We start from the raw sequence: 57,671 nt of genomic DNA, 5'->3' as shown, positions 1-57,671 counted from the left end.
GATCAGCACGCCGCCGGCAAAGCCCTGTAATCCTCTCAAGACGATCATCGTGTTGAGGTCGTGGGCGAAGGCACAGGCCATGGAAAACAGCGGAAACAGCACCGTGTTGATCAGCATGTAGCGGCGAAACGAAAAGACGCTGCTGAAATAGGCCGTCAGCGGAATGACGATGATCTCACCGATCAGATAGGACGTGGAAATCCACGCCCCGTTGTCGACGCCGGTGCCGATGCCGCCTTCGATGTCCAGCAGCGAGGCATTGGTGATCTGGATGTTGAGGATCGCCATGAATGCGCCGATCATGCCGGCGAGGACGGCGATCCATTCCCTCGTTCCGGCTTTCGGAGTGGCCGAGGCGGGACGCACCTGGACATCAGCCGTGATTGCGCTGTTCGACATGACTTGATCCTCCCCGACCACGGGTCAAAGGTTTCTGTCTTAGGTTCTGGTATCGATGCTCGGCTCAACCGACATGCCGGGCCGCAACAGATCCGAGATCGCGGCATTGCGATCAAGGATGATCCTGACCGGGATGCGCTGTACGACCTTGGTGAAATTGCCGGTCGCGTTGTCCGGCGGCAGCAGCGCGAATTCCTGGCCGCTGGCCGGCGCAATGCTGTCGACATGGCCGTGATAGACTTGGCCGGGGAACATATCGACTTCGATATCGACGGCCTGTCCCGGCCGGACGTCGGTCAGTTGCGTTTCCTTGAAATTGGCGACGACATAGGCATCCTGCGTCGGCACGATGGTCATCAACTGCGTGCCGGCCTGGACATATTGGCCGGTACGCAGCGTCCGGTTGCCGACGACGCCGTCGATCGGCGCGATCACCTTCGAGTAGGAGAGGTTCAATTCCGCCTGATGCTGCAGGGCGTGGCTGCGCGACAACGCGGCTTGCGCCTGCGCGACTTCGGCCTGCAGCAGCACGACCTGCTTCCTGGCCGCCTCCAGCGAGGCGGTGTCTCTCGCGGTCGTGGCTCGGTTGGCGGCGAGCGACGACGAAGCCAGTTCCGCCGTCTGCACGGGCGCGATCTTGTCTACCGCGAGCTTGGCATAGCGCTTGTCGTTCTGCTCGGCGAACTTTTCATTGGCACGGTCGATGTCAACCGATGCACTCGCGGCAGCGATGACCTGCTGCTGTGTGGCCAGCGATGCCTTCTTCGCTTCAACGGTCGCCTTTGCGGCAGCCACGTCGGCTTTTGCCTGCTCGAGCGCCGTGGCATAGTCGGCGTCATCGATGACGGCCACCACCTGCCCTGCCTTGACCCGCTGATTATCGCCGACAAGCACTGTCTTCAGATAGCCGGACACCTTGGGTGCCACGGCGCTGCTATCTGCCTTGACATAGGCGTCATCGGTGGAGACGAAGAAGCGCCCGACGGTCCAGTATTGATGGCCGAAATAGCCGGCGGCGGCGATGACCACAGCAGCGGTCGCCATCAGCAAGCCCTTCTTGAGCCAACCCCTGCCGCGCGGCTTGGCCGGCGACTTGGTTTCCGCCGGTGGTGCGGTCGGTGCAACCGGTTCAGTCGTCCGCAAAGTGGCGCCCGCGTCCGCGCTCGGAACAGTGACTTGCTTGGCCGGCTCCGCTGCCTTGGCGGAGATCTTGTCGTTCAGTGCGATGACATTCTGTTCCATTTCCTTCGCTCCTGTTGGCGGGCGATGCATCGACTTCCGGACCATCGTCGGCGTTAAAGAAAATCTCTATTTTCCAAAATAAGAGCTTTTGCCCCGCAGTCAATGGAAATTTGGAAAATAATTATGTTCGTATTTATTTAAGCCGATAGCCGGCGTCATCATTTAAGGAAATTTGCAATTTTCCTAAATATGGTCTAAGACAGGTGAAACTGAGGAAACCGACATGGATATCCAATTGGAGCCAACCAAACGCTCACGCGGACGGCCACAGGTGCGATGCGACGACGACACGAAATCCATCATCATCGACGCCGCCAACGAACATTTCAAGAAAGACGGCTTCGCCGCGGCCAATATTACCGCCATCGCGCAAACAGCCGGTGTGTCGACCAAGACGCTCTACCGGCTGTTTCCGGCCAAGGGAGACCTGTTCTCAGAAGTCGTCGAACGCCAGATCGCCAGGTTTCTGGTCGGCATCGACGAACATAGCCTGGAAGACCTGACACCGCGTGAAGGCCTGGAAAGGCTGCTGATCGCCTATGGCCGTCTGACGCTCTCTCAAGATACGATCGCGATCATCCGCCTGGTGATGAGTGAATCCGCGAGATTTCCCGAGCTTGCGACAGTGTTTTACCATAGAGCCATCGTCCGCACCGCCCGAGCCATGGAACAGTGGCTTTCCACTCAACAAAACAAGAATGCCATCGCACTTGACGACGTCGCGATGGCGACCGGCATGCTGCGCGGCATGATGACCATGGAGCCGCAACGGGCCGTGATGCTCGGCCAACGCGGCGAAATCTCCGACGACGAGATCATCGCCCGTGCCCGTGCATGCTGCAAATTGTTCCTCGACGGCTGCGCTATGAGGTAACAGTGCAGCCAGGAGCGATCACACCGGTTTCTCTGCCACCGTCTCATCCGCCTCCATCGGCTCTTCCGACTTCCTGCGCCGCGCACGCAGCGTGACATAGAAGACCGGCGTCAGGAACAGGCCGAACAGCGTCACGCCCAGCATGCCCGAAAACACCGCCGTGCCCAGCGCCTGACGCATTTCGGCGCCTGGTCCGGTGGCGATCATCAGCGGCACGACGCCGAAGATGAAGGCAAACGCGGTCATCAGGATCGGCCTGAGGCGTAACCGGCAGGCCTCGATCGCAGCTTCGACAGCGCTCTCGCCCCTCTCCTGCGCCTGGCGGGCGAATTCGACGATCAGGATGGCGTTCTTCGCCGCGAGCCCGATCAGCACGATGAGGCCGATCTGGGTCAGGATATTGTTGTCCTGGCCGCGCAGGTAAACACCGATCAGCGCCGCCAGGATGGCGAGCGGCACGATCAGGATGATCGCCAGCGGCAGAACCCAGCTTTCATATTGCGCCGACAGCGCCAGGAACACGAACACCACGGACAGCGCAAAGATATAGACTGCCGTATTGCCGGTGTTCTTTTCCTGGAAGGCAAGCTCGGTCCACTCGAAGGTCGTGCCCGGCGGCTGCAATTCATGCGCCAGCGCCTCCATTTTCTCGATCGCGCTGCCGGTCGAAAAACCCGGCGCCGGATTGCCCTGCACCGGAACCGAGACATACATGTTGTAGTGCTGGACAAGCGATGGGCCGCTGGTGTCGCGGATATCGACCAGCGTGCCGAGCGGCACAAGTGCGCCGGTGGCGGAGCGCACTTTCAGCGCCAATATGCTCTCGCGATCGTTGCGGAAGCGTTCGTCGGCCTGTGCGCGCACTTGATAAACATGCCCGAACGCATTGAAATCGTTTACATAAGCCGTACCCAGATTGGTCGACAGCGTATCGAAGATATTCGGGATCGGCACGTTGAGCACGCGGGCCTTGTCACGGTCGATATCGAGGAAATATTGCGGGCTCGATGCCGAGAAGGTGGTGAACACGCCGGCCAGTCCCGGCGTCTGGTTGGCCTTGCCCATCAGCTGATAGGCGGTGGCCAGCACGCGGCTCATGTCGGAGCGCTCGAGGTCCATCAACTGTATCTTGAATCCGCCGCCATTGCCGATGCCGGCGATTGCCGGCGGCGGGATGGCGATGATGAAGGCTTCCTGGATGCTTTGCAACTTCATGTAGAGCTGGCCGACAATGGCGCCTGCGCTCTCGCCCTTCTTCAGGCGCTCCTCGAATGAATCGAAGGGCGTGAAGATGACGCCCGAATTCGACGCATTGGTAAAAGTGGCGCCGCTGAAGCCGGCAAAGGCGACCGAATGCTTGACGCCCGGAACCGTGTTGATGATCTCGGTCGCTTTCTTGATCACCGCATCGGTGCGCGACAGCGACGCTCCGTCAGGCAATTGCACGACGACGATAGCGTAGCCCTGGTCCATGCTCGGCACGAAGCCGCGCGGCACATTCGCGCCCATGAAATAGGTCGCTGCCAGCAGGCCCGCGAAAACCAGCAGCGATGCTGCGATCGCCGCCCCCGTCCCGATCATATGCCGGACGATCCAGGAATAGCCCGTGCTCAACCTGTCGAAGCCGTAGTTGAAGCCATCGGCCAAGCGTCTCAGTGGATTGCGGCTATGGTGTCCCTCCTCATGCGGCCGAAGCACGATAGCGGCGAGCGCCGGCGACAGCGTCAGTGAGTTGAACGCCGAGATGGCCGTGGCCACCGAGATCGTCACCGCGAACTGCCGGTAGAACTGGCCGGAAATGCCGGGAATGAAGGCCGTGGGCACGAAGACCGCAATCAGCACCAGCGAGATGGCGACGACCGCAACGCCGACTTCGTTCATCGTTACATGTGCTGCTTCGCGCGGTGTCTTGCCGAGCGCCAGATTGCGCTCGACATTCTCGACCACCACGATCGCATCGTCGACGACGATGCCGATTGCCAGCACCAGGCCGAACAGGGTCAGCATGTTGAGCGAGAAGCCGAAGGCGAGCAGGAAAGCAAAGGTACCGATCAACGATACGGGGATCGCCACGATCGGAATGATCGCCGTGCGCCAGGATTGCAGGAAGATCAGCACGACGATGGCGACCAGGATCGCTGCCTCGCCGATGGTCTTGTAGACCTCGCTGATCGATTCCGCGATGAATTCGGTCGGGTTATAGATGATGTCGTAGGTAAGTCCCGGCGGGAAATCCTTGGAAATATCCGCTATGGTCTTCTTGATATCGGCCGCGGCGGCCAGCGCATTGGTGCCGGGCCGGGCAAATATGCCGAGCGCCACCGCCGGCTTGCCGTCGAGATAACTGTTGGTCACATAGTCCTTGGCGCCCAATTCGACGCGCGCGACATCCTGCAACTGCACCAGTCGCCCATTGCCGCTCGCCTTGACCACCACATAGCGGAATTGCCGCGCATCGGTGAAGCGCCCCTGCGTCGTCACCGTATACTGGAACGCGTTGTAATCCTTGGTCGGCGGTGCTCCGATCAGGCCGCCCGACACCTGGACATTCTGGTCGCGCAGCGCCTGCACGACGTCGGACGCCGTCATGCCATAGGCCGACAGTTTCTCCGGATCGAGCCAGATGCGCAGGGAATATTCACGTTCGCCGAACAGCACCACGTCGCCGACGCCATCCAGGCGAACGAGGCGGTCGCGGATGCGGCTGCGGGCATAGTTGGAAACGTAGAGCTGGTCATAGCGCAGATTGGGCGACAGGATGTGGATCACCATCATCAGGTCGGGCGAGCTCTTGGCCGTGGTGATGCCGATGCGCCGCACATCCTCAGGCAAGCGCGGCTCGGCGATCGAGACGCGGTTCTGCACCAGCACCTGCGCCTTGTCGAGATCGGTGCCGAGCTTGAAGGTCACCGTCAGCGCCATCGATCCGTCCGCGGTCGAATAGGAGGACATGTAGAGCATGTCCTCGACGCCGTTGATCTCCTGCTCCAGCGGCGTCGCCACGGTATTGGCGATCGTCTCGGCGTCGGCGCCCGGATAGGCGGTGCGGATGACGATGGTCGGCGGGGCGATCTCGGGATATTGCGCCACCGGCAGCTGGAAATAGGCAAGCCCGCCGACAATCAGCAGCACGAAGGACAGCACCGATGCGAAGATCGGCCTGTCGATGAAGAAATGGGCGAACCTCATTGGGCAAGCTCCATGCTTGCCGCCTCCGGCGGGATATCGTCGCGCTGCTTCGGCAGCTCGATCATCTGCGGCGTCACCTTGGCGCCGGGCCGGGCGCGCATCAGGCCATTGACGATGATGGTCTCCGTGCCATCCAGGCCCTCGCGCACGACGCGGTAGCCATAGAGACGCGGGCCAGGCCGGATCGGCTTGGTCGAGACCGTGCCGTCAGCAGCGACCACATAGACGACGCGCTCATTCTGGTCCGAACCGATCGCCTCATCTGGAACGAGCACGGCCTTATAGGTATTGGAGGCCTGGACCTGAATGCGGCCGAAGAGGCCAGGCTGCAGGATAAGCTTCGGGTTGTCGAAACGGGCGCGCAGCCGCATCGTGCCCGTTTCCTTGTCGATCCGGTTCTCGGCGAAATCCAGCTTGCCCGCGAATGGCTTGGCGGTGCGGTCGGCGATCGTGACGAGAACATCGACGCCACCGCCGCCGAGCTGGATATCGTCGCCCTTGCCGCGCGCCGTGTTGGCGAAATTGAGCAAGCGCCGCTCGTCGACATCGAAGTAGAAATCGATCGGATCGAGCGTCACGATCGTCGTCAGGATCGATTGGTCGGCCTGGATGAGATTGCCGACCGAGATCAGCTTCCTGTCGATGCGGCCGCTGATCGGCGCGGTGATCTTGGTATATTCAAGGTCGAGCGCAGCACGGTCCGCCGTCGCCTGCGCGGCCCGGACATTGGCCTGCGAGGAGAGCAATTCACGCCGGCGATCCTCAAGTGTCGAGATCGACTGGGCGGCACTGTTGGACAGGCCCTCGGCACGCTTGTATTGCGCCTCGGCATAAGTCTCGCTGGCCTTGGCGGCATCGAGCTGCGCCTTGGCCTGATCGAGCGCGATGGTAAACGGCCGCTGGTCGATGACGAACAGCAGATCGCCCTTCTTGACCAGTGATCCATCGGTGAAATGCACTTCCTGCAGATAGCCGCCAACGCGAGCCCGGACAGCCACTTCATCCACAGCGTCAAAACGGCCAACGAATTCGTCATTGTCGACGACATCACGCACGACCGGCTTGGCGACAGTCACCGGCGGCGGTCCCTGCTGCGCCGAAGCAGGCACAGCCATCAGACAAAAAAACAGCGGAAGAAGTAAATTATAGGCCGAAAACAGACACTTGCGCATTCCCATACCCCCACGTGTGAGATCAGGCCGTCGGCAATCAAATCCAGCGCGTAGAACATGCAAGCCTCGGAGGAAAATTACAAGTGGGCATGTTGCGGTGCGGGATTGTCATCACAGAGGACGGCTATCAGCGCCTCGCCTTTGGGGACGGATCACGCAAAAATGGCAGATTGATACCAAGCGGACAAAAGGTCTTGCGCTTTAGCCGCGTAGTCGCTTCAACCGGCCTTCTGCACCTTCGCTGGAGCTGCACGCCGGCGGCCCGCTTCTCTGCCGGCAAGCGCCAGCACCAGAATGACAACCACGCCCTGCACCATGTCTTGCGCGCCGGGCGGCAGGCCCAGGATCTGCATCAGCGTGACGATCAGGATCAGCAGGATGGAGGCGAACAGGGTGCCGAGCGCCGTCGCCGAGCCGCCGAAGATCAGCGTGCCGCCCAGGACGACCGCGGCGACGGATTGCAGCAGATAGGGCTGGCCCATTTCGAGGAACGCGCCGCCGACATAGGCGCCGAGCAGCAGGCCGGTGAAGGATGCGATCAGCGCCGAAATGACGAAGGCCGAGGTGATGATCCCCCCCGAGCGTACGCCGGCCAGCCGCGCCGCATCGCGGCTTTGTCCGACAGCCGAGAGTTTGCGGCCAAACGCGGTGTATTTGAGGATGTAAGCCGTGACGCATACCGCCACGAAAGCAATCATCGACATGATCGGGAAGCCGGCGATGCGGGTGCCGGCAATATATTTGAGCGCCGGGCTGACGGCAAAGCCCGGGATCGCCTGATTGGCTTTCAGCGTCGCCGTCGCCAGGATATAGCCTGTGGCGAGCGTGGCGATGATGGCCGGAATACGCAGCATGACCACGAAAAAGGCATTGAACAAGCCGATCGCCAGGCCGAGCACAGCGGCGGCCGCCAGGCCCAGCCACAGGTTGGCGTCATCGCCGTGGATGACGATCAGCGCCACATAGGCATTCAGCGTCAGCACGGAGGCGATCGAGAGATCGATATTGCCGCGCCCGGTCGTCACCACGAACATCTGCCCCAGACCGATCAGTGTCAGGAAGGCGGCGGAGAGGATGATGCCGGAGAGGTTGGACAGACTGAAACGGCTGGTGACGAAGGATAGGATCAGCCAGAGAATGACGACAGCCGCCGCCGACCAGATCCAGCGGTTCTGCTGCGCCCAACCGCCAAAGTCGGAAAAGCCCTTCATGCCTTGCTCCTTCTCTCGGCCACAAGGCTCCGGAACGCGAGCAGCGTTATCAGCAGCAGGCCTTGCGTTGCGGCATTGTAGTCGCTGGAGACGTTGAGCACGCCGAGCAGCGCGCCGATCAGCGACAGTGTGATCGCGCCGGCCACGACGCCGGCTGGCGAGATGATGCCGCCGATCAGGCTCGATCCGCCCATCACCACGGCTGCGACGCTGAGCAGCGTATAGGAATTGCCGGAATTGATGTCGCTCGCGGTGTTGATGGCCGTCAGCGACATGCCCGCCACGCCGGCGAACAGGCCGGAAATCAGGTAGCGGATCAGCGCATAGCGCACCGGCTTCCAGCCCGACTTGACCATGGCGCCGGGATTGGCGCCGAAGCCGCGCAGGGTGACGCCGAGCGGCGTCCGGTCGATGAACATGGCGATCACGGCAACGACGAGAATGAGGATGATCGAGGTCGGCAGGCTGCCGATCGACCAGCCGACCGCCTGCGTGAGCCAGTCGGGGCTGGCGCCGCCGGGAGTCGGCTGCAGCGAATAGCCGATGCCAATCCAGATGAAGGACGCGCCCAGCGTAACGACGATCGCCGGAATCTTGCGGGCTTCGATCAGCACGCCCAGTCCTGCATAGGCGATCAGAGCCGCGACAATCGCCAGCGCGCCATAAAGTGGCTGGTCATAGAGCAGCGTCGCACTCAGTACGCTGATCAGCCCGGTAAACGCGCCGACACCGAGATCGATCTCGCTGCCGCCGATGACGAACATCTGCGCCACCGCCACCAGCACCAGCGACAAAGCCGGCATCAGCAGCAGGTCGAGCCCGATGGGCAAAGGAGGCCGCGACGATTGCCGCCTCGGTAATGTTCTCGCCGACCAGTTCATCGACGATCCTGCCGCCAGAAAACACCAGCACGCGATCGGCGGTCAGCAGTTCGGCATCCTCGGTCGAGAGCCAGACGAGCGTGCGGCCTTCGGCGGCGATCGTGTTGCAGATACGATAAAAGTCTTGCTTGGTGGCAATGTCGACGCCGCGCGTCGGGTCATCGAGAAGGATGATCGGCGCATCGGCGACCAGCGCTCGCACCACCAGCGCCTTCTGCTGGTTGCCGCCCGAGAGTTCGAGAATGTTGGACGGCAGCCGGCTTTCCGCCAGCCGCAGGTCCGCCGCCGGATCGAGCGCTGCGCGCCGCTCCGCCTCGTCGGAGACATGGGCCAGCGGCTGGCGCGCGGCGATGCGGCCGATCGAAATATTGCCGAGCACGTTCCACAGCGGAAAGACGCCTTCTTTGGCGCGGTCGCCGGCAATGAAGCTCGCCCCGACGGTACGGCTGATATCATGGCCATGCGGGGCGAAAATGGCGTGCAGCACTTCCTTCTGGCCGCTGCCTTCGAGACCGGCAAGGCCGATGATCTCGCCTGCCCGGATCTCGACATCGCGGCCGAGCGGCTCGGTGAGCGCGCCGGAAAGGCGGATGACGGCGCTGCCGGATGCGGCAGCCCGGCGCTCGCCGGTTGCGCGGATGGCCTCGACATTGCCGCCCATCAGTTGCACGAGCTTTTCGATTGAGGCATCGGCGGCCTCGCCTGTCCAGGCAAGCGCGCCGTTGCGCAGCACCACGACGCGCGTGGCGATATCGATCACCTCTTGCAGCTTGTGCGAAATGAAGATGATGGCGGTGCCTGCCGCCGATTGCTTGCGGATATAGGCGCGAAGCTGGCGCGAACGCTCCTGGTCAAGCGACGAGGTCGGCTCGTCGAGCACGACCAGGCGAACGCCTGATGTCGCCGCCGCGCGGGCGATCTCGACCATCTGCCGCTCGCCGATGGTCAGGTGGCCGACTTCGGCATTGGGATCGATGGACGAATTTTCAAAGACGTTTGCCAGCATCTTGCCGGCCTGCAGGCGATAGCGCCCGCGCCAGCCCGGCAGGCCGGTGTTTTCAGGGGTTTCGAGATAGAAATTCTCCGCGACCGAGAGATTGCCGCAAAGCGACAGTTCCTGGTGCACCATGCGCACGCCATGTTTCTGCGCGTCCGCGGGGCCATAGGCAGAGGTGTCGATCGGCCGACCATCGAAGGCAATCTCGCCGGAATCGGGACGCACCGCACCGCAGAGGATCTTCATCAGCGTCGACTTGCCGGCGCCATTGCCGCCGATCAGGCCGATGACCTCGCCGGGCCGGATGGTCAGGTCGATGCCGGCATTGGCAAGCGTCGGCCCGTAGGCCTTGACGATCGCCTTGAGCGACACGATCGGCGCACGTTCGCTGAGATCGGGTTGACGCTCGATCATGACTGCGCCGGTGCTTTCATCGTTGTGGTTCAAGGTCAGGATATCCGCCATCGCCCTTTCTCGTCCAGCGCAGAGCCGGCAGGTGAACAGGTGCTGGAAATGCCGAGGCGACCAGCTAAAGCGCATTTGCGCTTTAGCTTTCTGGTTTTGCGCATGTCTTTATCCCGAAACTGGTGACCACTTTCGGGAGACATGCGCGAGCACCGGCCGCCTCGGGAGAATGATCACTTGGTAAGCAGGTTCTGCTTCACCCAATCCGGCGAATAGCTAGGGCTGATGATCTGGCCGCCCGGCAGCTTCGCGTAGTCGGCGAGGTTGGAGGAATCAACCGTCGCGACCGGCATGATCATCATCTTCGGCGCCTTGCCACCGTCGAGCAGCGCAAGACCGAGCCAGAAGGCCGCGCCGCCAATGCCCGGCGTCGTGTTCATCGACACGGTCTGGTAGCCGTTCTTCTTGTTCTCCTCGGCCCACCACTTGACGAAATCGGTGCCGCCGCCGCCTTCGATGACCGGCATATGGCCGTTATATTCGCCACCATATTGCTGGAAGGCCTGGGCAATGCCGACATCGTCCGAGCCGCCCTGGCCGAGAACGGCATCGACATGCGGCAGCGACGGTAGCACATTGGTGATCGCGGCTTGCGCCACGGAAGCCGTCGCCTGGCCATAGACCGTGGCCACGACCTTTATGTTCGGGTATTTCGCCAGCGTCGATTTCTGCGCGTTGTACATGTCGTTGTCCGGCGCCGAGCCCTTGACGCCGCGCACCTGGATCACATTGCCCTTGCCGCCGAGCATCTTGAACACGGCTTCGGCCTGCTCAGCCTTATAGCCCTTGAAATCGAAATTAAGCTGGTAATTGCACGGGGCCGATGCCACCGAGTCGAACGAAATGACGATAATGCCGGCCTTGCAGGCCTTGCCGATCACACCATTGACGGCGGTTTCGGAGGCGGCGTCGACCAGAAGAACGTCGACGCCCTTGAGGATCAGTTCGCCCAACTGGCTGTTCTGCTGCGCCACCGAACCGTCACCGTTCATGATGATATAGTCGGCGATCTTGCCATCGGTCTTGGCCTGCTTGGCCGCCGCCTCGAAGGCTTCGACCATCTGATGGCGCCAGGTATTGCCGTAATAGGCGTTCGACAGCGCGATGACCGGCTTGTCCTTCGATGCCGCCGCGGGCAGCGCCATCGACAGGCAGAGAGCCGCTCCAGCAAGCGACGCCATGAGTAGTTTCTTCATTTGTTTCTCCTCCGTTTGGGGTTTGGCGACCATCCTCCATGGTCACCATCTCATTAACACATCATACCAGTACACCAATCACGTAAGCGTCTTGTCGTCAATGGATAAATTTCGACGGGGCTCTTTGCCCCGATCGTTGATGAAATCCAGTGATTGCGCCAAAGCGGCACGAAGCGCGCCAAGCGGTTTTGGCTCAACCGCCCGGCGCGGATCGCCACGGCCAGGACGTTTGAGCCGGAGCGGCAGCTCGAGGCTGAGCGGCATCCTCTCCGGAATGACAGCGAGATAGGAGGCAAGGTCGACGTCGCCCAAGCCGATGGCGCAGAACCACCAGCCCTCCGGCGTGGCCTCCACGTCCTTGAAATGAACATGCCCGATGGCATCGGACGCGCGACGGTAGTCATCGGCAGGCTGCAGCGCTTCACGGCTATAGGTGAAGACATTGGCAGCGTCGTGATTGAGCCGCACATACGGCGAGCCGATCGCATCGACCAGCGCCCTGCCCTCCGCCGCATTGCCGATCAGGTCGCCGGACCCGTGGCCCGGATTTTCCAGCGCCAGCATGCCGCCCCAGGCTTCGAGCCTGGGCAGTTGCGACCGGATGACATCGATAATCCTGTCGCACCCCTGAGCCGGTCCGGCATTGGTGATCAGCACTTGCGCGCCGATATCTGTGGCAAATCCGATCCGCCGGTCGAGCATGACCATGGCGTCGGCGCAAGACAGGTCCATGTGGGCAGAGACGGCATGCACTTTGAGCCCCGCCGCCTCGATCATCGTGCGGAGCTGCCGGGCGGGCCGGGAGGAAAACGCGGTCTCGTCGAAATCGACATAGCCTTTGATAAAGGCCGGCTCGACATAGCGTGCGCCGCAGCCGGCGATCTCGGCGATCGCCGCTTCCATCGGATAGCCATCGAAGAGCACGGTCGAGATCGAGACGATCCGACCGCCTCCCCCTCTCTCAGGTGCCTTTGCCATAGACGATCAGTTCCGAGGCTTCCTTGACCTTGGCGGGCGACAGCGCCTCGCGCCAATCCTCCCGCACCACGACGCCCTTGGCGAAGCGCATCAGCCTGAGCGCTGCATCCGACGGCACTTTCGGCGAGAAGCCGAACCACATGGCGATCTCGACATTGAGGTGGCCGATGAGGAAATCCAGCGCCGCCTTGCGCGGAATGCCGTATTTCTTCTCGCATTCCTCCACCGCCTCGACCATGGTGTCGACGAAGGGCATGGCGACCATTTCCGACAGGCCCGGTTCGAGGATTGCGAGCTGTTCGACCGTGACGCGATGGCAATCGATGATCGGCGACCACATGGCTCGGCAGATTTCCTCACCCAGCGTATAGTGCTCCTCCGGCCCCTGCATCAGCGCGCAGACGATCGATTGCCTGGCAATGCCGCCATGATAATCGCGCCGCGCCGCCCATTCCGTCTCGTCGCCAAAGAGCGGCGGATGACAGGGATGACCGACAAAATAGGTGAGGTCCGGCCGGTACCTGGGCAGGTCCTCGGCATAGGGCGCAGCGGCATCGAGAATGACCAGCATGCTGCCCGAAGCGACCTTGGGCGAAATCTGCCGCGCCACCTGGCCGATCAGATTGTCGGGCAGCGCCATGACCACCACCTTGGCCCCCGGCACGCCGTCATCCATGCCGACCGCCGTGATGCCGGCCTCGGAAAGCTTCTGCCGGCCGGCATCGCCGATCTCGACCGCGCGGACATCGTAGCCCGCATCGACAAGCTTCCTGGTCACCCGAAAGCCCATTTTTCCGCCGGCACCGAGCACGGCGACTGACATTGCCATAGTGATACTCCCTTTCTCCTCCGCGCCCTCTGGCGCACTCAGATGATCCGGCTCAACTCGCGAAGGAGGCGAGCGCAGACGCCAATTCCGGATGCGATTTCGCATAGTCTGCTGCCGGAATTCCGGCCGCTGCCGCGTCCCAGGCCTGACGCAGGCTGCGCACCCCGGCTTCGACGCCGTCCGGATGCGCCATGATGCCGCCGCCGCAGCAATAGATCAGGTCGTCACTGCCGAGCCGCGCATAAGTCTCCGCCGCCTGCACCGCCGACTGGCCAGACGAAAACACCGGCATGACGATATCCGGCCGCCCTGGCCGTTCGAACATCGGCGTCAGGCAGGCGCGCGCCGAGGCGATGACGGAATCGTCGGGCTCGCAGAACTTGTTGGAGAGGCCGTTGACATGCAGGTGGTCGACGCCGGCGAGCCGCCAGAATTTCTGGTAGGCGACATAGCTCATGCCGATATCCGGCGAGCGGCTGAACATGCCCCACCCGGCACGATGGCCATGGATGGCGACGCCGGAATGGCGGCGCATCTCGATCACGCCGGAGAGGCCGACGGAATTGAGCACCAGCATGGCGCAGGTGCCGCCACGTTTCTCGATCAGGTCGAGCTGCCGCCGCATGGTGTCGATATCGCCGGAAATATTGGCCGCATGCATGGCCTTGCGGCCGGTCCGATCGGCGTGCCGGTCGATCACCTGCATTACCGCCTCGAAACGCTGGGCGAAGGGCGAATATGGCGGATCGCCCATCAGCTCATCATCCTTGATGAAATCGAGCCCGGCGGCGATCAGCCTATCGCAGAGTTCCGCCGTCTGTTCGATCGTCAGACCGACGCTCGGCTTGATGATCGTGCCGATCACCGGCCCCTTGGCGACGCCTGTCAGCCGCCTGGTTCCCTCGATGGCGAATGCCGGACCGGGATAGGCATCGGCGAAATCATCCGGCAGCGTCAGATCGATGAGCTTCATTGCCGAGAAATGATGCAGTTCGAACAGGTTGCCGAGCACCGTCGACCAGACGGACGACAGCACTCTGCCGGTGTTCTCGATATTCCATGAAAGATGCACCTTGGCCCGACGCGGCCGCGCCGAAGGATGGGATCTCGGCGGACGCGACAGCGGCAGGGCTTCACCGGTCACTTCGCCAAGATCCTCGATCCCTTCGACGCGGGCGCCGAAACGGGCAATGAGCTCCGGCGTCTCCTGCGCCAGGGGCATGAACGTTCCGCTCGACTGTTCTCCGGCCATGGCGGAGGCAGCCGCTTCGAGGGGGTAGCGCGTCTCGATCAGATAGGTCGCGTGGAACCGGCTGGGCATGATGTCATCATATGCTCACTCACTCCGAGCCTACGATTAGCATCAAAATCCAATCATGTCATCATATGAGTTCTACGATCCGTCGTGATCGTCCATTTCCGTGGCCATGGGCTTTGCGGCATATTTGGTGTAGAGCTCGCTGGACCGGCCGATATGATCTTCCATCGCTTTGGCGGCCGCCTCCGGATCGCCGGCGGCGATCATCTTGTAGATCCGCTCATGCTCCTCGATGGTCAGCCGCTCCGCGCCCTTGACCGACACCAACTCGCGCTTGAAGCGTGACAGCCAGTCGAGCATGCCCTTCGACACCGCCGCAATCATGGAATTGCCGCTCATCTCGGCGATGACGACATGAAAATTCATGTCGGCCGCGACGAAACGAGAATTGTCGCCGCGAGCCTCCTTGAGTTGCTTAAGCGCCTCGGCCAGGCGGTCGAGATCGCGCGCACTCGCCCGCCGGGTCGCCATCCTGGCCAACCCGACCTCCAACAAGAGCCTGATTTCTTTTAATTCTTCGAGACCACGTGGATTGGTCGACAGCATCATGATCATCGCCGACGAGATTTGCGCGACAATCACCTCGGCCGTCGGATTGATCACCCGGGCACGTTCGCCATGCGAAATCCGGATCAGCCCCATCTGCTGCAGCGCCTGCATCGCCTCGCGGATCGCCGGACGGCCGACGCCGATCATTACCATCAATTCTTTCTCGGACGGCAATTGCGAGCCAGGCGGAAATTCCGACGTCGAGATCGCCGACATGATCCGGTCGAGCACTTCGACATAAAGCTTCTTCTTTTGCACCGGCTCCATCGGAGTCCTCTTCATCATCAGGTCGACGCCAAGTTTCAGGATTCACGCCGCCGGAACAAAAACAAGGCCGGATATGAAAATATCTCCCACGCGCGAACACTACTCATATGATGACATGCCGTCTATATTTTCCACACGATGGCGTCGATCGTTGGTCAAAGCCCATTGGGCATTCGCATGACGATGAGAAAATCGCTGCCCTTGATGGGAACCAGCAAGGCATCGCCTCTGTTAGATCCCTGCCGGCAAGAACGGCGGTCAGCGCACTCCAAGGAGGCGGAAATGAAACACCAAACACTCGAACAGTTGCGAGAACTGGGCGCAGTTGAGCAAACCTGGCAGCCTGCTGCAATGTCCCGGCGCGAGCGCCTGGAACGCTGGGCGGAGCTTCTCGAAAAGACACCCGATCAACATTTCGAAACCCTTCATGAAACGGAACATCAATCGCGCGAGACAAGAGCGATGATGCGCTGCGACACGTCACCGATTTCGGTCGCTTTCAGCGACCCGATCCTGCGTGCAGCCGGTCTGCAAAATGACACCTTTGGCGAGGCGAAACGGTTCTTTGAGCTGAGCGACGGGCAATTGCACGACGTGACCTGCTACTGCCGTTTCGGAACGACGGTGCGTGGCGCCGATGCCGCCCGCTGCATTCGCGCCATGCTGAGGCCGGTGATAGGCTTCCTGACGCGATTGGGCGCTGTGTTCGGCCTTTGAGATTCACCTGTGTCGGCGCTGTTCGATCCTCGAACACGTCGGCCGGCGCGGATGGTTTGTCGCGCGCCAGACACTCTTTTTCATGGTAACCGACGATCTCCGAGATCGCGTCGGCTGCTGGGAACCGCCTGTGCGCCACATTGCACAATCCCTGTTCGCAGGATCTGTCGTGACTGCCGCCGGTTCGCGCCCATACACTGAAGCGATCCGATCACAATGAAGGGGCGAACGCTCAGGGATATCTCTCTCAAAGCATGTTCCGGACGGGCGGCGACATCGCCGCACTGGTCCGGGGACGCGCCAGCCAGTAGAGCGCCAGCCCGTGGGTGATCATCAGCAAGGGCACATAGAGGATCGGGATCACATAGGCGGCGCCCAGCGCGCCAGCGTGATCCGGCAGTCCACCGAGAACGGCGTGCCAGTAGTCGATGATGAGATCACCGACGCCAACCAAATTGAAGGCGACGACGAAGCCCCAGAAGAGCGGAGCAATCCGCACCGTCAGCAGCGCCAGAATGGCCAGCACGCCGGTGGCGAAATCGCCATAGGCGGCGGCTGGCGCGAAACCGGCAGGCAGATCCGGGCCAACGACCCCGGGCACGAGGAAGACCAGGCCGAAGAAGCGGAAGCTGTGCAACGTGGCGATCACCCGATGCGCCTGCAGGCGGTCCATCGATTTGAGCCTGGGCAGCAGATAGGTCCCGAAGCAAAGCAGCCACACGACATAGCCAAGAATGAGTTGGATGAGAAAAAGCAATCCTATCGGCATTTCAGCCTCCTGATCAGGTTTCAGGAGATGATCTAAGGCCGCTACCATTCCCCGACAATCCGACATAATGTTCACAGGCTATGAAGCCTATCTACACAATCCGACAGAGCCCACTCGAAGGTGTCGAGAGCTTTCTCGCTGTCGCCCGGCACGGCAATTTTCGCCGGGCCGCGGCAGAGCTGGGCGTGACACCGTCGGCGGTCAGCCAGGCCATTCGTGCCCTGGAAGCGCGGCTCGGCGTGGCGCTGTTCACTCGCACGACACGCAGCGTCGGCCTGACAGAGGCCGGCCAGCGCTTCTTCGATCGCGCATCACCGGCTTTCGCGGAACTCCTTGCTGCTGCCGAATTCGCCCGCGATCTCGGTCAGCGGCCTGCCGGGCTCTTACGTCTCTCCGTGCCCCGCGGCGTCGTGCCGCTGATCCTCGAACCGGTGATCGGCTCATTCGCCGAGGCCTATCCGGACATCGAACTGGAAATCGCCGCGAGCGAGGAAATGGTCGATCTCGCCACTGGCGGCTTCGATGCCGGCATCCGCTTCGGCCAGTTCATCGCGCCCGACATGGTGGCGGTGCGGCTGACGCAGCCCTTCCCATTCATGGTCGTCGCCAGCCCGGACTATCTCGCCCACCATGGCCGTCCGGAGAACGTGGCAGACCTGCGCCAGCATGCCTGCCTGCGCATACGCCGTTCGAATGGCGCCATCGGCCATTGGTCCTTCGTCGACGGCAACGAACGGATCGAGGCAGCGGTCTTCGGCCCGTTGATCGCGCACGACTATCCGACACTGCTCGGGGCCGCGGTGAAGGGTATAGGCCTGGCGCAGGTGCCGGGGCCGCTCGTGCGCGCGCCGATCGCCGAGGCAAAGCTGGAGTCGGTGCTTGACGACCTCGCCGTCATGACCCCCGGCGTCTTCCTCTACTATCCCAGCAAGCGCCAGATGCTGCCCAAGCTGCGCGCCTTCATCGACCATATCAAATCGACCGCCTGAATGGTGGCGTGAGATGAAGAGCCAGCCGCGGGCTCGCTGCGCGCTGGTCATGCTCAGGCGGATTTGGCCGCCGGCATCACGCTCGCCATCCGGTTCAGGCATCGCGCCTGGTCGAGCGGCCGGCCGAGCTCCTCATAGCGGGCAGCGGCCTCGGCGAAGGCGGCCATGGCGCGGACGCTGTTTTTCTGCGCCTGGCGCTGGACGCCGCGCGCTTCCCAGAGCGCCGCGGCCCAGGGGCCGCCCTGCCACATGCCGGCAATGCGTTCGGCGTCGTTGAGGCGCCGGTCGACCTGTTGCAGCTCGCCGGCCTCGGCAAGCGCTATGGCCGACGCGGTCCGGAAGCCCATCGAACAGGGCTGGCAGGAGCCGGGCGTGAGCAGGCGGTCGCCTTCGCGGATGGCCTCCGCGGTCTTTTCCCGGGACGTAGCAGAGCGCACTTCCAATGCCTGCATGCGCATCACCAGGTGTGGCGACAGCCATGACTGATCGGCATCGGCCAGCCCCCGGCGGATGAGGCGGCTGGCGCGCCATTTCTGGCCGCGCTGCAGCGCCACTTCGGCCAGACGCTCCAGCGCCAGCACCCGGCCCGATATGGCATTGGCTTCCAGCAGCAGCTTTTCCGCTTCGGTCAGCAGCTTTTCCGCCTCATCCAGTTCGCCCGCAAAAATGGCGACCTCGCCCAGGATCAGGCAGGCCAGGCCGCGGCCGGCGCCGGATTCGGCATTGTCGGCGACGTCGAGAAGTTCGTGGGCCAGTTCGGCCGCTTCAGCGGGACCGCTGGCGCTGCAGAGGCAGAATTCGGCAAGGCAAAGATGCCCGTCGAACACCGCCGGAACGAAGCCCGGCTTCGTGCGTATCCAGTCGATGATCTCGTTGCGGAAGAGGTCGCGCCAGCGATCCTGCATCTTGGCGGTGATGCCGAGCACGGCGCTGGCCTCGCCGACTTCGCGCGCCAGACCGGCGCCAAGCGCCTGATCGCGGGTCTCCCGGGCGATTTCGCTGGCCTTGTCGAACTCCCCGCTCTGCAGGTGCACGAGGCCCCAGGCGAGCGAGGCGCGGATGCGTTCGGAGGCCGAAGCCGGCTCGACACCGGAAAGCGCCAATGCGCGTTCATAGATACCGATGGCGGCCGGGCTTGGCCCGACGCCGAGCTCGATGCGCAGCCGTTCGCGCAACTGGTCGAACAGGCGGATGGCCTCGTTGCGGTTGCCGGCATCGAGCGCCGCCTGCATGAGGGCGCATTGCGCCTCCTCATCGGTCGGATCGAGCGCGATCAACTGCGACCACAGCCGTCCGGTGCGCAGCACCTTGACGTAGAGCTGCTGCAACCGCTCGCGCGGCGCGTCGAGCCATTCGACATAGCGATCATCGGGCAGCAGCGGCCCGCGATAGAGGTCGGCCGCCTCAGCGCATTGGCGTGCGTCACCGCTCAGCAGTGCAGCCTTTGCCGCCGCCTCGAACCGCCCGGCATCGATCACCAGATCGATGCCGTCGGAAAGCGAGACGATTTCCTTGCTGACGCTGATCAGCTCATGGGCATCCAGCACTTTGCGAGCAAAGTGGACCGCCTTGCGAAAATTCGCGCTCGCCAGCTCGCTGTCGAGATCGGGCCAGAAGGCCTCCATCACCTGTTCGCGGTGCAATCTGTGTTGCGGCGTCACGGCGAGCAGCTTGACCAAGGCCGCGGCCCGATCGCGCCGCCAATCGGCGGCAGGGATTTCCCGATCATCGATGCGAACGACGAAACGGCCGAGCAGATCAATCGACGCCTTCACATTTTTCTCCGCCTGAAACAGTGACTTAGTCTGAACGCGGGGTCGCCCGCAGAGAAATATTTTTCGAGGAACGTGCGAGGAACATAGTTTTTCTAGTGTCCGCTCGCAATCACTTGTTACGCGAAACGGACCCAAATGCTACCGAATGCCTCCTATACTTCTGCCACCCAGATTTTCGGCACGTTGCTCTCTGGGAGGGCGGTCGGCACCAAGAATATTCCGGCTCACGCCCACAACAAGCGTTGCAACATTCGCACTACGGTCTGACTGTTGTTCAACGCCGGAGGACCGCCGAATTCCTAACCTGATTCCGCAACCCTATCCGACAACATCCAACCACGAGAGGAACTGAAAATGTCACTGAGAATCAACGATATCGCTCCTGATTTCATCGCAGAAACCACGATGGGGCCGATCTCCTTCCACGCATGGCTCGGCAGCGACTGGGGCGTGCTCTTCTCCCATCCCAAGGATTTTACGCCGGTCTGCACTACCGAGCTTGGATATATGGCGCGTATGAAGCCGGAATTCGACAAGCGCGGCGTCAAGATCATCGGTCTTTCGGTCGATCCGGTGGACAGGCATTCCGGCTGGGCGAACGACATCGCCGAGACCCAGGGCACGGCGCCGAACTTCCCGATGATCGGCGATCCGACGCTGGCCGTCTCCAAACTCTACGACATGCTGCCCGCCGCGGCCGGCGAGACTTCCGATGGCCGCTCGGCTGCGGACAACCAGACCGTCCGCAACGTCTACGTCATCGGCCCGGACAAGAAGATCAAGCTCGTCATCTCCTATCCGATGACCACCGGCCGCAATTTCGATGAGATCCTGCGCGTGATCGACTCGATGCAGCTCACCGCCAAGCATCGGCTGGCGACGCCGGTCAACTGGAAGCCCGGCGACGACGTCATCATTGCCGGTTCGGTTTCCAACGAAGAGGCGAAGAAACTCTATCCGCAGGGCTGGAAGGAGCCCAAGCCCTATATCCGCATCGTGCCGCAGCCGGTGCTGACCTGATCGGCCCGCTGGCGAGGGCGATCAGTCCGCCCTCGCCGCCCCCTAAAATATCCTCGCCCCAATTCCTATTCAGGAGAGAACTATGACCACCATGAGCAAGCCGCGTATCGTCGTGCTCGGCGCCGGATTTGGCGGCCTGGAGCTGACGACGCTTCTGTCGGAATCGCTGGGAGACAGCATCGACGTGACCCTGATCGACAAGAGCGATCACTTCGTCTTCGGCTTTTCCAAGCTGGACGTTATGTTCGGTCACAAGGAGCCGGAAGCGGTCAGACTACCCTATGCGACCTATGCCAAGCCGGGCGTGAAGCTCCTGAAGCGCACGATCACCCAGATCGATCCTGTCGCCCGCCGCGTCACCACCGACGATGGCGTCTTCGATGCCGACATCCTGGTCGTGGCGCTCGGTGCCGAATATGATTTCGACGCGACGCCCGGCCTCGCCGGCACCACCGAATTCTACACCGTGCCGGGCGCGGAAAAGCTCAGGCACGTTCTGCCGGAATTCAAGAAAGGCAGGGCGCTGGTCGGCGTCTGCGGCGCGCCCTACAAATGCCCGCCGGCGCCGAACGAATGCGCCCTCATGCTGCACGACTATCTTTTGAGCCGCGGCATCCGCGACGATTGCGAAATCGACCTGGTCCTACCGCTGCCGAGCCCGGTGCCGCCGTCGCCGGACACATCGCGCGCGCTGATCGCGGCCTTTGCCGAACGCAATATCCGTTTCACCCCCGGCCGCCGCGTTGCATCGGTCGACAATGCCAGGAATGTCGCCGTCCTCGATGACGGCACCGAAATGCCTTTCGACCTGTTCCTCGGCGTGCCCAAGCATCGTGTACCACCGGTCGTGCTGGCAAGCGGCATGGCGGTGGATGGCTGGATCCCCGTCAATCCGCGAACGCTCGAAACCAAATATGAAAACGTCTATGCCGTCGGCGATGGCGCCAATACCGGCACGCCGAAGGCAGGCGTGTTTGCCGAAGGTGCTGCGCGCGCCGTGGCGAGCGCGCTGATCGCCAAGCTGGCAAACCGCGGAGAGGCTGTCCAATATAACGGCTTCGGCACCTGCTATATCGAGTTCGGCGCGGGTCGCATCGGCAAGGTCGAGGTCGATTTCTTCTCAGGCCCGAGCCCGACCGGCACCTATTACGAGCCGTCGGTCGATCTGAGGAAGGACAAGGAGTTCTTCGGCTCCAGCCGCCGCGCCCGCTGGTTCGGGCTCTGAGTGGCAGGTTTCGCCTGGGTCGGCGTTGCAGGTCGGCCAATTCCATAATAGACGGGCTTGGCCATGGCAGTCCTGCCCGGAATTTTCGGCAAGGTGCGGCCAGTTCATCGGTCCGACGTCACAAGCCCGGCTGGCGCCACACGCGCCAGCCATTCTAATTCATCTCCCCTTTTCTCATCCCTTCTGATCAGGATTTCAAAATCATGACCACCATTTCCGTGGACACGAGCGCCACAGGAACATTTGCCGGCACCGACGGCGTGGACGAGGTCGACGCCAGCGACGGTCTGGGAACCGCCACCTATGCCGGCTTCGAAAAGCTGAGCTTCGGCTGGTCCGGCGATTTCAGCGCCAGCATTGCACAACTGAACTCGTTCTCCTCGATCGAATTGCACGATCCGTCCTTCAGCAACAAGATCGTGCTGACGGGCGACGGCGGTGTGCTGGATTTTTCGGCGCGCCTGTCGTCGGCGGTGCTGCTCGATGTCGACGGCTCCGCCCTGACATCCGCCTCCACGATCACCGGAACCAGCCAGGCCGATCATTTCAGCGGCTTTCACATCGGTGACGCCATCTCCGGCGGCATGGGCGACGACACCTTGGAGATAAAGAATGGCACCGTGGGCAGCGGTACGTTCGACGGTGGCGACGGCCACGACACCGTCACCGGCGACCTGGTCTCGCTCGGCGGGCTGGTGACCACGAATGTGGAAGCGCTCAGCGCCAATTCTCTCGCTGCAACCGTCGCCCAGATCAAGTCCTTCGCGACCGTGACCGTCGTCGACAAGCTCTACCTGGTCGGTGATGGCGGCACGCTGGACCTCTCGACGCTCGCCAGCAATCCCGCTGTCGATGCGTCCACCGCAACCTCGATGGTGACTTTGACGGCGAGCGCATCGGGCAGTTCGCTCACCGGATCGAACTTCGGCGACGTTCTGAACGGCGACGACGGCAATGACAGCCTGAAGGGCGGAAAAGGACCCGACACCCTCTACGGCAATGACGGCAACGACACGCTCCAGGGCGGCGGCGCCAACGACGTCCTCGACGGCGGCAACGGCGATGACCGCTTGATCGGCGGTTCGGGCAGTGACACACTCAGCGGCGGAGCTGGCGACGATACGATCGTATTGTCCACCAAGCTATTTGCTGCCAGCCGCGGCAGCGTCACCATCGACGGCGGCGCCGGAAGCGACCTTATCAACGGATATGATCTTGGTCACACGATCTTCAAACATGTCGAAACCCTAGCTGCAAGCGGCCACGCTGTCACGGCCAGTATTGCGCAGTTGAGCTCGCTTTCGCTCATTATCGCTGCAACGTCCTTCAATCTCATCGGCGAAGGCGGAACCTTCGACCTGGCGAAGATCAATACGGCCCCGACCACCGGGGTCGATGCCTCGATGGCGACATCGAAGGTCATCCTCTCCGGTATCGGGGCGGACGAGATGCTCACCGGTACAGCCTATGGCGATACCATCAACGGAAGAGAGGGAAGCGATACGCTTGTCGGAGGCGCAGGCGCCGACCGGCTGGACGGCGGCAGCGGCATCGACACGGCCAGCTATGCCGGTGCCGCAAAGGGCGTGGTTGTCTCGCTGACAGCGCCTGTCGACAACACCGGTGATGCCAAGGGCGATGTCTTCGTCTCGATTGAAAAATTCGTCGGATCGAGCCATGCCGATACGTTCACCGGCAAGGCGACAGCCGATGATTTCTCGGGCGGTGCCGGCAATGACAAGCTGTCGGGCGGCGGCGGCAACGACCTGCTCAATGGCGGTGCGGGCGCGGACAAGCTGATCGGCGGCACCGGCATCGACACCGCATCCTATGCCGATGCGACGGCGAGCGTTCATGCCAATCTCGCATCGCACGGCGCCAACACCGGTGACGCCGCCGGCGACACCTATTCCTCGATCGAAAACGTTACTGGAACGAACTTCGGTGATGAGCTGACCGGAAATGCCGGCGCCAATGCGCTGGACGGCGGCGCCGGCGACGACCTCCTCATCGGCGGCGCAGGCGCTGACGCGCTCATCGGCGGCGACGGTTTCGATGTCGTGTCTTATGCCACGGCAAGCAAGGGTGTAACGGCCAACATGAACACGCCCTCGTCCAACACCGGCGACGCCAAGGGCGATACCTATTCCTCGATCGAACTGCTCGTCGGATCGACCCACGCCGATGTTCTCGTCGGAGACGCCGGCAACAACCTGTTCCAAGCCGGTTCCGGAAATGACGTCATCAAAGGCGGCGGCGGCGACGACCAGATCTACGGCGAAGCCGGCGCGGACGTGCTTTACGGCGGCAGCGGAGCAGATGTGTTCTGGTTTGCCCACGCTTCCGACATCGGGACGTCGAAAAATGCGTGCGATACGATCATGGACTTCAAGCAGTCGGAGAAAGATTTGATCGAACTCTCGCAGATCGATGCCGATATCCATTCCCACGGCCAGCAAGCCTTCAACTTCATCGGCACATCCGCCTTCAGCAAGACGGCCGGCGAGCTGCGTTTCCAGACGACGTCCTCGGATACTTACATTTATGGCGACACCGATAGCGACGGCAAGGCAGACTTCGTCCTGCATCTGGGCACGGTCGTGCATCTGACGTCCGCGGATTTCGGGTGATCTGGCCAGACCATCGAATGGATGTGCCGGCGGGGACGGCCGGGCTCCGCCGCTACCGCGCCAGCCACCCGCCATCGACATTGAGGATGGCCCCGGTCACATAGGCCGACGCCGGCGAAGCCAGGAACACGGCGGCGCCGGCGATGTCCGTGGCCTCGCCCCAGCGACCAGTCGGGATGCGCTCGAGAATCTGCCGCGACCGCTCGGGATCCGCCCGCAGGGCCGTCGTGTTGTCGGTGGCGATATAGCCTGGCGCAACGGCGTTGACGGTCACCCCATGCGGCGCGAGCTCATTGGCAAGCGCCTTCGTCAGGCCGGCCACCGCGTGTTTCGACGCGGTGTAGCCGGGCACGCGGATGCCGCCCTGGAAGGACAGCAGCGACGCGATCATGATGATCCGGCCGGATTTGCGCGCCTGCATCCGCCGCGCCGCCGCCTGAGACAGGAACCAGGTGGCGTCGAGATTGGTCGAAAGCACGGCGCGCCAATCCTCCTCGGCGTGAACGGCCAGATCGGCGCGGCGGATGATGCCGGCATTGTTGACAAGAATGTCGATCGCACCGAACTCGCCTTCGATCCGCTCGATCATCTCTTCGGCCGCGCGGGCATCGAGCAAGCCGAGATCCGCATGCACGTCCCTCGCCTGCCTGCCGGTGGCTTCGATGGCCACAGCCGTTTCAGCGCCCGGCCTGCTGTGGCTAGTGAAGGCAACATCCGCACCGGATGCCGCCAATGCGACTGCAATCGCCTGACCGATCCCGGCCGCGCCGCCGGTCACCAGCGCCCGCCGGCCCTCCAGCGAGAAAGCGTTTTTCCAGTCGAATGTCGCTGCCATGGCGATCGTCCTTGATTGTCAGGTTCCGGAAAGCCGAAGGCCGTCCTTGTCGAAGAGATGTAGATCGCGCGCATCGAAGGCGAAGGTCATCGTCTGACCCTTGGCAAGTGCATGCTGGCCCGCGAGCACCGCGAGGACGAGTTCACCAGTCGAAGCATGCGCATGTACGACCGTCTCCGAGCCAAGCGCCTCGACCAGATCGATTGCGACGGAGACGCCATGCTCGCCGTCCTTGGCCAGCCGGATATGCTGCGGCCGGATGCCAACAGAGACTGCCTCCCCCATGCTTGCCCGTTCGGCCCTTCGTGGCACCGTCACGACCTCCTGCCCCAGCAGCTTGACGTCCGTTCCCGCCTCCGTAACCCCGGCGATGGTTCCGGGTAGAAAATTCATGCTGGGGGCGCCGATGAAGCCGGCAACGAAACGGTTGGTCGGACGGTTATAGAGGTCCAGCGGCGAACCGACCTGCTCGACCCGACCCTTGCGCAGCACGACGATGCGGTCGGCGAGCGTCATCGCCTCGATCTGGTCGTGGGTGACGTAGATCATCGTCGTCTTCAGCCGGGCGTGCAGCGCCGAGAGCTCGGCCCGCATGGAGATGCGCAGTTCGGCGTCGAGGTTCGACAGCGGTTCATCAAGCAAAAAGGCCGTGGGATTGCGCACGATGGCGCGTCCGATCGCCACGCGCTGCCGCTGGCCGCCGGAGAGCTGGCCGGGGCGGCGGGTGAGATAGTCGCCGATATCGAGCATGCGCGCCGCCTCGGCAATGCGCGTATCGATCTCCGCCTTCGGCATGCGCGAATTTTCGAGGCCAAAGGCCAGGTTCTGCCGGACGCTCATGTGTGGATAGAGCGCATAGGACTGGAACACCATGGCTAGACCACGGTCCGAGGCCGGGACATCGTTGACCAGCTTGCCGCCGATGCGGATCTCACCGCTCGACGGCCGGTCGAGACCGGCGATCTGGCGCAGAAGCGTCGATTTTCCGCAGCCCGACGGGCCGACGAAGACGACGAACTCTCCCTCGCCGATATCGAGGTCGATGCCATGCAGCACGTCGATGGCGCCGAAGGATTTGGTGACTTTTTCGAGTACGATCTGGCCCACGTCGTTTCCCCTATTTCAGCCCGGACGTGGCGATGCCGCGCGCGATAAAACGCTGCAGGAACACGAAGACGAGGATCACCGGGATCATCGTCACCACGGTCATGGCGAGGATGTAATGCCATTGCACGTTCAGCTGGCCGGAATAGACATTCAGCCCGACCTGCAATGTGTAAAGCGATGAGCGGCTGAGCACGATCAGCGGCCACAGGAAATCGTTCCACCGCCAGACGACCGAGAAGATGGCAAGCACGGCCAGCGCCGGCGCCGAGAGCGGCAGCACGATGCGCCAGTAGATCTGCCATTCCGACGCCTTGTCCATGCGCGCGGCGTCGATCAACTCGTCGGGAATGGTCAGCATATATTGCCTGAGCAGGAACACGCCGGTCGGCGTCGCCACCGTGGGCAGGATCACGCCCCAGAGATTGTCGAGCAGGCCAAGCGTCGAGACCACCGAATAGAGCGGCACCATGATCACCGCGAGCGGCACCATCAAGGTGGCAACGATCAGGACGAGAATGATGTTCTGGCCGCGGAATTTATACTTGGAGAGCGCGAACGCGGCCATGGAGTTGACGACAAGCGTGATCAGCGTCGCCATGACGGTGACGAAAACCGAGTTCCAGAGATAGCGCAGGAAATCGAAATGCAGGAAGGGTTCGGTATAGTTCGAGGTCTCGAACGATATGCTCTGCACCGGCTTGCGATTCCTGATATTGACCTTGACGATCGCCTGCGGATTTTGCGGATCGACCATCTGGGAAACGATGCCGACACGGCGGACTTCCGCCAACTTGGCCTTCGAGCCATCCGGCATGGTCACGTCATATAGCTGCAGCGGCTTGTCGTAACCGGCGACCGTCACCGTCTCGGTGACATAGGGCAGCAGCGAAGGCGGGAATTCCGAGAGCGCCGCCGGCGTCTTGAACGAGGAGAGCGCCAGCCATGCCGCCGGTCCGAACATCAACAAGAGCCCGCCGATCAGCCAGATCCAGGTGAACACATCCGTCCAGTGCCAGCCTTTGCCGCCCCGGCGACGCGTCAGGAATTGCACGACTGTCGACATCAGCGCGCTCCCTTCTTCTCGTTGCGGCGCGATGCCGCCATTTGCGCCAATGTGAGCACGACCAGCACGGCACCCATCAGGATGGAGGCCGCCGCCGCGAGGCCCGGATTGCGCAGTTCCGAGGCAAAGCCGGTCTCGTAGATATATTGCACCATGTACATCGTGCTGGTGCCCGGCCCGCCATGGGTGAGCACGAAGGCTTCGTCGAAAATCTGCACCGCGCGGATCAGCGCCAGCACCAAGACGACGATGAGGTTCGGCATCAACAGCGGCAGCGTGATGCGCCAGAAGACGCGCGAACGGCTGGTGCCATCCATCTCGGCGGCCTCGTAAAGGTCTTTCGGGATCGCCTGCAGGCCGGCGAGCAGGATCAGCGTGTAGAAGCCGACATGCGCCCAGATCGACACACCGATGGAGGCAAAGAACGAGGTCGTGCGCTCTGTCAGCCAGTCATAGGGCGCCATGCCGAAGAGTTTTTGGCAGACGGCGTTGAGCACGCCCTGGCGCTCAAAAATCCAGCGCCAGATCAGCCCGGTGACCACTGGCGACAAGAGCACCGGAAAGAAGAACACGGCGCGCCAGAAGCCGCGACCGATGATCTCGCGGTTGAGGATCAGGGCCGTGATCAGCGCCGCGCTGATCATCAGCGTCACCTGGATAACCACGAACCAGGCGGTATTGCCGGCCGCGATCCAAAAGACGTCCTGCTTGCAGGAGTTGGGATCGAGGTAATTGCCGCAGGAAAATATCTCGTCATATTGCTGCAGCCCGGCAAAGCGCCGCTGGTCGAGAAAGATGGCCGAGCCGCCGGTCAGCGAATAGATGAAATTGACGACGAACGGGACAAGCACGAACACGCCGAAGATCGCCATGTTCGGCGCCAGGAAGAAGGCGGCCATGCCCGTCTGCCCTGCCTTTCGCTGGAGGAGGCTGAGCGGAATGTCGATAATAGCCATCAACCGGCCGACAACAGCCATGGCCATGGATTGCGACGCGACTGCGATGCCGTTTTCCTTCACCCGTTTAACCTCCCCTGAGGCCGGCGCACAGATCTGCCAATCCGCACGCCGGCACTGACGACACACTCTACTGCGCTGCCTTCACCTTCTCCGCGATATCGGAATCAATCCGCTTGAATGCATCATCAAGGCTCATCTCACCCGCCATCGCCTGGCCGACGCGGCTGACGAGTGCGCCGTAATAGGTGTCGGACCATGACCAGCCCGGCAGCTTCAGCGCTTCCGGCGCGGTCGTCGACGTCGCCTTGACGAAGGTGTTGAGCGCCTCCTTGGCGAATTTGTTGTCGGTCTTGAAGTCGAGCCCGCTGGCGATCACTTCCTTGTTCGACGGCAGGAACAGCGTCCGTTCGGCGAATTCCTTGGCGACCGGGGTCGAAGCGAGGTAATCCAGCACCTTGGCGACATCCTTGGGATTTTTCGTCGATTTGATCGCCACTAGGCCAGCGCCGCCGGGCATGCCGGTGCAGGCGGCCGGGCCGCAGGGGCTGCCGATCGCAACCCAGTCGAAATTCGTGCCGATCTTGGTCATGAAATTCGGGATCTGCCAGGAACCGGCATAGTAGACGGCGACCTGGCTGTTGATGAAGTCGTCAGCCGCCGGCTTGTAGGTGGTGCCGGAAGCGGACACCCAGACATCCTTGTCGTTGAGGCCGTCGGCATTCCACTTGACCAGTTGCGCGAGATATTTCTTGGCGCCATCGTCGAGCGGCGCCGGCTTGCCGTCCTTGCCGATATAGTTGGCGCCATAGGAGATCGCCGGACCGGTGATGCGATGGCCGGAACGGTCGATGGCGAAGGCGTAAGGGATCTGCTGGCTCTTGGCGACCTTGTCGGCCGCGGCCACCCAGTCTTCCCAGGTCGCCTTATCGCCCGGCAGCGCCACACCGGCCTGGTCGAACAGCGTCTTGTTGGCAAATCCGCCGGTCAGCGTGATCTGCGTCATGAAGCCGGGAATGATGTTTGTCCCGTCGGGGCGCATCCAGTCGAGCTGGTCGCCATAGTTCTTCTTCCAGAAGTCCGCGTCTTTGAGATAGGGCGTCAGGTCCAGCCAATATTGCGACAGCGATTTCAGATTGGTGACGCGGGCGATATCCGGACCATTGCCGGCGGCGAGCTGCACCGGCAATTGTTCCTTGATCGTCGAATAGGCGACCTCGTCGATGGTCACGTGGATATCGGGATTGTCCTTGTTGAAGCGGTTGATCAGGTCTTTCAACACCTCACCTTCCACGCCGTCGGAATACCACATGATGCGGACGTCGCCGGCAAAGGCCGCGGTGCTGGAAAGCAGCGCAAGCCCAAGGGCGCCCAGAATGGTTATGCTCTTCTTCATCGTCTCCTCCTTCGATGGACGGTTTATCCGTCAGTTGAACATGCTTGGTCCTCTGCCCGACCGCAGCAATCACTGCCTCCCGGAGAACAGCGTTGCCGCTCCCTCGACGCTCCATTCGCCGGGGTTGACCGTGCGGCCCTCGGCCACGATCCTGCCGTCGGCGTGACAGACCACCAGGCCATAATCGGGATCATCGACCGTCAGCGCGCCGTCGTCGCTGTCCGCAACCGAAAGGCCCGAGAATTTCGCAGCGAACGCCTCATCCGAGCCTTCCGCGCCGCGTTCGCCCATGCGGACGATCCAGCTCGTCCTGTGCCCCGCGATCCGCAGTTCATTGCCCGCTGTCGGTCCCGTCTCGACCAGGGTAAGCGGCCCGCTGCCCTTAAGCAGCACCATGCCCTCGCCCGACCGCGCCACCGCCACATCATCGGAAATCGTCGATGCGTCGAACATCTGGCGCGGGAACCAGGCATGTGAAAAACCAGGCTGTTCGGCGACGCAATCGAAGGTCAGGATTGCCAGGCCGCGATAGTGATAGAGTTTCGGCAGCGTCCCCGATCCGCCCCAATAGGACGGACGGCCATAGCCGGAATGGATCGTCTCGCCCGGATGGTTGATCCAGACCTGTGCATCGGCATTGGCGCCGAGCCGCAGCTGAATGACCGTTTCCTGGTAACCCCATTCATTCCAGCGATAATGTGCCGCTGTGCCGATGGCATAACCGGCCGTCTTGTAGTGATAGAGCCGGGCGATGCGATTTTCGCCCTGGGCGAAAACCCATTCCTGCGCGTCCGGCGACGTCCAATCGGCAATTGCCGAAAGCTCGGCAGGGATTTCAAGTCTGTGATCGCGCAGGCAGATCGCCATCTGCGGCAGCGCATGCACGCGGCGGCCGTAATTGCCCTTGCCCCAGAGCAGACGGGCAATGCCGGAGAGCTCCAGCGAGCCCGCCGCGCGCAGCGTGTGTTCGTAGGAGCGTCCCTGCGCGCCGGTGAGAATGCCATGATGGGCGGAGCGCGCGACGATCGTTGCAAGCCGTACGATCGCTTTTCGCGCCCTTTCTCGCACATCGGCATCAGGTGCCAGTGCAAAAAGTGCCGTCAAGCCCTTGAGATCGATCGGGAAATAGGGCGCGGAATTGAACTCCGCCATTTCCCACGTCTCGAAATGGTCGAGCCAGGCGCGCACCCGTGCGAGGCCTGTGGCCGACTGTTCGCGGCCGCTGCGGCCGGAGCGAACGAAACGCGCATCCGGATGCAGTGTGCCGGCAAGATAGGCGGCGGTGTGGAAGAGCAGTGCATGGTTTTCGGAAAAATACCATTGAACATCGTTGCCCGGCTCGTCCATCCAGTAGCGATAAGAGAGGATCGCATGATCGATCTTCTCCACCACATCCGGCGCGATATTCCGGCCATAGGCGGTGCGGCACCAGAGCAGTGGCACGAGCGCGAAATCGGCGCAGTCGTGGCAGTCCTCGATGGTCGGCAAGGTCGCTGCGATCATCGCATCGGTTTTTTCGCCTGACCGGCCCGAGGCCAGGCGGGCCAGCGCCATGACATTGTCGGGCTCGCCGAATTCGGCGACTTCGTCCAGCGTCTCGCGGATGCGGGTTGCGAGGTCCGCGCCAGCGACGCCCTGGCGTTCGGCATGGCAGATCTCGACACCGAAGACACGCGAGGCGGTAAATCCACCGGCGCTGAGGCTGACATGGAAATGCCGAAAGTCTGAGGGCAAGGCAGAGCTGTCGCCGAGGGAAAGCCGTGTTGCCCCGGCTGCGAGCGTCAGCGAAAGCCGCATCGGCTCTTCGCGCGACATGAAATCGCCCTCGACGATCACCGTCGCCTCGGCAGGTTCGGCAAGAGAGGCGGCTGTGACCAGCGCTGCCTCACCCGAACTGTAGACCGGCTTCTCGAAATGCATGTCGTCGAGCGCGGCCTCGATGCCTGCGGCGGTCGCGGCCGAGACGGGAACGGCAAGCGCCTGCTCCGCAGCCGGCCCCGATACATAATCCATCTGGAAGAAGTAGCGTGCGTCGCGCTCGGCAAGATCATCGAAGAAGACCAGGATTTCATTCAGCCCCGCCTTCAGTGAAACGCCAAAATCCTGCTTGGCTTCGAGATTGCGGACATAGTCCGCCATGAAGCCGATTTCCACGCCATTGACGAATAGGATCGCGCCGCCGCAAGTGCCGAGTTTCAGCACGGCTTCGCCTGCGCCTTCCGCGAAGACTTCGGTCCTGGCCCAGGTGCCGATCACCGTCGGGCGGAACCAGAAGCCTGAGAGATCGACCCGCGGCGAGCCGAACGGCAGCCAGAAGCGATGCGATGCGAAGCTGCCACCGATCTCGGGGCGCTTGCCACGCCGCGCCAAGCCGAAGGCGGTGCGGCACGGATATTCATGCGGAATGAAATTCTTGTGCTTGGTCAGGAAGAAGAACGGGTCCATCTCGCCCTTCATCGGCTGGTCGGGCACGTCATAGCGCGCCTCGGCCGTCACGCCGAGCTGCCAATAGGTGATCTGCGCACCGGCGGGCAGCGGTCGCTTGAGATGGTCCTTGGCGGATATGGGGTTCATATGCGTGTTCATTTCAAGCTCGCCACAGGCACGGGATCGACATCGTTATAGGCCTGGTTCTCGCCGGTCATCCCCCACACAAAGGCATAAGGCCCGGTGCCGGCGCCCATATGGATGGACCAGGCCGGCGAAATCACAACATCGCCATTGGCGACGATCAGGTTGCGGGTCTCGTCAGGACGGCCCATCAGGTGTATTACCCGGTCGGCCGCGTCGAGATCGAAATAGCAATAGGCCTCCATGCGCCGCTCATGCAGGTGTGGCGGCATGGTGTTCCAGACGCTGCCAAGCGCGAGATCGGTGATGCCCATCAGCAGCAGGCACGACGGGGCAACCTCCGGATGGATATACATCCTCAGCCGCCGCTTGTTGGAACGCTTGTCCTCACCGAGATCGAGCGGCTTGGACCCATCTCTGCTGATCAGGCGATGCTGAATGTCGCGGCCGGCCGGAACCGAGTTCATGTAGAAGCGCGCCGGCATGGCCGGATCATCGCTCGCAAGCGTCACCTTCTCCGCGCCGCGGCCGATATAAAGCACATCGCGGTTGGCGACAGCAAAAGCCTCGCCGTCGATCGTGATCTTGCCCGCGCCACCGAGATTGGCCACGCCCATTTCACGCGCGGTGAAGAACAGCGGCGTCCCGATCTCCACGCCGTCGCCGAAGGAAAGTGGCTCTGCGGCCGGCGTGGCGGCGCCGACGATCATGCGGTCAACATGGGTGTAAGCGAATTCGATATGGCCAGGCCGGAACAGGTCTTCGACCAGGAATTCGGCCCTCAACCGGGCGGTATCGAAACTGGGGATGTCGTGGGGCGAAACGCCGTAGATGACGCGCATATCACGCAGCCTCCGCTTCGGTTTCGATATGGTTGAGCGCTTCGGTCAGGCACAGGATGGCGAGCGCCTGGCCGTAGCCGGTCGGCTCGATCGGAATGTCCCGATAGAATTGCAGGTCGTGACCCATGCGGGTACCGTAGGACACGTTTGCGACGGTTCCATTGTCGTCGACATTGGCAAGCACGGCGGCAAGCGCCCGCATGCCCGCGGCGTGGCAACCAGCCGGCCCGATGCCCAGCCGCGCGGCTTTCAACAGCCCGTAGCCGAAACCCGCCGTCGCCGAGATTTCCTCGTAGGAGTGGGGGTCGTCGAGCAGCGTGTGCCATGCGCCCGACGGCGCTTGCAGCGCCAGCAGCGCCTCGATCTGCGTTTCGAGCACGCCGAGGAGGAAATTGCGCAGGGCAGCGGGAATGTTGGCAATTTCGATCAGGTCGAGGATGCCGAGCGTAATCCAGGCATTACCGCGGCCCCATAGCGCTTCAGCAAAATTATGCCGGCCGTCAAAGGTCCAGCCATGGAACCAGAGGCCGGATTTCGGATCGGCGAGATAGCGGGCATGCAGCAGGAATTGCCGGCAGGCTTCGTCGACCAGTTCGCGCCGGCCGCTCGTCTCGCCATAGCAGGCGAGGAACAGGCCGACCATGACCAGCGTGTCGTCCCAGAGTTCGCGATCGTTGATCTTGTCGGAAACGATATGCGGTATGCCGCCTTCCGGCGTCCGCGGCATTTCGGTAAGCACCCGGCTTGCCCAGCGGTCGAGTTCGCCCTGCCAGCGTTGATCGCGGGTTTCGCGCCAGAGAAGCGACAGTGCCAGCATCGGCGCGGTCGTATTGATGTTCAGCACTGGGAGGCCGGCGCCGAAACGCCCCTCGTACCAGCGCTCGATCAGGCCCTTCAACGCGGGATCGCGGTTCAGCATCCACAGCCTGACCAGGCCGTAGAGGCCGACGCCTTGCGGCCATTCCCACGAATTGAAGCTGATATAGTCGCCTGCCGAGCCGTCGAGATTGGGCTCACTGTAGCGGCCGTCATGGCTGAGCTCGGTCATGCCCTGGACCAGCCGTTCGAGGCGCTCGCGCAGGACGCGTCCGCTAGGACTCATGAGCCGTCTCCTCCCGTGTCTCGCCACCCGGATTATTGCAGTCGGGCGTCTTGCAGGACAGGTGACACAACGAATTTTCTTGCGCAACATGAAAATTTCTTGCAGCCTCGCGCAACAATGCTTTGCAAGGACCGCGCATGAGCACGATTGGCAAGAGAGGCAAACCCAGCCGCAAAGTGCGGCTGGAGGACATCGCGGCGCGCTGCGGCGTGTCGATGAGCACGGCGTCGCGGGCGCTCGCCGGTGAAAAGGGCGTGCGCGCGGAAATCCGCGCCCAGGTCACCGAAGTCGCCAAGGCCTTGAATTACAACATCCCGACCTCGGTCGCCGGACAGAAGATCATCCTCGCCGCAAGCAGCGTGGCGATGATCGACTATGTCCGGAACCAGTTCACCGCGCAGGTCCTCGAAGGCCTGTACCAGCGCGCCGAAACGCTCGACATCGAGATCGTCACCCGGCCGGTTTCCGGCATACCGGGGGATATTGAAGGCCTGCGCGAAACGCTGGCAGACGATGCGATCGCCGGCTTTCTTTTCCTCACGCTCGACGACGAAAGCATTCTCTCGCTCAGCCGCGACTTCGGCAAACCGGTCGTGCTGATCAACGGCGATGACCCGCTGATGCGGCTGTCGAGCGTCACCCCCTGCAACCGTTCCGGCGCCAGGATCGGCGCCGAATATCTGCAATCGCTCGGCCATGAGCGCATCCTCTTCCTCATGCGCCGGGGCCGCCGCACCATCGAGCGGCGTTACGAAGGCTGGCGCGACGCGCTTGTCGCAAGCCGCACAGGCGAGATCGACGACCTGGTGATGGAGGTGAAGGATTGGCTGCCCGAGCTTGCCGCCGACGCCATCGAGAGCCGCATCGCCAGGCGCGGACTTGATTTCACCGCCGTGCTCGCGGCCGGCGAAAGCCTGGCCGCTGGCGCCATGCTGGGCGTGCAGAAGGCCGGCTTCAACGTGCCGACTGACGTCTCGGTCATGGGCATGGACGACCTGCCGCAGGCCGCCTTCTACCATCCGCCACTGTCCTCGATCCATGTGCCGATGCGCGAGATGGGCGCGACCGCGCTCGACCTGCTGCTCGACGCCGTCAGCGGCAATGCCGCGCCCGCCCGCCGCATCGAACTCGCCTGTCATATCGTCGAACGACAATCGACGGCGGCTGTGCCAAAGCCCCTCACCCCGGCCTCTCCGAAAGGGGATCCAGAGCGATAGGTTTTCGCCGCCCCGCTTCACCGCACCACACCGTAGGGAACGCTGTCGAAACGCACGGCCTCGCCTGTCATCGCCGATTGCTGGGCGGCCATGCCCATGGCAACGGCCCACCAGCCGTCTTCGAGCGTCACTTCCACCGCCTGCTTGCCGAGCGCCGCACGCTGGAAGCGCTGATGCTGGTAAAACGTCGAGCCATTGTGATCGCCGGCGGCAAGCAGTGCCGGATCAACCGGGATTTCCACCAGGCGCGGCCCCTTGGGATCGCGTGGCGAAGCGATGACCTGCGGCACCGGCGGCGCGCCGAGATGATCAGGCCAGAACCGGCCCGGCCCCGGCACATGCGCCTCGATCTTGCCCTTCGGCCCGACGGCAGAAATCTCCTCCTGGTAGCGCGCGCCCTCGGCGAACATGCAGAGTTCCAGCATCGCCCTGGCGCCTGAGGCAAAATCGACGATCACATAAGCATTGTCCCAGATATCGGAATGCTCGCCGCCATAGACTTCGTCCAGATGGTTCACCGACTGCCCACCCGACGCCATCACCCGCATTGGATCGGATTTGAGGATGAAGCGCATCAGGTCGAAGAAATGGCAGCATTTCTCCACCAGCGTCCCGCCTGTGTTACGATTGAGGCGGTTCCAGTCGCCGACCTTTTCCAGAAAAGGAAAGCGATGCTCACGGATGGTCAGCATCTTGATGCCGCCTGTCAGCGCCTCCGCCTCTTCAACTAGCCGCGCCACCGGCGGCATGTAGCGGTATTCCATAGCCACCCAGATCGGCGCCGGATAGGCGGCACGAAGGGCGGCGAGCCTCGGCGCATCCTCCGGCGCGGTGAACAGCGGCTTTTCCACCAGGATCGGCAGCGGCCGGATCGCGGCAATTTCTTCCAGCTGCTGCAGATGCAGGTAGTTGGGGCTGACGATCAGCAGGCAATTGACCGCATCAACCGCCAGCACTTCGGCAATCGAGCCTGCCATGATCGAGCCGGGCGCCATTTCTCCGGCAATCGCGCGCATGCCGGCATCCGGCTCGTAGATCGCCGCAACCCGCGCGTTGGGGAGAAGCGCTATGTTGCGCAAATGCTCCTGCCCCATCATGCCGCAACCGATCAGACCGTAAGTCAACGTCATCCTGCAAAACCCTATTTCAAACGCGCCACATAGCGGGCGACCGCGGGATCGAACCATGTGTGCGACACTTCGGCTTTGGCGCCATGCTGTTCCTGGCTGATGCGCATCACATGCGGCACAGGCGCGCCGGCCACCATGCCGAATTCGGCAGGCGTCCAGTCCGGCACCGTGCCGAGCCCGATACGATCCTCAGCCCGCACGATCCACAGGCCGAGCTTCTGGCGATAATAAAGGTAGAGCGACTCCGACAATTCCTCCGCCTTCAGCGCCTCCGCATAACCGGCATCGAGCCAGATTTCCTCCAGCGCCGCGGGCTTGCCGGAAAGCCAGCGGATGCGGCGGATGCGGTGCGCCTCGCCGGATGTGCCGAATTGCGGCAGATCGGGCGGCTTGGGGCAGCGATCGACGCTCACGATCCCCGCCGTCGGCAGGCCCCCGCCTTCCAGCAGTTCCAGCCGGAACATGGCATAGACGCTCTCGGGATCGCTGATGGCGCGGACATAGTTGCCGGACCCCTGCCTACGCTCCAGAAGACCGCGCTTCTCCAGCTCCGCCAACGCCTTTCTCAGCGTCCCGACCGCGATCCCAAGTTCAACCGCCATGTCGCGCTCCGGCGGCAGCCGCTCCCCGTCGATCAGCCGGTTGGCCGCGATGTCGCGGACCAAAAGTTCGGCGATCTGGATGTAGATCGGCAGGCTGCCGGCGGTCTGGATCATGTCCATCGGCGCCCTCCCAGGGCGCTGGAACGAAAATTGATACACTATTGATCTACATAAAACTTGATGTTACGCAAGAGAAAAGTTCAGTCCGAGAGAAAGATCATGACGGTCGTTCCGATAACATCCGCCGATCTCGACGCCGCCGAAGTGTCCTGGTTCGCCGCCCTCTGTTCCGATGATTATGAATATCTGGGCGTCCCCGACGGCCGGCTGCGATCGAGCTTCGAGCATTGCTCCGACATCGTGAAGACAGCCGAAAAGCTTGGCTTCCGCAACATCCTCTGCCCCTCTTCCTATCAGGTTGGGCAGGATACGCTGTCCTTCGTCGCCGCCTGCGCCCCGCTGACCGAAAGGATCAGCATGCTCGCCGCCATCCGCTGCGGCGAGATGCAGCCGATCATGCTGGCGCGAACCGTCGCCACAATCGACCACATGCTCAAGGGCCGGCTGACGCTCAACATCATCAGTTCCGATTTCCCGGGCGAAATCGCCGACAGCGCCTTCCGCTATCGCCGCAGCCATGAAGTGGTGGAAATCCTGCGCCAGGCCTGGACGCGCGACACGATCGACTTCGACGGCGAGGTCTACCGCTTCAAGGGCGTATCAACGGATCCGGCAAAGCCCTACCAGCAGAATGGCGGCCCGCTGCTCTATTTCGGCGGCTATTCGCCGGATGCGCTGGAGCTCTGCGGCGCGCAATGCGACGTCTACCTGATGTGGCCCGAAAAAAAAGAGCAGCTCGCCGAACGGATGAAAGCCGTCCATGAACGCGCCGCCGCCCATGGCCGGACGCTCGACTACGGCCTGCGCGTCCATATGATCGTCCGCGACACGGAGAAGGAGGCGCGGGACTATGCCGAACACCTCGTCTCTAAGCTGAACGACGAATATGGGCGCATGATCCGCGAACGGGCGCACGATTCCATCTCGCTCGGCGTCGCCCACCAGGCCCGCGCCCGCGAGCTTGCCGACCAGTTCGGCTATATCGAACCGCATCTCTGGACCGGCATCGGCCGCGCCCGTTCGGGCTGCGGTGCGGCCATCGTCGGCTCGACCGACCAGGTGCTTTCGGAACTCGAAGCCTATCGCAAGATGGGCATCCGCGCCTTCATCTTTTCCGGCTACCCGCATCTCGACGAGGCCGAGCATTTTGGCACCAAGGTCTTGCCACAGTTGAAGACCTGTTCGTTGCCGCATGAATATGGCCGCGTGCCCGCCGACACGCCGGCAACGCCGCTTGGGAATGGGCCGCGCCGCTGATGCAACGCGCCAGCGATGCGCGTTGATGCGTCACCCGGTTTCGGCTCATTTCACCCCATTGACGAAATACCGGATGCATTCCCTGAGATAGTCGTTCCGGTTGGCGGCAGGCGATAGTGTTTCACCGTTGGTCGAGAAACGACTTGAGGCGTAGAGCACGTCGATCAGCAGCGATGCCGCGGCATAGGGGTCGCCAAGCTGCGATGCGCCGCGCTCCTTCCAATCAGTGAGCCAGAAGGCAAGCTGCTTCTTGTCGCGTTCGAACCCGTCCTCGTTGACGATTGCCTCGAGTTCCGGAACCACATGTGCTTCGGCGAGCGCCAGCCGGATGAAGCGCATTTGCGGCAAATCCGTGCAGGGATCGACATCGACCCGCAAAAGCTTCACCAGGGCGGTCTCGAGGCATGTCTCCTCGATTGCCCGGGCAAAGGCCAGCGAATTCTTGCCATGCGCAGCGACCAGTGAGCGGAACAGATCGAGCTTGCTGGGAAACAGACGATAGAGCGTCCGCTTGGAGATCGTGCAGGCCGACGAGACGTCATCCATCCGCATTGCGGCAAAGCCGACCCTCAGGAAAATATCCATGGCTGCGGCGATGACGATGTCCATCTGCTCCTGATCGGAACGCACTTTCGGACGGCCTCGTCCCGCGCTTGGTCGAGCTATGGCGTTGAAGCTTCTCATCATCCCGGTCCCCAGAGATATCAGCTGTTGATTTTGTTCAATGCGACGTGACAAGGCTTGCCTCCGCGTTTGGCTTGCTTCGGAAAGGGCTGGCGATGATCTGCCCGAGATCATCGATGAAGGTGAAGATGACGGGGATCACCAGCAGGCTGAGGAAGGTCGAGGTGATCAGCCCGCCGATGACGACGATGGCCATCGGCGCGCGGAAACTTGCATCCCCGCCGCTCAACCCGAGCGCCACCGGCAGCATGCCGGCACCCATCGCGATCGTCGTCATGATGATCGGCCGCGCCCGCTTGTGGCAGGCATCGACAAGCGCCGGAATCCGGTTCAGGCCGCGCCTGCGGGCGACGATCGCGTATTCGACCAGCAGGATGGAGTTCTTGGTCACCACGCCCATCAGCATCAGCAGGCCGATCACTGCCGGCATCGAGAAGGCTGTGCCGGTCATCACCAGCGGCGCCAGCGCACCACCCAGCGACAGCGGCAGCGCCATCAGGATGGTCGCAGGCTGGAGGAAATCATGAAACAGCAGGACGAGGACGGCGTAGATGCAGAATATGCCGATGCCCATGGCGATGCCGAAGCTGGAGAACAGTTCCGACATGCGCTCCAATTCACCCTGTTCGACCAGATGCACATTGCCGGGCAGGTTGCGCATGGACGAGAGACTTCGCACCTCGCTCATCACATCGCCTAGCGCGCGGCCGTTCAGCTCGATGGAAAAGGTGACGTTGCGGTAGCGGTCGAGGCGATCGATCTGCGAAGCGCTGCCGCCGATCCGGATCGTGGCGATCGATCCCAGCGACACGGCGCCCTTCGTTCCGGTGACGCGCAACTGCGACAGGGCGTCGGTGCTGTTGCGCACCGACGGCTCCAGCCGGACACGGATGGCGATCTGCCGCTCAGGCAGATTGAGCTTGGAGAGCAAGGACGAATAGTCGCCATTGGTGGCGATGCGTACGACCTTGGCAATATCCTCCGACGTCACGCCCATCGCCGCCGCCCGCTGGAAATCCGGAATGATCTGGATTTCCGGAGCCTGTAGCGAGGCGCTGGAGGTGATGTTGCCGACGCCCTTGAGGCTGCGCAGATCCTTCTCGACCGAACTGGCCGCGAGGTCGAGCGCATCGGCATCGTCGCTGGCGAGCGTCACCTGCAGCTTGGTGCCGTTGCCGCCGGTACCGACTTCGAGGCGGATGCCGGGGATCGCCGTCAGCGCGTTGCGGATATCGGCCTCGACATCGGCTTGCGAGCGGCTGCGGTCATCGACGGAGGTGAGGTCGACGGTCAGCGTCGCCGTCGTCGGATCGGCCGTTTCCGACGAATTCATCGGGTCGCCGGTCGAGGCGGTGCCGATCGAGGCGAAGACATGCCTGACGTCCTTGACCTTGCTGATCAGGCCGGTCGCCTCAGCGGTCACCTTTTCGGTATCGGCGAGCTGGCTGCCCGGCTGCAAGGTGATGGTGACGCTGGTCTGCGCGTTGTCGGACATCGGGAAAAAGCCGGTCTTGAGCAGCGGGATCGCCGACAGCGACACGGCAAGGAAGAGAACGACGCCCAAGACCGTCAGCTTGCGATGGTTGAGGCAGGCGCGGACGAGTTTGAGATAGAGACGCATCACGGCGCCATCCCGCTCGACATGATCCCTCGGTTTCATGAAATAGGCCGCCATCATCGGCGTCAGGAAACGGGCGACCATCAGCGACGCGACCACGGCGACGGCCGCGGTGACGCCGAACTGGCGGAAGATCAGGCCCGGAATGCCGCTCATGAAGGCCGTCGGAAGGAAAACGGCAACCAGGGTGAAGGTCGTGGCGATCACGGCAAGCCCGATCTCGTCGGCTGCTTCCATCGCCGCCTGCATCGGCGTCTTGCCCATGCGTAGGTGCCGCGCGATATTCTCCACCTCGACGATCGCATCGTCGACGAGGATCCCGACCACCAGCGACAGCGCCAGGAGCGAGATCGTGTTGAGGCTGAAACCGGCGAAATAGACCACCAGGAAGGTGGGGATGATCGACAGCGGCAGTGCGACGGCCGAAAGCATCGTGGCGCGCCAGTCGCGCAGGAAAAGCCAGACGACGATGATCGCCAGCAGCGCGCCCTCGTAGAGCATGTGCATCGACGACTCGTAGTTCGACTGGATTGGCGCGACGGAGTTGCTCGCCTCGGTGATGGTGACGCCGGGATGAGCGGCCTCGAAACTCTGCATCGCGGCGCGGATATCCTTCACCACGCCGGTGTCGGAAAAGCCGTTCGAGCGCTTGATCTGCACCGCGATCACCGGTTTGCCATCAAAAGTCGCCAGCGAGGTGCGATCCGCGACCGTGTCGCTGACCTTGGCGACCTGGTCGAGGCGGACGCTGACACCGCCGGAGAGCGGGATCGACAGCGCCGAAATCTCGTCGACGGACGACACGGCACCCAGCAGGCGGATGGTCTGCTGCCGGCCGCCGATATCGGCCTTGCCGCCGGATTCGTCGATCTGCACGGACTTCAGCGCGGTCGATATATCAGATGCGGTGACGCCGAGCGAAGTCATGAGGACGGGGTAGAGATCCACATGGACTTCGCGATCGACGCCACCGGCTCTATCGACTTCTCCCACACCTTTGACCGTGAGCAGGGCCTTGGTGAGGTCATTGTCGACAAACCAGGAAAGTTCGGTTTCATCCAGCTTGTCGGACTGGATGACATAGGTAAGCAACGCTGTGGACTGCACGGACTTCTTCGACACCTGCGGCGTCGCCATGTCCGTCGGCAGATCCGGGCTGGCGCTGTCGACGGCATTGCGCACTTCGCTCAGCGCCGCCTCGGTATCCTTGCCGATCTCGAAGGAGACGCTGATCGACACCGCGCCATCGGTGATCGTGGTGGCGATGTGATCGAGTTGGCTCAGCGAGGCGAGCTTATCCTCGATCTTGCGCGCCACCTCGGTTTCGAGCTGCGACGGCGCGGCTCCTTCGAGCGAGGCCGAGATGGCGATCGTCGGCAGGTCCATATCGGGGAATTGCTGCACCGACAGTTTCGAGAAGGCGAGCAGGCCGCAGACCGTCAGCAGTGCGAAAAGCAGGATGGCGGGAACCGGATTGCGGATCGAGAAGGCGGAAATATTCATTGCGCCGCCTCTTCGGTCGGCACCACCTTGACCAGCGATCCATCGGAAAGGAATGCGCCGCCGGCAGCGACGACCACAGCGCCGTCGGCAACGCCCGACAGCACTTCCACACGGCCATCCCAGCGGCGGCCGATCTCAACCTTGCGGCGCGTGACATGATCGTCATTGGCGACGGTGAAGACATAGCTCATGCCGTCATTGAAGACCAAGGCGCTTTCGGGGATGGTCAGCGCCGATGTCGTGTCGAGCTCGATCGCACCGCTGACATTGAAGCCGGCCTTGGGCCTGTCGGACGGAGGCAGTTCGACATAAACGACCGCCCTGCCCGTATCCTTGCTGACGGTCGGCGCTACGCGCCGCACCACGCCATAGACATGCGTGCCGTCAGGCACATCAATCCGCGCTTTCAGGCCGGGATGCATGTTGTTGATATAGCGGGCCGATATTTCCGCCTGCCACTCGATCTTTTGCTGGCGGATCATGCGGAAGAGTTCCGATCCCGAAGATGTCACTGCACCCAGCGTCGCGGAACTGGACGAGATGACGCCATCGTCGACGGCACGGATCGTCGTCTGGTCGAGCTTGATGCGCTGGCTTTCGAGTGCCGCATTTTCCGATGCAAGCGAAGCCGTCGCCGTTTCTTCAGTGATCAGGTATTCGTTGATCTGCTGTTGGGAGAGCGCACCGGTTCCGTTGACTTTTCGCGCACGGGCGGCGTTCGCCTCCGCTTGCTTGAGATTGGCCTGCGCCGTCGCGACAGCCGCTTCCTGCTTGTGCAGGTCGGCCAGCACGCTGGCCTGTTCCAACTGCACCAGCACGTCGCCCTTCTTGACCACCGAGCCGACCTCGACCCTGATATCGACGATCTTCAGGCTGGCTTCGGCCGAGATCGATGCTTCCTGCCAGGCGGCAAGCCAGCCGCTCGCAGGGATCGACTGCGCCCAGGCCAGCGTCTCGGGCTTGACGGTGCTCACCGTCAGTGCCGGCGTCGCCACCGGCTCATTCGCCGGCAACGAATAGGACGGGAAAAATGCGATGGACAGCATTGCGATCGATACCGCCGTCAATGTCCGCCTGGGGGTGTTCATCCTTTTTCTCCTTTCGACGGAGCAGCGATGTCGTCCGCGCTCCAGCCGCCGCCCAGCGCCTTGTAGAGCGCGATCCAATATTCGACGGCGTCGCGGCGCAGGCCGATCAGGGTGATTTCGGCGGATTGGGCCGACCGCCGCGCTTCCTCGCGGTCAAGCACGCTCGCACCGCCGGCCCGCCAGTTCTCATCGACCGACTGGAAATAGGTCCTGTATTCCCGCGCCGCCGTGGCGGCGTCGGATAGCTGCCGATGAGCACTGTCGAGATGCACCAGGGCTGTCTCGACATCCTTGACCGCCGAGAGCACGCCGGCGCGGTAATTCGCATCCGCCAGATCGTAATCCGCCTTCGCCAGTTTGACGGCGGCACGACGCTGGCCGCCATCGAAGAGCGGCACCGACAGCGACGGCCCGAACGACCAGGGCAGGTTGGCGCCGGCCAGGCTGTTGTGGTTGAGCGTCAGCGATCCCGAAAGCGACAGGCTGGGATAGAGATCGCCCTCGGCCGCCCCTGCCGCGAACGCATTTGCCGCGACTTCCTTCTCCAGCGAATAGACGTCGGGCCGCTGGCGCAGCAGATCGGCCGGCACCGAGCGGACCGAGAAGCTGCGCGGCTGAGGGATGCGCTGCGGACCGCTTTTCAGGATATCGCGGACCTGCAACTCGTCACCACCGGCCAATTCTGCCATCGACTTGATCAGGACTTCGCATTCGGCTGCCTGTGCGGTGAGGGACGAGGATGAGCTCGCCGCACTCGCCCGCACAAGCGCCAAATCCGCCGTTGATTTCAGCCCTGTCACGGCGGAGAGCTCTGTTGCCTTGATTGTCTGCTGTTGCGATGCCAGTTCGTCGCGATAGGTCGCTTCGAGCTGGCGGCAGGCGCGATATTGCACGTAGTCGTCGGCCACTTCGGCGGCGAGCGACACGCGCGCGTCATGCCAATCGGCAATCCGTGCCGTCACCTTGGCATCGGCGGCCTTCACATTGTTCCTGGCCTTGCCGAACAGATCGACTTCCCAGCTGGCATCGAGCCCGCCCGAGCGCGTCGTCGACGCGGCGACCTTCTGCACAGTGTTGGCATTCGTGCCCGACCGCAGCGCCGAGGCCGAGCCGGTCAGCGACGGAAACAGGCTCGATGTCTCGGACTGATAGGTGGCGCGCGCCGCATCGATATTGGCGATCGCCACGTCGAGCGAGGTGTTGTTGACCTGCGATAGCGCCAACAGTTTCGTCAGCGCCGGATCGTGGAAACCGGACCACCAGTCGACCAGATTGGCCGTCTTGCCGGCATGCGGAAGCCTGCCCTGCCAATGCGAAGCGAGATAGGGCTCCGCCGGCGTGACGCGCGGCATCGAAACGCAACTGCACAGTGCGGCCGAGAGAACGAGTGTCAGAGCGGCCTTCATCGGCCGGCATCCGAGAGTTTTAGAACAAAAGAACATTTCACCATCAGGGGCTGAAACTGAAGCTGATGGTGGTCATGTAGGCTGGCGAGCGTTAAGTGCTGTCAAGCAAGTGTAAAGTTGAGTAAAATCCCTCGACGGCCTGACTAAAGAGTGTATCGGGGCGAAGCCGGCCTGCCCGGCCGGAGAAGGATACGATGACGAAAGTGCTGCTGATCGACGATGACGTGGAGCTGACATCCTTGCTGTCCGAATATCTCGTGGACGAAGGATTCGATGCCCAGGCCATCAATGATGGCCGCGCCGGCGTCGAGGAAGTCCAGTCGCGCCAATATGACATCGTCGTCCTCGACATCATGATGCCGAAACTCAATGGCATCGAAATCCTGCAGCGAATTCGCAAGACGAGCGATATTCCGGTACTGATGCTGACGGCGCGCGGCGACAATATCGACCGTATCACCGGCCTCAATCTCGGTGCCGATGACTATGTCTCGAAACCCTGCACGCCGGACGAACTGGTGGCGCGATTGCGGGCCATTCTGCGACGCACCCAGCGCAACTCGGCCGACAGCGGGACCGGCGCGTTGAAGAGCGGCGACCTGGCGCTCAATCCGGGCACGCGCACGGCCGAGTGGAAGGACCAGCCGCTGGAACTGACCGGCGTCGAATTCAATATCCTGGAAGTGCTGGTGCGCAGCGCCGGCCAGCTTGTGTCCAAGCGCGACATGGCCAAGCGGGCCTTCGGCCAGCCGCTGGCGGCCTTCGATCGCCGCATTGATGTCCACATTTCCAGCATACGCCAGAAGCTCGGCCTGCAGCCCGACGGACAGTCCTGGATCAGGACCGTGCGCGGCCAGGGCTATCAACTGGTGACGGAGCGCTGATGGGGCGGATTTTCTGGCAGTTCTTCGCCGCTATCTGGCTGACGATCTTTGCCGCAATCGCCTTCATCACGCTTGCCAACAGCTATCTCAAAGTGCTGCCGCCGAAGGGAGGAATGCTCGAATCGCAGCGGTGGCAGGCGTTCGACACGGTTTCCCTGTTGATCGCCCGAGGCGAGATCGTGACGGCGCGCACCTATGTCGCGGCATTGGCGCAACCGCGTGAGCCGACGCTCGGCAAGTCCATGTCACCGCCCGGCGATTTCGGCGACGGGCCACCGGGACAACGGCGCGAGCCGATGCTGGTGACGATCACGCCTGCTCCCGAAATCATGGATGAGGCGACTTGCAGAGGTGAGAACCGGACGCAGCGAATGATATTCGACGCGAAGAACAGACGTTGCTATCATGTCGACGTGCCGGAGCTACAGCTCAGCTTCATCGAAAGCTATGCGCCCGAAATGCTGCCGCCGGCCGCCATGTTTCTGACCAGCATCGTCTCGGCTTATGTGTTGACGCGCTATCTTGCACGTCCGGTCATCGCCCTGCGTTCCGGGCTAAGCGCTCTGGCGGGCGGCAATTTCACCGCGCGCGTCGGCTCCCGCCGGGGCTGGTGGAATGACGGCATAACCGCGCTAGGCCACGATTTCGATGTGACCGCCGGCAAGCTGGAAGCACTGCAGGAAAACCAGAAGCAGCTCTTCCATGATGTGTCCCACGAATTGCGCTCGCCGCTATCGCGCATGCAGGCCGCCCTTGGTCTGGTCCGGAAAAATCCCGCCAAGCTCGATGCCATGCTGCCGCGCATGGAGCGCGAGATCGAGCGGCTCGACGGGCTGGTCGAACAGATTCTCACCCTCGCACGGCTCAGAACGCCAGATAATTTTATCATGGAGCGGCAAGCGGTTGATATACTCGATCTTGTCGCTGTCATCATCGATGACGCCGCATTCGAAGCCGAAGCGCGCGACATAAGGATCGATTTCGAGGGCGCGGAAAGCTTCGTCATGGAGGTGAATGGTGAATTGATCTACCGCGCCATCGAAAACGTGGTTCGCAACGCCGTCAAATATTCCAACGAAGGCAGTGTCATTTCCATCAAGGCAAAGACGCTCGGCATCGATACGCTGAACATCTCCATACACAATCTCGGGCCTTTCGTCGCGCCGGAGGATGTCGACCGCCTGTTCGATCCGTTCACGCGCCTCAATGCGAGTGACAGCGTCAGCGGTCATGGCCTGGGAATGGCGATCACCCGCCGCGCCATCGAGGCACATGGCGGCAGCGTCTCGGCGGTAAGCAATCGCAATGGCGGCCTGACGGTGCGCCTGCATCTTTCCAGAAGCGCAGAAAAGGCCGGAGCCTGACGGTTGTTACGCCTGAAAAAGGCCTAAGCTGCAAGCAACGACTTGAGGCGCACGGATGTCGAGGCGAGTTCCTGTTCCGGAGGCCGAACCCTCGCCAGGATCAGCATTTCCGCCAGCCTTATGTCTTTCGCCACGGCATTGCCTCTGCCGACACCACTGGCGGCTACGACTTGCCGTTCGGCACCGAGATGAAAGAGGATGAACGCGCCCGGGTCCCGTCGTTCGTCGTGACGCTGGCGACACTCTTCGCGGTCGCCGGGCTGACGCTTGGCCTGTCGGTCATCCTGGCCGGAAGCACCAGCGTTGCGCTCAAGGGTGGGCCGGCTGCCAAAATGCTGCTCGGCCAGTTCGTCGGCGGAAAATTCCAGGTGACGATCTTCTGGTGGATCGCAGCCGTCGCGATCGTCGGCTTCATTCTCAACGTCTCGCGCTTCGGCAACTGGATTTTCGCCATGGGCGGCGATCAGGTGAGCGCCCGCAATGCCGGYATTCCGACCGAACGCCTGACGATCTGGCTGTTCGTCGGCAGCGGTCTGTGCTCCGCCTTCGTCGGCCTCTCCCAGGCGTTGCTCTATAACAGCGCCCAGGTGGCGGCCGGCCAGTCCTTCATCTTCAATTCCATCATCGCGGTTGTCGTCGGCGGTGTGCTGCTTACCGGCGGCTATGGCTCGGTCGTCGGCATCGTGCTGGGCACGCTGACCTTCTCGATCATCAATCAGGGCATTTTCTACACCGGCTTCGACGCCAACTGGGCCTCGCTGATCATCGGCGTGCTGCTGCTGGCGGCCGTGCTGATGAACAACACATTCCGCACCATGGCGCTGAGTTACGCGCCGCGGATCAAGAAGGGGATACGCGGATGAAGACGCCTCTCATCAAACTGACCAATGTCTGCAAATCCTTCGGACCGATCGATGTCCTCAACGACATTTCGCTCGATGTCCACGCCGGCGAAGTCCTCTGCCTGCTCCGCGACAATGGCGCCGGCAAGAGCACGCTGATCAAGGTCTTCTCCSGCGTCCACAAGCCGACCTCGGGCACTATGGAAGTCGGTGGCAAGGCAGTCGAGTTCGAAGGCCCCAGGGAAGCAAGCGAGCATGGGATCGCCACCGTCCACCAGTTCGGCGGCACCTTCCTCTGATGAGCATCGGGCGTTCGTTCTTCGTCGGCGCGGAACCGACAAGGCGGGTCGGACCATTCACCGTCTACGATCGCAAGCGGGCCAACGAGATCGCCCTCAAGGAAATGCGCGAACTCGGCATCACCCGCATCGATGATGGCGACCGCCTGGTCGGCGGCCTTTCCGGCGGCGAGCGCCAGGCGCTGGCGATCGCACGCGCAGTGCATTTCGGCGCCAATGTGCTGATCCTCGACGAACCCACAGCGGCGCTCGGCGTGAAAGAGGCGGCGCATGTGCTGCGGATCGTCCTGCAGGCGCGGCAAAAAGGCATTGCGGTGATCTTCATCACCCACAATGTCGTGCATGCGCTGACCGTCGGCGATCATTTCGCCGTGCTGATCCGCGGCGCCAAGGCAGCCGATTTCCGCAAGGGCGAGAAAAGCCGAGAGGAGATCACCGATCTGATGGCAGGTGGCGAGCAGATGGCCGAACTGGAGAAGGAAATTGAGGGCTACATGGTGGCGCAGTCGGAAGCGGCTGAGGCTGCCATGTAGCGTAAGTGGAGAATTGCCAGCTCTATCGCATATGACTCAAAGACCCCTCCCCACAAGGAGGCGGGGCTTAACCTGCGGCTCCGCCGTGCTCCAATTGAGGCAAGGAGCGTGCCGCAAGTCTTCTCCCCTTGTGGGGGAGATGGCCGGCAGGCCAGAGAGGGTCTTTATCCCACATGCGATCGCCCTGCTCCCGAAGTCCGTCACCTCCACGGCGGACAAAGTTGCGGCCCGGGTCCGCCCGGGCCGCACCCTACAGATGAACGACAACGACGAAGAGAGTGCGAGACATGCCACAATGGGTAGAGGCCTGCGGGGTCGATGACGTCGAGACCGAAGAGGTGATCCGCTTCAACCACCAGGGCCAGACATTCTGCGTCTATCGCAGCCCCGATGACGCCCATTTTTGCACCGACGGCCTCTGCACGCATGAAAAAGTGCACCTCGCCGACGGCCTCGTCATGGACTATACGATCGAATGCCCGAAGCATAACGGCGTGTTCGATTATCGCACGGGCGAGGCCGTGCGCATGCCGGTCTGCGTCAACCTGAAAACCTATCCCACCAAGGTCGAGAACGACCGCGTCTTCATCGAGATCTGAACATTATGACCGCACAATTCTCTCTCGCCGCCTGCGCGGAAATGCTCTGGCGCGACCGCCCGATCGAATGGCGCGCGAGCAAACTGAAGGACATGGGTTTTGGCGTCGGCCTGTGGAACTGGCCTGCGCATGACATCGCCAAGCTCGAAGCCACCGGCGCCACCTTCACCATCATGAACGGCTATCTCACGGGCCGCCTCATCGATGACGAAGGGGCGGACGAACTGATCAGGACCGCGCGCGAAACGGCTCAGATCGGCAAACGGCTCGGCGTGCAGCGGCTCAACCTGCATGGCACTGGCCTCGGCGATCGCGGACTGCCCGTCCAGCCGATCGAGGTCGCCACCGGCGTGATGTGGCTCAAGGCGCGCGACACCCTTCTGCGGGTCGTCGAGCTGGCGGAAGAGGAAAACGTCACCTTCGCGCTCGAAAACCTCAACCTCCTGGTCGACCATCCCGGTGTTCCATTCGGCCGCGCCGAGGACACGCTGGCTCTGGTCTCCAGCATCGACCATCCGCGCCTGCAGCTCAATCTCGACCTCTATCACGTGCAGATCGGCGAAGGAAACCTGATCGAAATGTGCAAAAAATGCCTGCCCTGGATCGGCGAAATCCAGGTGGCCGACGTGCCCGGCCGATTTGAGCCGGGAACCGGCGAAGTCAATTGGCACGGTGTCGCCAAGGCGCTAAAGACTATGGGCTATTCGGGTCCGGTCGCCATGGAGGCCTATGCCTCCGGCGACCCCGAAACGGCTCTCGAAGCTTTTCGTGCAGCATTTACAGTGTGAGGTGGAAGAATATGGGCAATAGCAAACGGCCGACAGTGGCCGATATCCGCGCAATGAAGGCGCGCGGCCAGAAGATCACGATGCTCTTCGTCAGAACGCTGGAAGAAGCCGAAGCCGCCGATGCAGCGGGCGTTGATATGCTTTCCATCGAGGGCCGCTATTTCAGCCCGGAAATGCGCGAGGCGGCAGGAAAATGCTTCGTCCAGGTGGGCCTGCCCTATGGCCCCGCCGGCAAGCTGGCAACCGGTGACGACTATCTGCGCGAGGCCTTCCACTTCATGGCCATGGGCGGCGATTGCTTCTATTGCGCCGCTTCGCTGGATATCCAGAAATTGCTCGCCGACAATGCCGTGCCGGTCGTCGCCCATGTCGGCCTGATCCCGTCGCAAAACACCTGGACGGGCGGCTTCAAGGCCGTCGGCAAGACGGCCGACAGCGCCAAGGCCGTCTGGGATCACGTCAAGCGGCTGGAAACGATCGGCTGCTTCGGCGCCGAACTCGAAGTCGTGCCGGACCGTGTCGCCGAACTGATTTCCAAATCGACGCCGCTGATCATGCTCGGCATGGGCGCCGGCCCCGGCGCCGACGCGCAATATCTGTTCACCGAAGACGTCCTCGGCCACACACGCGGCCACAAGCCCCGCCACGCCAAGACCTATCGCAACTTCGCCGCGGAATTCGAACGGCTGCAGCAGGAACGGGTTTCGGCGTTCAAGGAATTCATCTCCGACGTCCAGACCGGCGCCTATCCGGCGACCCAGCACGTGGTGCCGATTTCCGATGACGAGTTCGAGAGTTTCAGGAAGCGCGTCACGGGCTGAAGCTCCAGGGTCGTCCGCAGCGACGTCGGCCTCCCTTCGGCGGCGTGAGCAATCCGACCTCTGGCTCGGCAGTTCCCACGACTGAATGGGGGCCTTTACCGAACGCAAATATGTCGGCATCGATACAGCAGCCTGAACGCCACGAGGCGACGACGCAAGCGGAGGATTATCCATGACGACATCGAGCACCGGCTTCTGGTGGGACGAGAAATGCTTTTGGCATTCCGGCGGCAGCTATGCCTTCCTCATGCCGGTCGGCGGACTGGTGCAGCCGCTCGCCGCCGGCGGCCTGCCGGAAAATCCCGAGACCAAGCGGCGGTTGAAGAACCTACTGCATGTCACTGGCTTGATTGAGGAATTGTCGGTGTCATCCACGCCGCCGGCAACCGAAGAGGAACTGCGCCGGGTGCATCCCGCCGCCTATCTGCAGGCCTTCAAGCAATTGTCGGATGGCAAGGGCGGCGAGCTCGGCGAGCGCACGCCCTTCGGCCCCGGCGGCTATGATATCGCGGCGATCTCGGCCGGGCTGGCGACCGAGGCCATGCGCGGCGTGCTTTCCGGCCGGCAGCGCAATGCCTATGCGCTGTCGCGCCCGCCCGGCCATCATTGCCTGCCCGACAAGCCGATGGGCTTCTGCCTGCTCGCCAATATCGCCATTGCCATCGAGGCAGCCTTCGCCGAAAAACGCGCCGGGCGCATCGCCGTCATCGACTGGGACGTCCATCACGGCAACGGCACAGAGACGATTTTTTATGACCGCGCCGACGTACTGACGATCTCGCTGCACCAGGAGAACAATTATCCGCGCGATTCCGGCCGCGTCGAGGATCGCGGCTCGGGCCGCGGCGAGGGCTGCAACATCAATATCCCGATGATCCCCGGCACCGGCCATGCCGGCTATCTGCACGCCTTCGAGCGAATCGTGCTTCCGGCGCTCCGTGCCTACAGACCCGACATGATCGTCGTCGCCTGCGGCTTCGATGCCTCCGGCGTCGATCCGCTGTCGCGCATGATGGCGTCGTCCAAGACCTTCGCCGAGATGACCCGGCTCGCCATGCAGGCCGCCGACGATCTCTGCGGCGGCCGCCTGCTGCTCGTCCACGAAGGCGGCTATTCCGAAGCGCATGTGCCGTTCTGTGGCCATGCCGTAATCTCCACGCTCGCCGGCTCGTCGATTACGGCACCCGATCCGCTCGCAGTGCGGCTCGATTTCCAGCAGCCCAATGCCGATTTCACCGCCTACCAGACGGGTCTTATCGACAAGATGGCCGAGGTCTTTTCGAGACACAGTTTCTAAGAACGAAAACTGCCATGTTCCGTCGCAGCAATGAATGCACTCCTGAGCCGGAAGAATTTACCGGCCAGGTTTGAATCTTCGTTGGTCCGATCCAAGAGGTCGGCAATCGTAATCCGGGCCATGATTGTTCTGGATTTCRTTTCTGCTACTGTGCTGGGCTCCGGCTCCGGGAGAGAGCCGCATAGATCAGGACGCATCCGGCCATGACCAAGGGAGTGACGCAACGCCGTTTGGCAGCGATCCTTGCTGCTGATGTGGTCGGCTACAGCCGCCTCATGGGCGTCGACGAGAATGGCACCCTTGCAGCGTTCAAGGCCCATCGACGCGAATTGCTGGACCACAAGATTGCCGAGCACAAGGGCAGGATCGTCAAGCATACCGGTGACGGCATGCTGGTCGAGTTCCCGAGCGTGGTGAACGCCGTCGCCTGCGCTATCGACATCCAGCAAGGAATGCGCGAGCGCAATCGCGATGTGCCTGAGGATCGGCGCCTCGAATTCCGGATCGGCATCAATCTCGGTGATATCATTTTCGAAGACAACGACATCTTCGGCGACGGCGTCAACATCGCGGCACGGATCGAAAGTGTAGCCAAGCCAGGCGGCGTTGCCGTGTCCGGCTCGGTCAGGGACAGTGTCGGCAACAAGCTTGAGCTTACATTCGAGGATACCGGTGAGCAGACGCTGAAGAACATCGAGCGGCCGGTGCGGGTCTATAACGTCAACCTCTTCCCCAACATTGCCCTCCCTGATCCGCCTGCAGCTCCGGTCAGTGCAAGGCCGGCCGCGAAGCCGCAGCCATCGATCGCGGTTCTGCCCTTCGACAATATGAGCGGTGATCCCGAGCAGGAATATTTCTCGGACGGCATCACCGAGGACATCATTACCGACCTTTCCAAGATTGCCGGAATGCTGGTGGTGGCACGCAATTCGAGCTTTGCCTACAAGCACAAGAGTCCCGATCTACGGGTCGTGGGGCGCGATCTCGGGGTCGCATTCGTGCTCGAAGGATCGATCCGCCGCGCCGGAAACCGTGTCCGCATCACGGCCCAGCTGATCGATGCAACAAGCGGCGGGCATCTTTGGGCCGAACGCTACGATCGCGAGATGACGGATATATTCGCGGTCCAGGACGAGGTGACCCTTCAGATCGTCCAGGCGCTCAAAGTGACGCTCCGGCCATCTGAAAAGGCGCTGCTGGCGGTCAATCGCACCAACAATATCGAGGCGCATGACTGCTTTCTGCGCGGACGTGAACTGTTGCTGGGATCGACCAAGAATCGCGACGTCTTCCTTCAGATCGTCGAAATCCTAAGGCGCGCGATCGACTTCGATCCCAACTACGCGGAGCCTTATGCAGGGCTCGGCATGGCTTATTGTCTCGACTTCCAGAACCGTTGGGCCGACACGCCAGATGGCCTTGATCTGGCCGCTCATTTCGCAGCACAAGCCATAGAAAAAGGACCGAACGAACCCTATGCGCATTATGCCGCCGCCGTCATTGCGATTTGGAAGCGAGACCTGGACGGTGCCAGATCCGCGGTGGAGAAGGCGCTGGAGCTCAATCCGAACTATGCGCTTGCTTATGGAACACGCGGTCTAGCCCTGGTCTATCTGGGCCATCCATTGGAAGCGGTCCCGGATATTGAGCGCGCCATGCGCCTGGAACCGGGTTTCTCTCAACAATACCTGCATTTCCTCGGTTCGGCCTATCTGGTGGCCGGTCAATACGAGGCGGCGGCAGCAGCCTTTCGCGAACGGATCCACCTTTCGCCGAAGACCGACCTTTCGCGTGCCTTCCTGGCAGCCACACTGGGTCACCTCGGTGAGGTCGACGAGGCCAGGCGCGTGTGGCAAGAGCTGAAAGACGTAAACCCGAAATATTCATTCGAGGGGCACCTGGCTCGCCTGCCGTTTCGGAACCAGGAATATGGAGACAGGATACGAGAGGGCGTGGCGAAGGCCGGGCTTACGGACTGAATGGTATCTCAGGGGCGAACGGGCGCGGCATTGAGATACCAATTCCCGGTTATGTCGCTCCTTTGGCCGTCCTGAACAAAGCGCAAATTTCCGCTGGCACAGCCCGACCGCTTTCTCCAGGCGGCCTTCCGCTCAGGCTCGCACGCTCACCGTACCCTAGCCGATATCCAGGCCGCGACGCGCTTCATCGCGGCCGCGGGCTTGGCGGACACATCGACATTGTGCAAAAAGCCGTGCCCCTCCCCCTCGACCACGTCGATAACGACTGTCCGTCCACAAGCCCGAAGCGCCGCTGCCATTTCAAGGCTATCGTCCAGCAGGGGGTCGTCGGCCGCAGCCATCAGGTAAACCGGCACGGATGAAGGCCGAGCGATGTGGGCGGAGGAATAGACGTTCTGCGCCGCGCCGCCGTTGGCAAGAGCGAAATAGCGCCCCACGCAGGCCGCATCGGTTCCATCGGCGCGATTTCCGCGTGCGAGCAGAGACGGGCTGTCGAGCCGGCCATCGGCGCCGTAGAAACTGCAGACCGCAATGACATTGGACCGCAGCGCCTGTGGCAGGCTGGCCTCCAGCGCCAGCGCTATCGCGCCGCCGGCAGAGTCGCCGCACAGGATGATTTTTCCGACGCCCATCCTCACCAGATGCGCGACGGCAGCCACGCCATCCTCGACCGGCGCCGGCGCGACGAAATCGGGTGCCAGGCGATAATCGACCGAATAAAGCGACAAGCCGCTCTCCCGGCAGAGCGCCACGGTGATGTCCGCATGCGTCAGCGGCGAGCCGACGATGAAGCCGCCGCCGTGGAAATAGACGATGGCTGCATCGCCCTGCCCCGACGCGGCATGCGCCAACACCCGAGCACTCCCGCCACCGACCTCCACCCACGCCGCCCACGCCGGCATCGGCTTGGCCCGCTGTCGCTCGTATTCACGTCGCAGCATCGCCACATCGCCATTCAGCCAATCGAGCGCCGGCGGAGCCGCGGCGGGTTCGCCCTCTCGCCGAGGCTCCCGCGATGTCATGCGAACCACCAGCGCTCGGCGCCGCGGGCGCCGTCGAGCGGCCAGCTGGCGGACAGCTTTTCGCCATGCATGACGTTGGAGCGCCGCGCATAGATCCAGTTGCGGAAGAACGGGATGATCGTGCCGCCCTTGTCGCTGACGATGCGCTGCATTTCGCCATACATCTCCGCGCGCTTCTTGGTTTCGATCTCGGCACGCGCCTCGATCAGGAGCTTGTTGAAGCGGTCATTGTCGAAATGCGATTCATTCCAATCGGCGCCCTTGGCATAGCCGAGCGAGAAGATGATATCCGGCGTCGGACGCTGGCCCCAGCCGGCCATGCAGAACGGCTTCTTCAGCCAGACGTCACTCCAGTAGCTGTCATTGACCTCGCGCTTGACCTCGACATTGACGCCGATCTTCTTGGCCATTTCGGCGAACAGCACCGCCATGTCCGTGGCGCCGGTAATCACGGTGTCGGCGGCCGAGAGCTGGATCGTCAGGCCGTCGAGGCCGGCCTTCTTGATCAGCGCGCGGGCCTGGTCGGGATCGTAGGGCCGCTGCTTCTGGCCGGCGTCATAGAAGGGCATAGTCGGCGCGATGGGCTGGTCGTTGCCGATAGAGCCATGGCCCTTCAGCACCCGCTTCATCAGCTGCTCGCGGTCGGTGGCGAGCTTTAGGGCCATCCTGAGATCGAGATTGCTGAACGGCTTGGCGTCACAGAACATCGGCATGCCGACATGCGTGCCGGACGGCACCTCGTCCACCTTGATGCCATCGTCCTGGGCCATCAGGTCGACGGTGTTGTAGTCGCATTCGATGATCGCATCGAAGGTGGTCGATTGCAGCGCCGATTGCCGGGCGACGACGTCATTGGCGGCGGTGAAATCGACCTCGTCGAAATGCGCCTTGTCCGGCTTCCAGTAATTGGCGAAACGCTTCATCGTTGCGCGCACGCCCGGCTCGAAACTGTCGAGCACATAGCCGCCGGTGCCGGCATTGTCGAGCGGATCTATCTTGCCGTCCTTGCCGAGCGGCAGCATGATCAGATGATAGTCGGTCAGCGCAAAGGGAATGTCGGCATTGCCCTGCTTGAGCTTCAGCACCAGCGTATTGTTGTCATCGACCTTGATCTCGTCGATGGCCGACAGCAGCGGCTTGGCGGCGGATTTCGACTGAGCGCCGCGATGCAGGTTGAGCGAGGCCGCCGCATCCTTGGCATCGAAAGTCTTGCCGTTGTGGAATTCCACGCCCTTGCGCAGCTTTAAGGTCCAGGTCTTCGCATCCTTCGACGCTTCCAGACTTTCCGCCAGTTCGCCGGTCACTGTATTGTCCGGGGCGATTTCGGTGAGGAAATTGTTGCGCGTATGGGCCATGGTGATCATGAAGCGCGAATTGTAGGTCGTCGGATCGAGCGTATCGGACGTGTTGCCATCATCAAGGCCGACGCGGAAGGTGCCGCCCTTCTTCGGCGTGGCCGCCGCGACTTCACGCGTCCAGAGGCTCGAAGCGGCTGTGACCCCCAGCCCCAGAGCCAACGCGCCCTGCATGAAGCCGCGGCGATTGATCCTTCCGGAAAGCGCATGTGCCTTAAGTTCCGATAATGCGGACTTGTTTTCGGTATCGGCCATTTCCGTCTCCATCCTGTTGATTGGTTCCCCTGCGAGCGCCCGGTTTTCAGGTCTTTCGCGGCGATCATCCTACGAGTGGTGACCAGTCTCGAATGAGCAGGATTTGGTGAAAAATGTGCAGGGTTTGGTTTCGAAGACCAGGACAATCGCTTGTGGCACACCCCCCTCTGTCCTGCCGGACATCTCCCCCACAAGGGGGGAGAGTGGATGGGGGCGCTCGCTCGCCTCCACTCTACCGTCGCATTCCCAGTGATGTTTATTTGGAGCGGTGAGCGTGCCACGAGTCATTCTCCCTCCTCACATGAGGATTTTGCTGTCAAGGTATGAGTTAGGGATTTCCTGTTTGTTCGACGGGTTGGCCTTCCTGTTCGTCCCGACCTTACGGTTTTGTATGGCATCGCGCGCAGAGCGGGGCAAGGGTCGGCCATCGGCCGGCCGCGTAGC

General features: G+C 62.4%; 44 protein-coding genes and 4 pseudogenes (1 of these 48 running past the window's edge). 17 read left to right on the top strand and 31 right to left on the bottom strand.

The window, feature by feature from the left end; genetic code table 11:
- Both AC1DYF_RS33810 and AC1DYF_RS33805 read right to left on the bottom strand, forming a co-directional pair.
- Positions 1-399: pseudogene (locus tag AC1DYF_RS33810) on the bottom strand (DHA2 family efflux MFS transporter permease subunit); its annotated part reaches 1,191 nt to the left of the window's first position; the annotation flags it as partial.
- A gap of 39 nt (positions 400-438) precedes the next feature.
- Positions 439-1,641: an HlyD family secretion protein gene (locus AC1DYF_RS33805; protein ID WP_477882413.1), complete on the bottom strand. Its 1,203-nt coding sequence runs from the start codon at positions 1,639-1,641 to the stop codon at positions 439-441.
- A gap of 223 nt (positions 1,642-1,864) precedes the next feature.
- Between AC1DYF_RS33805 and AC1DYF_RS33800 the strand changes: the two genes are divergently transcribed.
- A complete protein-coding gene (locus AC1DYF_RS33800; RefSeq protein ID WP_477882412.1) occupies positions 1,865-2,515 on the top strand; it encodes a TetR/AcrR family transcriptional regulator in 651 nt (216 codons plus the stop codon).
- Between the two features lie 18 nt (positions 2,516-2,533).
- Here the strand turns inward: AC1DYF_RS33800 and AC1DYF_RS33795 are convergent, their stop codons facing one another.
- The 10 genes from AC1DYF_RS33795 to nanR all read right to left on the bottom strand — a co-directional run bounded on the left by AC1DYF_RS33795 (position 2,534) and on the right by nanR (position 15,585).
- A complete protein-coding gene (locus AC1DYF_RS33795; RefSeq protein WP_477882410.1) occupies positions 2,534-5,704 on the bottom strand; it encodes an efflux RND transporter permease subunit in 3,171 nt (1,056 codons plus the stop codon).
- Positions 5,701-6,819 (bottom strand): efflux RND transporter periplasmic adaptor subunit, encoded by a 1,119-nt coding sequence (locus AC1DYF_RS33790; RefSeq protein ID WP_477882408.1) that lies wholly within the window; start codon positions 6,817-6,819, stop codon positions 5,701-5,703. Before AC1DYF_RS33790 ends, AC1DYF_RS33795 begins: the two co-directional genes overlap by 4 nt.
- A gap of 275 nt (positions 6,820-7,094) precedes the next feature.
- Complete coding sequence (locus AC1DYF_RS33785) at positions 7,095-8,087, bottom strand: ABC transporter permease (RefSeq protein WP_477882407.1); 993 nt, start codon at positions 8,085-8,087, stop codon at positions 7,095-7,097.
- Positions 8,084-8,881, bottom strand: a complete 798-nt coding sequence (locus tag AC1DYF_RS33780) for an ABC transporter permease (RefSeq protein ID WP_477882462.1) — start codon at positions 8,879-8,881, stop codon at positions 8,084-8,086. Before AC1DYF_RS33780 ends, AC1DYF_RS33785 begins: the two co-directional genes overlap by 4 nt.
- Positions 8,763-10,430 carry a sugar ABC transporter ATP-binding protein gene (locus AC1DYF_RS33775; RefSeq protein ID WP_477882405.1) on the bottom strand — a complete coding sequence of 556 codons (1,668 nt, stop codon included), beginning with the start codon at positions 10,428-10,430 and terminating at the stop codon, positions 8,763-8,765. Before AC1DYF_RS33775 ends, AC1DYF_RS33780 begins: the two co-directional genes overlap by 119 nt.
- Positions 10,431-10,603: 173 nt before the next feature.
- Entirely contained in the window at positions 10,604-11,626 is a 1,023-nt protein-coding gene (locus AC1DYF_RS33770; protein WP_477882404.1) for a substrate-binding domain-containing protein, read from the bottom strand.
- 78 nt (positions 11,627-11,704) lie between these two features.
- The gene (locus tag AC1DYF_RS33765; protein ID WP_477882402.1) at positions 11,705-12,604 is read right to left on the bottom strand and encodes a sugar phosphate isomerase/epimerase family protein; all 900 of its coding nucleotides are present in this window, start codon (positions 12,602-12,604) and stop codon (positions 11,705-11,707) included.
- Entirely contained in the window at positions 12,588-13,433 is an 846-nt protein-coding gene (locus tag AC1DYF_RS33760; protein ID WP_477882401.1) for a phosphogluconate dehydrogenase C-terminal domain-containing protein, read from the bottom strand. The genes AC1DYF_RS33765 and AC1DYF_RS33760 overlap by 17 nt, the downstream gene beginning before the upstream one ends.
- Positions 13,434-13,485: 52 nt before the next feature.
- Complete coding sequence (locus AC1DYF_RS33755; RefSeq protein ID WP_477882399.1) at positions 13,486-14,754, bottom strand: ribulose-bisphosphate carboxylase large subunit family protein; 1,269 nt, start codon at positions 14,752-14,754, stop codon at positions 13,486-13,488.
- 72 nt (positions 14,755-14,826) lie between these two features.
- Entirely contained in the window at positions 14,827-15,585 is a 759-nt protein-coding gene (nanR, locus tag AC1DYF_RS33750; protein ID WP_477882397.1) for a transcriptional regulator NanR, read from the bottom strand.
- Between the two features lie 264 nt (positions 15,586-15,849).
- Here nanR and AC1DYF_RS33745 point away from each other — a divergent pair, with 264 nt between their 5' ends.
- Positions 15,850-16,284, top strand: a complete 435-nt coding sequence (locus AC1DYF_RS33745) for a hypothetical protein (RefSeq protein ID WP_477882461.1) — start codon at positions 15,850-15,852, stop codon at positions 16,282-16,284.
- Between the two features lie 247 nt (positions 16,285-16,531).
- Here AC1DYF_RS33745 and AC1DYF_RS33740 read toward each other — a convergent pair whose 3' ends face one another.
- On the bottom strand, positions 16,532-17,053 hold the full coding sequence (locus AC1DYF_RS33740) for a hypothetical protein (protein WP_477882396.1): 522 nt from the start codon (positions 17,051-17,053) through the stop codon (positions 16,532-16,534).
- Positions 17,054-17,133: 80 nt separating this feature from the next.
- On the opposite strand from AC1DYF_RS33740, the gene AC1DYF_RS33735 reads away from it, so the two are divergent.
- A complete protein-coding gene (locus AC1DYF_RS33735) occupies positions 17,134-18,042 on the top strand; it encodes a LysR family transcriptional regulator (protein ID WP_477882394.1) in 909 nt (302 codons plus the stop codon).
- Positions 18,043-18,095: 53 nt separating this feature from the next.
- Here AC1DYF_RS33735 and AC1DYF_RS33730 read toward each other — a convergent pair whose 3' ends face one another.
- Entirely contained in the window at positions 18,096-19,817 is a 1,722-nt protein-coding gene (locus tag AC1DYF_RS33730) for a BTAD domain-containing putative transcriptional regulator (protein ID WP_477882392.1), read from the bottom strand.
- 354 nt (positions 19,818-20,171) lie between these two features.
- On the opposite strand from AC1DYF_RS33730, the gene AC1DYF_RS33725 reads away from it, so the two are divergent.
- The 3 genes from AC1DYF_RS33725 to AC1DYF_RS33715 all read left to right on the top strand — a co-directional run bounded on the left by AC1DYF_RS33725 (position 20,172) and on the right by AC1DYF_RS33715 (position 24,692).
- Positions 20,172-20,837 carry a peroxiredoxin gene (locus AC1DYF_RS33725; RefSeq protein ID WP_477882391.1) on the top strand — a complete coding sequence of 222 codons (666 nt, stop codon included), beginning with the start codon at positions 20,172-20,174 and terminating at the stop codon, positions 20,835-20,837.
- 82 nt (positions 20,838-20,919) lie between these two features.
- Positions 20,920-22,062: an NAD(P)/FAD-dependent oxidoreductase gene (locus tag AC1DYF_RS33720; RefSeq protein WP_477882389.1), complete on the top strand. Its 1,143-nt coding sequence runs from the start codon at positions 20,920-20,922 to the stop codon at positions 22,060-22,062.
- 203 nt (positions 22,063-22,265) lie between these two features.
- On the top strand, positions 22,266-24,692 hold the full coding sequence (locus AC1DYF_RS33715) for a hypothetical protein (RefSeq protein WP_477882388.1): 2,427 nt from the start codon (positions 22,266-22,268) through the stop codon (positions 24,690-24,692).
- 52 nt (positions 24,693-24,744) lie between these two features.
- On the opposite strand, the gene AC1DYF_RS33710 is transcribed toward AC1DYF_RS33715, so the two are convergent.
- From AC1DYF_RS33710 to bglB, 8 genes are all read right to left on the bottom strand, one after another.
- Positions 24,745-25,527, bottom strand: a complete 783-nt coding sequence (locus AC1DYF_RS33710) for an SDR family oxidoreductase (RefSeq protein WP_477882387.1) — start codon at positions 25,525-25,527, stop codon at positions 24,745-24,747.
- A gap of 18 nt (positions 25,528-25,545) precedes the next feature.
- The gene (locus tag AC1DYF_RS33705) at positions 25,546-26,634 is read right to left on the bottom strand and encodes an ABC transporter ATP-binding protein (RefSeq protein ID WP_477882386.1); all 1,089 of its coding nucleotides are present in this window, start codon (positions 26,632-26,634) and stop codon (positions 25,546-25,548) included.
- Positions 26,635-26,644: 10 nt separating this feature from the next.
- Positions 26,645-27,697 carry a carbohydrate ABC transporter permease gene (locus tag AC1DYF_RS33700; protein WP_477882384.1) on the bottom strand — a complete coding sequence of 351 codons (1,053 nt, stop codon included), beginning with the start codon at positions 27,695-27,697 and terminating at the stop codon, positions 26,645-26,647.
- On the bottom strand, positions 27,697-28,680 hold the full coding sequence (locus AC1DYF_RS33695) for a carbohydrate ABC transporter permease (protein WP_477882459.1): 984 nt from the start codon (positions 28,678-28,680) through the stop codon (positions 27,697-27,699). The genes AC1DYF_RS33700 and AC1DYF_RS33695 overlap by 1 nt, the downstream gene beginning before the upstream one ends.
- Before the next feature lie 103 nt (positions 28,681-28,783).
- Positions 28,784-30,049 carry an ABC transporter substrate-binding protein gene (locus AC1DYF_RS33690; RefSeq protein WP_477882382.1) on the bottom strand — a complete coding sequence of 422 codons (1,266 nt, stop codon included), beginning with the start codon at positions 30,047-30,049 and terminating at the stop codon, positions 28,784-28,786.
- 69 nt (positions 30,050-30,118) lie between these two features.
- Positions 30,119-32,635, bottom strand: coding sequence for a hypothetical protein (locus tag AC1DYF_RS33685; protein ID WP_477882380.1), 2,517 nt, complete (start codon positions 32,633-32,635; stop codon positions 30,119-30,121).
- Positions 32,632-33,462: a 5-dehydro-4-deoxy-D-glucuronate isomerase gene (gene kduI, locus AC1DYF_RS33680; RefSeq protein ID WP_477882378.1), complete on the bottom strand. Its 831-nt coding sequence runs from the start codon at positions 33,460-33,462 to the stop codon at positions 32,632-32,634. The genes AC1DYF_RS33685 and kduI overlap by 4 nt, the downstream gene beginning before the upstream one ends.
- Before the next feature lies 1 nt (position 33,463).
- Positions 33,464-34,564 carry a beta-galactosidase BglB gene (bglB, locus tag AC1DYF_RS33675; RefSeq protein ID WP_477882377.1) on the bottom strand — a complete coding sequence of 367 codons (1,101 nt, stop codon included), beginning with the start codon at positions 34,562-34,564 and terminating at the stop codon, positions 33,464-33,466.
- Positions 34,565-34,701: 137 nt separating this feature from the next.
- Here bglB and AC1DYF_RS33670 point away from each other — a divergent pair, with 137 nt between their 5' ends.
- A complete protein-coding gene (locus AC1DYF_RS33670; protein WP_477882375.1) occupies positions 34,702-35,781 on the top strand; it encodes a LacI family DNA-binding transcriptional regulator in 1,080 nt (359 codons plus the stop codon).
- 17 nt (positions 35,782-35,798) lie between these two features.
- Here AC1DYF_RS33670 and AC1DYF_RS33665 read toward each other — a convergent pair whose 3' ends face one another.
- Both AC1DYF_RS33665 and AC1DYF_RS33660 read right to left on the bottom strand, forming a co-directional pair.
- Positions 35,799-36,911 (bottom strand): Gfo/Idh/MocA family protein, encoded by a 1,113-nt coding sequence (locus AC1DYF_RS33665; RefSeq protein ID WP_477882373.1) that lies wholly within the window; start codon positions 36,909-36,911, stop codon positions 35,799-35,801.
- A gap of 11 nt (positions 36,912-36,922) precedes the next feature.
- Positions 36,923-37,627, bottom strand: a complete 705-nt coding sequence (locus AC1DYF_RS33660; protein WP_477882457.1) for a GntR family transcriptional regulator — start codon at positions 37,625-37,627, stop codon at positions 36,923-36,925.
- A gap of 105 nt (positions 37,628-37,732) precedes the next feature.
- Between AC1DYF_RS33660 and AC1DYF_RS33655 the strand changes: the two genes are divergently transcribed.
- Positions 37,733-38,890, top strand: coding sequence for an LLM class flavin-dependent oxidoreductase (locus AC1DYF_RS33655; RefSeq protein ID WP_477882371.1), 1,158 nt, complete (start codon positions 37,733-37,735; stop codon positions 38,888-38,890).
- A 45-nt stretch (positions 38,891-38,935) separates the two neighbouring features.
- Here the strand turns inward: AC1DYF_RS33655 and AC1DYF_RS33650 are convergent, their stop codons facing one another.
- The 4 genes from AC1DYF_RS33650 to AC1DYF_RS33635 all read right to left on the bottom strand — a co-directional run bounded on the left by AC1DYF_RS33650 (position 38,936) and on the right by AC1DYF_RS33635 (position 45,189).
- Complete coding sequence (locus tag AC1DYF_RS33650) at positions 38,936-39,520, bottom strand: TetR/AcrR family transcriptional regulator (protein ID WP_477882370.1); 585 nt, start codon at positions 39,518-39,520, stop codon at positions 38,936-38,938.
- A 91-nt stretch (positions 39,521-39,611) separates the two neighbouring features.
- The gene (locus tag AC1DYF_RS33645; RefSeq protein WP_477882368.1) at positions 39,612-42,695 is read right to left on the bottom strand and encodes an efflux RND transporter permease subunit; all 3,084 of its coding nucleotides are present in this window, start codon (positions 42,693-42,695) and stop codon (positions 39,612-39,614) included.
- Positions 42,692-43,783 carry an efflux RND transporter periplasmic adaptor subunit gene (locus tag AC1DYF_RS33640; RefSeq protein ID WP_477882367.1) on the bottom strand — a complete coding sequence of 364 codons (1,092 nt, stop codon included), beginning with the start codon at positions 43,781-43,783 and terminating at the stop codon, positions 42,692-42,694. The genes AC1DYF_RS33645 and AC1DYF_RS33640 overlap by 4 nt, the downstream gene beginning before the upstream one ends.
- Complete coding sequence (locus tag AC1DYF_RS33635) at positions 43,780-45,189, bottom strand: efflux transporter outer membrane subunit (RefSeq protein WP_477882365.1); 1,410 nt, start codon at positions 45,187-45,189, stop codon at positions 43,780-43,782. Before AC1DYF_RS33635 ends, AC1DYF_RS33640 begins: the two co-directional genes overlap by 4 nt.
- 194 nt (positions 45,190-45,383) lie before the next feature.
- On the opposite strand from AC1DYF_RS33635, the gene AC1DYF_RS33630 reads away from it, so the two are divergent.
- Both AC1DYF_RS33630 and AC1DYF_RS33625 read left to right on the top strand, forming a co-directional pair.
- Positions 45,384-46,073, top strand: a complete 690-nt coding sequence (locus tag AC1DYF_RS33630) for a response regulator (RefSeq protein WP_477882363.1) — start codon at positions 45,384-45,386, stop codon at positions 46,071-46,073.
- Positions 46,073-47,437 (top strand): sensor histidine kinase, encoded by a 1,365-nt coding sequence (locus AC1DYF_RS33625; RefSeq protein WP_477882362.1) that lies wholly within the window; start codon positions 46,073-46,075, stop codon positions 47,435-47,437. The genes AC1DYF_RS33630 and AC1DYF_RS33625 overlap by 1 nt, the downstream gene beginning before the upstream one ends.
- A 23-nt stretch (positions 47,438-47,460) precedes the next feature.
- Here the strand turns inward: AC1DYF_RS33625 and AC1DYF_RS33620 are convergent.
- Positions 47,461-47,661 (bottom strand): annotated as a pseudogene (locus tag AC1DYF_RS33620) (oxidoreductase C-terminal domain-containing protein); the annotation flags it as partial.
- Here AC1DYF_RS33620 and AC1DYF_RS33615 point away from each other — a divergent pair.
- From AC1DYF_RS33615 to AC1DYF_RS33585, 7 genes and pseudogenes are all read left to right on the top strand, one after another.
- A pseudogene (locus AC1DYF_RS33615) lies at positions 47,641-48,300 on the top strand (ABC transporter permease); the annotation flags it as partial. The pseudogenes AC1DYF_RS33620 and AC1DYF_RS33615 sit on opposite strands and share 21 nt — an antisense overlap.
- Positions 48,297-49,111, top strand: a pseudogene (locus AC1DYF_RS33610) (ATP-binding cassette domain-containing protein). The pseudogenes AC1DYF_RS33615 and AC1DYF_RS33610, both read left to right, overlap by 4 nt.
- 287 nt (positions 49,112-49,398) lie before the next feature.
- Positions 49,399-49,710: a MocE family 2Fe-2S type ferredoxin gene (locus AC1DYF_RS33605; protein WP_477882361.1), complete on the top strand. Its 312-nt coding sequence runs from the start codon at positions 49,399-49,401 to the stop codon at positions 49,708-49,710.
- A 5-nt stretch (positions 49,711-49,715) separates the two neighbouring features.
- Entirely contained in the window at positions 49,716-50,498 is a 783-nt protein-coding gene (locus AC1DYF_RS33600) for a TIM barrel protein (RefSeq protein WP_477882360.1), read from the top strand.
- 11 nt (positions 50,499-50,509) lie between these two features.
- Positions 50,510-51,319: a 3-methyl-2-oxobutanoate hydroxymethyltransferase gene (locus AC1DYF_RS33595; RefSeq protein WP_477882358.1), complete on the top strand. Its 810-nt coding sequence runs from the start codon at positions 50,510-50,512 to the stop codon at positions 51,317-51,319.
- A 172-nt stretch (positions 51,320-51,491) separates the two neighbouring features.
- The gene (locus tag AC1DYF_RS33590; RefSeq protein WP_477882356.1) at positions 51,492-52,616 is read left to right on the top strand and encodes a class II histone deacetylase; all 1,125 of its coding nucleotides are present in this window, start codon (positions 51,492-51,494) and stop codon (positions 52,614-52,616) included.
- Positions 52,617-52,819: 203 nt separating this feature from the next.
- Entirely contained in the window at positions 52,820-54,595 is a 1,776-nt protein-coding gene (locus AC1DYF_RS33585) for an adenylate/guanylate cyclase domain-containing protein (protein ID WP_477882355.1), read from the top strand.
- Between the two features lie 146 nt (positions 54,596-54,741).
- Here the strand turns inward: AC1DYF_RS33585 and AC1DYF_RS33580 are convergent, their stop codons facing one another.
- Entirely contained in the window at positions 54,742-55,617 is an 876-nt protein-coding gene (locus AC1DYF_RS33580) for an alpha/beta hydrolase fold domain-containing protein (RefSeq protein WP_477882353.1), read from the bottom strand.
- On the bottom strand, positions 55,614-57,227 hold the full coding sequence (locus AC1DYF_RS33575) for an ABC transporter substrate-binding protein (protein ID WP_477882351.1): 1,614 nt from the start codon (positions 57,225-57,227) through the stop codon (positions 55,614-55,616). The genes AC1DYF_RS33580 and AC1DYF_RS33575 overlap by 4 nt, the downstream gene beginning before the upstream one ends.
- Positions 57,228-57,671: the final 444 nt, after the last annotated feature.

This window comes from Rhizobium sp. P2_G9, assembly GCF_056403475.1.
This window is presented reverse-complemented; position numbering and strand designations above follow the sequence as displayed.

What these genes read in the sequence shown, in the direction of transcription:
- AC1DYF_RS33805 (WP_477882413.1), bottom strand. Translation starts at nt 1,641, where the DNA reads ATGGAACAGAATGTCATCGCACTGAACGACAAGATCTCCGCCAAGGCA.
- AC1DYF_RS33800 (WP_477882412.1), top strand. Translation starts at nt 1,865, where the DNA reads ATGGATATCCAATTGGAGCCAACCAAACGCTCACGCGGACGGCCACAG.
- AC1DYF_RS33795 (WP_477882410.1), bottom strand. Translation starts at nt 5,704, where the DNA reads ATGAGGTTCGCCCATTTCTTCATCGACAGGCCGATCTTCGCATCGGTG.
- AC1DYF_RS33790 (WP_477882408.1), bottom strand. Translation starts at nt 6,819, where the DNA reads ATGGCTGTGCCTGCTTCGGCGCAGCAGGGACCGCCGCCGGTGACTGTC.
- AC1DYF_RS33785 (WP_477882407.1), bottom strand. Translation starts at nt 8,087, where the DNA reads ATGAAGGGCTTTTCCGACTTTGGCGGTTGGGCGCAGCAGAACCGCTGG.
- AC1DYF_RS33775 (WP_477882405.1), bottom strand. Translation starts at nt 10,430, where the DNA reads ATGGCGGATATCCTGACCTTGAACCACAACGATGAAAGCACCGGCGCA.
- AC1DYF_RS33770 (WP_477882404.1), bottom strand. Translation starts at nt 11,626, where the DNA reads ATGAAGAAACTACTCATGGCGTCGCTTGCTGGAGCGGCTCTCTGCCTG.
- AC1DYF_RS33765 (WP_477882402.1), bottom strand. Translation starts at nt 12,604, where the DNA reads ATGGCAAAGGCACCTGAGAGAGGGGGAGGCGGTCGGATCGTCTCGATC.
- AC1DYF_RS33760 (WP_477882401.1), bottom strand. Translation starts at nt 13,433, where the DNA reads ATGGCAATGTCAGTCGCCGTGCTCGGTGCCGGCGGAAAAATGGGCTTT.
- AC1DYF_RS33755 (WP_477882399.1), bottom strand. Translation starts at nt 14,754, where the DNA reads ATGCCCAGCCGGTTCCACGCGACCTATCTGATCGAGACGCGCTACCCC.
- nanR (WP_477882397.1), bottom strand. Translation starts at nt 15,585, where the DNA reads ATGATGAAGAGGACTCCGATGGAGCCGGTGCAAAAGAAGAAGCTTTAT.
- AC1DYF_RS33745 (WP_477882461.1), top strand. Translation starts at nt 15,850, where the DNA reads ATGAAACACCAAACACTCGAACAGTTGCGAGAACTGGGCGCAGTTGAG.
- AC1DYF_RS33740 (WP_477882396.1), bottom strand. Translation starts at nt 17,053, where the DNA reads ATGCCGATAGGATTGCTTTTTCTCATCCAACTCATTCTTGGCTATGTC.
- AC1DYF_RS33735 (WP_477882394.1), top strand. Translation starts at nt 17,134, where the DNA reads ATGAAGCCTATCTACACAATCCGACAGAGCCCACTCGAAGGTGTCGAG.
- AC1DYF_RS33725 (WP_477882391.1), top strand. Translation starts at nt 20,172, where the DNA reads ATGTCACTGAGAATCAACGATATCGCTCCTGATTTCATCGCAGAAACC.
- AC1DYF_RS33720 (WP_477882389.1), top strand. Translation starts at nt 20,920, where the DNA reads ATGACCACCATGAGCAAGCCGCGTATCGTCGTGCTCGGCGCCGGATTT.
- AC1DYF_RS33715 (WP_477882388.1), top strand. Translation starts at nt 22,266, where the DNA reads ATGACCACCATTTCCGTGGACACGAGCGCCACAGGAACATTTGCCGGC.
- AC1DYF_RS33710 (WP_477882387.1), bottom strand. Translation starts at nt 25,527, where the DNA reads ATGGCAGCGACATTCGACTGGAAAAACGCTTTCTCGCTGGAGGGCCGG.
- AC1DYF_RS33700 (WP_477882384.1), bottom strand. Translation starts at nt 27,697, where the DNA reads ATGTCGACAGTCGTGCAATTCCTGACGCGTCGCCGGGGCGGCAAAGGC.
- AC1DYF_RS33695 (WP_477882459.1), bottom strand. Translation starts at nt 28,680, where the DNA reads ATGGCCATGGCTGTTGTCGGCCGGTTGATGGCTATTATCGACATTCCG.
- AC1DYF_RS33690 (WP_477882382.1), bottom strand. Translation starts at nt 30,049, where the DNA reads ATGAAGAAGAGCATAACCATTCTGGGCGCCCTTGGGCTTGCGCTGCTT.
- AC1DYF_RS33685 (WP_477882380.1), bottom strand. Translation starts at nt 32,635, where the DNA reads ATGAACACGCATATGAACCCCATATCCGCCAAGGACCATCTCAAGCGA.
- kduI (WP_477882378.1), bottom strand. Translation starts at nt 33,462, where the DNA reads ATGCGCGTCATCTACGGCGTTTCGCCCCACGACATCCCCAGTTTCGAT.
- bglB (WP_477882377.1), bottom strand. Translation starts at nt 34,564, where the DNA reads ATGAGTCCTAGCGGACGCGTCCTGCGCGAGCGCCTCGAACGGCTGGTC.
- AC1DYF_RS33670 (WP_477882375.1), top strand. Translation starts at nt 34,702, where the DNA reads ATGAGCACGATTGGCAAGAGAGGCAAACCCAGCCGCAAAGTGCGGCTG.
- AC1DYF_RS33665 (WP_477882373.1), bottom strand. Translation starts at nt 36,911, where the DNA reads ATGACGTTGACTTACGGTCTGATCGGTTGCGGCATGATGGGGCAGGAG.
- AC1DYF_RS33660 (WP_477882457.1), bottom strand. Translation starts at nt 37,627, where the DNA reads ATGATCCAGACCGCCGGCAGCCTGCCGATCTACATCCAGATCGCCGAA.
- AC1DYF_RS33655 (WP_477882371.1), top strand. Translation starts at nt 37,733, where the DNA reads ATGACGGTCGTTCCGATAACATCCGCCGATCTCGACGCCGCCGAAGTG.
- AC1DYF_RS33645 (WP_477882368.1), bottom strand. Translation starts at nt 42,695, where the DNA reads ATGAATATTTCCGCCTTCTCGATCCGCAATCCGGTTCCCGCCATCCTG.
- AC1DYF_RS33640 (WP_477882367.1), bottom strand. Translation starts at nt 43,783, where the DNA reads ATGAACACCCCCAGGCGGACATTGACGGCGGTATCGATCGCAATGCTG.
- AC1DYF_RS33635 (WP_477882365.1), bottom strand. Translation starts at nt 45,189, where the DNA reads ATGAAGGCCGCTCTGACACTCGTTCTCTCGGCCGCACTGTGCAGTTGC.
- AC1DYF_RS33630 (WP_477882363.1), top strand. Translation starts at nt 45,384, where the DNA reads ATGACGAAAGTGCTGCTGATCGACGATGACGTGGAGCTGACATCCTTG.
- AC1DYF_RS33625 (WP_477882362.1), top strand. Translation starts at nt 46,073, where the DNA reads ATGGGGCGGATTTTCTGGCAGTTCTTCGCCGCTATCTGGCTGACGATC.
- AC1DYF_RS33605 (WP_477882361.1), top strand. Translation starts at nt 49,399, where the DNA reads ATGCCACAATGGGTAGAGGCCTGCGGGGTCGATGACGTCGAGACCGAA.
- AC1DYF_RS33600 (WP_477882360.1), top strand. Translation starts at nt 49,716, where the DNA reads ATGACCGCACAATTCTCTCTCGCCGCCTGCGCGGAAATGCTCTGGCGC.
- AC1DYF_RS33595 (WP_477882358.1), top strand. Translation starts at nt 50,510, where the DNA reads ATGGGCAATAGCAAACGGCCGACAGTGGCCGATATCCGCGCAATGAAG.
- AC1DYF_RS33590 (WP_477882356.1), top strand. Translation starts at nt 51,492, where the DNA reads ATGACGACATCGAGCACCGGCTTCTGGTGGGACGAGAAATGCTTTTGG.
- AC1DYF_RS33585 (WP_477882355.1), top strand. Translation starts at nt 52,820, where the DNA reads ATGACCAAGGGAGTGACGCAACGCCGTTTGGCAGCGATCCTTGCTGCT.
- AC1DYF_RS33580 (WP_477882353.1), bottom strand. Translation starts at nt 55,617, where the DNA reads ATGACATCGCGGGAGCCTCGGCGAGAGGGCGAACCCGCCGCGGCTCCG.
- AC1DYF_RS33575 (WP_477882351.1), bottom strand. Translation starts at nt 57,227, where the DNA reads ATGGCCGATACCGAAAACAAGTCCGCATTATCGGAACTTAAGGCACAT.